Origin of the sequence: Mesorhizobium waimense (assembly GCF_003601975.1) — a bacterium.
In the GTDB taxonomy this organism is placed as follows: Bacteria; Pseudomonadota; Alphaproteobacteria; order Rhizobiales; family Rhizobiaceae; genus Mesorhizobium; species Mesorhizobium waimense.
Genome location: NZ_QZWZ01000031.1, coordinates 1 through 54,134, shown reverse-complemented (window position 1 = coordinate 54,134; position 54,134 = coordinate 1). Strand labels below are relative to the sequence as shown.

The 54,134-nt window shown below is 63.3% G+C and carries 61 protein-coding genes and 1 tRNA gene; 29 read left to right on the top strand and 33 right to left on the bottom strand.

Features of this window, described 5'->3' with window-relative positions; translation table 11 throughout:
* The first annotated feature begins 67 nt into the window (after window positions 1-67).
* The gene (locus D3227_RS28910) at window positions 68-529 is read left to right on the top strand and encodes a thiol-disulfide oxidoreductase DCC family protein (protein WP_120017645.1); all 462 of its coding nucleotides are present in this window, start codon (window positions 68-70) and stop codon (window positions 527-529) included.
* A 161-nt stretch (window positions 530-690) separates the two neighbouring features.
* Here the strand turns inward: D3227_RS28910 and D3227_RS28905 are convergent, their stop codons facing one another.
* The 10 genes from D3227_RS28905 to D3227_RS28860 form a co-directional block, all read right to left on the bottom strand.
* Window positions 691-978: a DUF1330 domain-containing protein gene (locus D3227_RS28905; protein ID WP_120017644.1), complete on the bottom strand. Its 288-nt coding sequence runs from the start codon at window positions 976-978 to the stop codon at window positions 691-693.
* A gap of 28 nt (window positions 979-1,006) precedes the next feature.
* Window positions 1,007-1,705, bottom strand: coding sequence for an orotidine-5'-phosphate decarboxylase (gene pyrF, locus D3227_RS28900; protein WP_120017670.1), 699 nt, complete (start codon window positions 1,703-1,705; stop codon window positions 1,007-1,009).
* Between the two features lie 17 nt (window positions 1,706-1,722).
* Window positions 1,723-2,319 (bottom strand): NADPH-dependent FMN reductase, encoded by a 597-nt coding sequence (locus D3227_RS28895; RefSeq protein WP_120017643.1) that lies wholly within the window; start codon window positions 2,317-2,319, stop codon window positions 1,723-1,725.
* A 167-nt stretch (window positions 2,320-2,486) separates the two neighbouring features.
* Complete coding sequence (pmtA, locus tag D3227_RS28890) at window positions 2,487-3,092, bottom strand: phospholipid N-methyltransferase PmtA (RefSeq protein WP_120017642.1); 606 nt, start codon at window positions 3,090-3,092, stop codon at window positions 2,487-2,489.
* A 200-nt stretch (window positions 3,093-3,292) separates the two neighbouring features.
* Window positions 3,293-4,423 (bottom strand): molecular chaperone DnaJ, encoded by a 1,131-nt coding sequence (dnaJ, locus tag D3227_RS28885; protein ID WP_120017641.1) that lies wholly within the window; start codon window positions 4,421-4,423, stop codon window positions 3,293-3,295.
* A 203-nt stretch (window positions 4,424-4,626) separates the two neighbouring features.
* Window positions 4,627-6,543, bottom strand: coding sequence for a molecular chaperone DnaK (gene dnaK / locus D3227_RS28880; protein WP_120017640.1), 1,917 nt, complete (start codon window positions 6,541-6,543; stop codon window positions 4,627-4,629).
* A 264-nt stretch (window positions 6,544-6,807) separates the two neighbouring features.
* Window positions 6,808-7,602: an inositol monophosphatase family protein gene (locus tag D3227_RS28875; RefSeq protein WP_120017639.1), complete on the bottom strand. Its 795-nt coding sequence runs from the start codon at window positions 7,600-7,602 to the stop codon at window positions 6,808-6,810.
* Between the two features lie 73 nt (window positions 7,603-7,675).
* Window positions 7,676-8,677, bottom strand: a complete 1,002-nt coding sequence (locus D3227_RS28870) for an LLM class flavin-dependent oxidoreductase (RefSeq protein WP_120017638.1) — start codon at window positions 8,675-8,677, stop codon at window positions 7,676-7,678.
* Window positions 8,674-9,504, bottom strand: coding sequence for an arylamine N-acetyltransferase family protein (locus D3227_RS28865; protein WP_120017637.1), 831 nt, complete (start codon window positions 9,502-9,504; stop codon window positions 8,674-8,676). Before D3227_RS28865 ends, D3227_RS28870 begins: the two co-directional genes overlap by 4 nt.
* Window positions 9,505-9,586: 82 nt before the next feature.
* The gene (locus D3227_RS28860) at window positions 9,587-10,756 is read right to left on the bottom strand and encodes an AI-2E family transporter (protein ID WP_120017636.1); all 1,170 of its coding nucleotides are present in this window, start codon (window positions 10,754-10,756) and stop codon (window positions 9,587-9,589) included.
* Window positions 10,757-11,152: 396 nt separating this feature from the next.
* On the opposite strand from D3227_RS28860, the gene D3227_RS28855 reads away from it, so the two are divergent.
* Complete coding sequence (locus tag D3227_RS28855) at window positions 11,153-11,707, top strand: carboxymuconolactone decarboxylase family protein (protein ID WP_120017669.1); 555 nt, start codon at window positions 11,153-11,155, stop codon at window positions 11,705-11,707.
* Window positions 11,708-11,812: 105 nt separating this feature from the next.
* Window positions 11,813-12,643, top strand: coding sequence for a helix-turn-helix domain-containing protein (locus D3227_RS28850; protein ID WP_167480896.1), 831 nt, complete (start codon window positions 11,813-11,815; stop codon window positions 12,641-12,643).
* 38 nt (window positions 12,644-12,681) lie between these two features.
* Here D3227_RS28850 and D3227_RS28845 read toward each other — a convergent pair whose 3' ends face one another.
* Window positions 12,682-13,743: an LLM class flavin-dependent oxidoreductase gene (locus D3227_RS28845; protein ID WP_120017635.1), complete on the bottom strand. Its 1,062-nt coding sequence runs from the start codon at window positions 13,741-13,743 to the stop codon at window positions 12,682-12,684.
* A 222-nt stretch (window positions 13,744-13,965) separates the two neighbouring features.
* On the opposite strand from D3227_RS28845, the gene D3227_RS28840 reads away from it, so the two are divergent.
* Window positions 13,966-14,394: a DUF6481 family protein gene (locus tag D3227_RS28840; RefSeq protein WP_120017634.1), complete on the top strand. Its 429-nt coding sequence runs from the start codon at window positions 13,966-13,968 to the stop codon at window positions 14,392-14,394.
* Window positions 14,395-14,491: 97 nt separating this feature from the next.
* On the opposite strand, the gene sugE is transcribed toward D3227_RS28840, so the two are convergent.
* Together sugE and D3227_RS43885 are read right to left on the bottom strand one after the other, a co-directional pair.
* A complete protein-coding gene (gene sugE, locus D3227_RS28835; protein ID WP_120017633.1) occupies window positions 14,492-14,806 on the bottom strand; it encodes a quaternary ammonium compound efflux SMR transporter SugE in 315 nt (104 codons plus the stop codon).
* Between the two features lie 250 nt (window positions 14,807-15,056).
* A complete protein-coding gene (locus D3227_RS43885; protein ID WP_006200611.1) occupies window positions 15,057-15,182 on the bottom strand; it encodes a hypothetical protein in 126 nt (41 codons plus the stop codon).
* A gap of 212 nt (window positions 15,183-15,394) precedes the next feature.
* Here D3227_RS43885 and D3227_RS28825 point away from each other — a divergent pair, with 212 nt between their 5' ends.
* The 3 genes from D3227_RS28825 (at window position 15,395) to D3227_RS28815 (ending at window position 17,754) form a co-directional block, all read left to right on the top strand.
* Window positions 15,395-16,204, top strand: coding sequence for a transglutaminase-like domain-containing protein (locus tag D3227_RS28825; protein WP_120017632.1), 810 nt, complete (start codon window positions 15,395-15,397; stop codon window positions 16,202-16,204).
* 117 nt (window positions 16,205-16,321) lie between these two features.
* The gene (locus D3227_RS28820) at window positions 16,322-17,287 is read left to right on the top strand and encodes a cation diffusion facilitator family transporter (protein ID WP_120017631.1); all 966 of its coding nucleotides are present in this window, start codon (window positions 16,322-16,324) and stop codon (window positions 17,285-17,287) included.
* A gap of 62 nt (window positions 17,288-17,349) precedes the next feature.
* Window positions 17,350-17,754, top strand: coding sequence for a GFA family protein (locus D3227_RS28815; RefSeq protein ID WP_120017630.1), 405 nt, complete (start codon window positions 17,350-17,352; stop codon window positions 17,752-17,754).
* A 16-nt stretch (window positions 17,755-17,770) separates the two neighbouring features.
* On the opposite strand, the gene D3227_RS28810 is transcribed toward D3227_RS28815, so the two are convergent.
* Window positions 17,771-19,024: a DNA recombination protein RmuC gene (locus D3227_RS28810; RefSeq protein ID WP_120017629.1), complete on the bottom strand. Its 1,254-nt coding sequence runs from the start codon at window positions 19,022-19,024 to the stop codon at window positions 17,771-17,773.
* A gap of 103 nt (window positions 19,025-19,127) precedes the next feature.
* Here D3227_RS28810 and def point away from each other — a divergent pair, with 103 nt between their 5' ends.
* The 4 genes from def to truA are packed head-to-tail and all read left to right on the top strand — an operon-like array spanning window position 19,128 to window position 21,889.
* Entirely contained in the window at window positions 19,128-19,658 is a 531-nt protein-coding gene (gene def, locus D3227_RS28805) for a peptide deformylase (protein WP_120017628.1), read from the top strand.
* Window positions 19,659-19,662: 4 nt separating this feature from the next.
* Window positions 19,663-20,598: a methionyl-tRNA formyltransferase gene (gene fmt / locus D3227_RS28800; protein WP_120017627.1), complete on the top strand. Its 936-nt coding sequence runs from the start codon at window positions 19,663-19,665 to the stop codon at window positions 20,596-20,598.
* The gene (locus tag D3227_RS28795) at window positions 20,595-21,101 is read left to right on the top strand and encodes a GNAT family N-acetyltransferase (protein ID WP_120017626.1); all 507 of its coding nucleotides are present in this window, start codon (window positions 20,595-20,597) and stop codon (window positions 21,099-21,101) included. Before fmt ends, D3227_RS28795 begins: the two co-directional genes overlap by 4 nt.
* 20 nt (window positions 21,102-21,121) lie before the next feature.
* Window positions 21,122-21,889: a tRNA pseudouridine(38-40) synthase TruA gene (truA, locus tag D3227_RS28790; protein ID WP_120017625.1), complete on the top strand. Its 768-nt coding sequence runs from the start codon at window positions 21,122-21,124 to the stop codon at window positions 21,887-21,889.
* A 24-nt stretch (window positions 21,890-21,913) separates the two neighbouring features.
* Here the strand turns inward: truA and D3227_RS28785 are convergent, their stop codons facing one another.
* Together D3227_RS28785 and dapE are read right to left on the bottom strand one after the other, a co-directional pair.
* On the bottom strand, window positions 21,914-22,516 hold the full coding sequence (locus D3227_RS28785; RefSeq protein WP_120017667.1) for a transporter: 603 nt from the start codon (window positions 22,514-22,516) through the stop codon (window positions 21,914-21,916).
* An 18-nt stretch (window positions 22,517-22,534) separates the two neighbouring features.
* Window positions 22,535-23,734, bottom strand: a complete 1,200-nt coding sequence (gene dapE / locus D3227_RS28780) for a succinyl-diaminopimelate desuccinylase (protein WP_120017624.1) — start codon at window positions 23,732-23,734, stop codon at window positions 22,535-22,537.
* A 116-nt stretch (window positions 23,735-23,850) separates the two neighbouring features.
* Between dapE and D3227_RS28775 the strand changes: the two genes are divergently transcribed.
* Window positions 23,851-24,867, top strand: coding sequence for a 2-dehydropantoate 2-reductase (locus D3227_RS28775; RefSeq protein ID WP_120017666.1), 1,017 nt, complete (start codon window positions 23,851-23,853; stop codon window positions 24,865-24,867).
* Window positions 24,868-24,881: 14 nt separating this feature from the next.
* Here the strand turns inward: D3227_RS28775 and D3227_RS28770 are convergent, their stop codons facing one another.
* From D3227_RS28770 to dapD, 4 genes are all read right to left on the bottom strand, one after another.
* Window positions 24,882-25,616 (bottom strand): hypothetical protein, encoded by a 735-nt coding sequence (locus D3227_RS28770; RefSeq protein WP_120017623.1) that lies wholly within the window; start codon window positions 25,614-25,616, stop codon window positions 24,882-24,884.
* Between the two features lie 13 nt (window positions 25,617-25,629).
* Complete coding sequence (locus tag D3227_RS28765) at window positions 25,630-26,004, bottom strand: DUF805 domain-containing protein (RefSeq protein ID WP_167480895.1); 375 nt, start codon at window positions 26,002-26,004, stop codon at window positions 25,630-25,632.
* Entirely contained in the window at window positions 25,997-26,350 is a 354-nt protein-coding gene (locus D3227_RS28760; protein WP_120017621.1) for a DUF805 domain-containing protein, read from the bottom strand. Before D3227_RS28760 ends, D3227_RS28765 begins: the two co-directional genes overlap by 8 nt.
* A gap of 72 nt (window positions 26,351-26,422) precedes the next feature.
* Window positions 26,423-27,277 (bottom strand): 2,3,4,5-tetrahydropyridine-2,6-dicarboxylate N-succinyltransferase, encoded by an 855-nt coding sequence (gene dapD, locus D3227_RS28755; RefSeq protein ID WP_120017620.1) that lies wholly within the window; start codon window positions 27,275-27,277, stop codon window positions 26,423-26,425.
* 145 nt (window positions 27,278-27,422) lie between these two features.
* Here dapD and D3227_RS28750 point away from each other — a divergent pair, with 145 nt between their 5' ends.
* Entirely contained in the window at window positions 27,423-28,262 is an 840-nt protein-coding gene (locus D3227_RS28750; protein ID WP_120017619.1) for an LOG family protein, read from the top strand.
* Between the two features lie 18 nt (window positions 28,263-28,280).
* Here the strand turns inward: D3227_RS28750 and D3227_RS28745 are convergent, their stop codons facing one another.
* The gene (locus D3227_RS28745) at window positions 28,281-28,988 is read right to left on the bottom strand and encodes a pyrimidine 5'-nucleotidase (protein WP_120017618.1); all 708 of its coding nucleotides are present in this window, start codon (window positions 28,986-28,988) and stop codon (window positions 28,281-28,283) included.
* Window positions 28,989-29,139: 151 nt separating this feature from the next.
* Between D3227_RS28745 and D3227_RS28740 the strand changes: the two genes are divergently transcribed.
* The 3 genes from D3227_RS28740 to D3227_RS28730 all read left to right on the top strand — a co-directional run bounded on the left by D3227_RS28740 (window position 29,140) and on the right by D3227_RS28730 (window position 31,699).
* Window positions 29,140-29,901, top strand: coding sequence for a GGDEF domain-containing protein (locus D3227_RS28740; RefSeq protein ID WP_120017617.1), 762 nt, complete (start codon window positions 29,140-29,142; stop codon window positions 29,899-29,901).
* Window positions 29,902-30,089: 188 nt separating this feature from the next.
* The gene (locus D3227_RS41850; protein ID WP_167480894.1) at window positions 30,090-30,263 is read left to right on the top strand and encodes a hypothetical protein; all 174 of its coding nucleotides are present in this window, start codon (window positions 30,090-30,092) and stop codon (window positions 30,261-30,263) included.
* Complete coding sequence (locus D3227_RS28730; protein WP_120017615.1) at window positions 30,260-31,699, top strand: GMC oxidoreductase; 1,440 nt, start codon at window positions 30,260-30,262, stop codon at window positions 31,697-31,699. The genes D3227_RS41850 and D3227_RS28730 overlap by 4 nt, the downstream gene beginning before the upstream one ends.
* Window positions 31,700-31,807: 108 nt before the next feature.
* Here the strand turns inward: D3227_RS28730 and D3227_RS41845 are convergent, their stop codons facing one another.
* On the bottom strand, window positions 31,808-31,975 hold the full coding sequence (locus D3227_RS41845; protein WP_167480893.1) for a hypothetical protein: 168 nt from the start codon (window positions 31,973-31,975) through the stop codon (window positions 31,808-31,810).
* Between the two features lie 95 nt (window positions 31,976-32,070).
* Here D3227_RS41845 and D3227_RS28720 point away from each other — a divergent pair, with 95 nt between their 5' ends.
* Window positions 32,071-32,553, top strand: coding sequence for a MarR family winged helix-turn-helix transcriptional regulator (locus D3227_RS28720; protein WP_120017613.1), 483 nt, complete (start codon window positions 32,071-32,073; stop codon window positions 32,551-32,553).
* A 4-nt stretch (window positions 32,554-32,557) separates the two neighbouring features.
* Here D3227_RS28720 and phhA read toward each other — a convergent pair whose 3' ends face one another.
* Window positions 32,558-33,391, bottom strand: a complete 834-nt coding sequence (phhA, locus tag D3227_RS28715; RefSeq protein ID WP_120017612.1) for a phenylalanine 4-monooxygenase — start codon at window positions 33,389-33,391, stop codon at window positions 32,558-32,560.
* Between the two features lie 136 nt (window positions 33,392-33,527).
* Here phhA and D3227_RS28710 point away from each other — a divergent pair, with 136 nt between their 5' ends.
* The 3 genes from D3227_RS28710 (at window position 33,528) to D3227_RS28700 (ending at window position 36,316) form a co-directional block, all read left to right on the top strand.
* The gene (locus D3227_RS28710) at window positions 33,528-34,004 is read left to right on the top strand and encodes an Lrp/AsnC family transcriptional regulator (protein WP_120017665.1); all 477 of its coding nucleotides are present in this window, start codon (window positions 33,528-33,530) and stop codon (window positions 34,002-34,004) included.
* Window positions 34,005-34,216: 212 nt separating this feature from the next.
* On the top strand, window positions 34,217-35,764 hold the full coding sequence (gene bchE / locus D3227_RS28705; protein ID WP_120017611.1) for a magnesium-protoporphyrin IX monomethyl ester anaerobic oxidative cyclase: 1,548 nt from the start codon (window positions 34,217-34,219) through the stop codon (window positions 35,762-35,764).
* A 153-nt stretch (window positions 35,765-35,917) separates the two neighbouring features.
* Window positions 35,918-36,316, top strand: coding sequence for a RidA family protein (locus D3227_RS28700; RefSeq protein WP_120017610.1), 399 nt, complete (start codon window positions 35,918-35,920; stop codon window positions 36,314-36,316).
* Between the two features lie 25 nt (window positions 36,317-36,341).
* Here D3227_RS28700 and argB read toward each other — a convergent pair whose 3' ends face one another.
* Complete coding sequence (argB, locus tag D3227_RS28695; RefSeq protein ID WP_120017609.1) at window positions 36,342-37,235, bottom strand: acetylglutamate kinase; 894 nt, start codon at window positions 37,233-37,235, stop codon at window positions 36,342-36,344.
* A 107-nt stretch (window positions 37,236-37,342) separates the two neighbouring features.
* Entirely contained in the window at window positions 37,343-38,839 is a 1,497-nt protein-coding gene (locus tag D3227_RS28690; RefSeq protein ID WP_120017608.1) for an amidase, read from the bottom strand.
* A gap of 151 nt (window positions 38,840-38,990) precedes the next feature.
* Between D3227_RS28690 and D3227_RS28685 the strand changes: the two genes are divergently transcribed.
* The 4 genes from D3227_RS28685 to msrB all read left to right on the top strand — a co-directional run bounded on the left by D3227_RS28685 (window position 38,991) and on the right by msrB (window position 41,838).
* Window positions 38,991-39,530, top strand: a complete 540-nt coding sequence (locus tag D3227_RS28685) for a sigma-70 family RNA polymerase sigma factor (RefSeq protein WP_120017607.1) — start codon at window positions 38,991-38,993, stop codon at window positions 39,528-39,530.
* The gene (locus D3227_RS28680; protein ID WP_120017606.1) at window positions 39,527-40,246 is read left to right on the top strand and encodes an anti-sigma factor; all 720 of its coding nucleotides are present in this window, start codon (window positions 39,527-39,529) and stop codon (window positions 40,244-40,246) included. Before D3227_RS28685 ends, D3227_RS28680 begins: the two co-directional genes overlap by 4 nt.
* Before the next feature lie 227 nt (window positions 40,247-40,473).
* Window positions 40,474-41,031, top strand: coding sequence for a fasciclin domain-containing protein (locus D3227_RS28675; RefSeq protein ID WP_120017605.1), 558 nt, complete (start codon window positions 40,474-40,476; stop codon window positions 41,029-41,031).
* Between the two features lie 303 nt (window positions 41,032-41,334).
* Window positions 41,335-41,838, top strand: a complete 504-nt coding sequence (msrB, locus tag D3227_RS28670) for a peptide-methionine (R)-S-oxide reductase MsrB (RefSeq protein WP_120017604.1) — start codon at window positions 41,335-41,337, stop codon at window positions 41,836-41,838.
* Between the two features lie 118 nt (window positions 41,839-41,956).
* Here the strand turns inward: msrB and D3227_RS28665 are convergent, their stop codons facing one another.
* Window positions 41,957-43,555, bottom strand: coding sequence for a DHA2 family efflux MFS transporter permease subunit (locus tag D3227_RS28665; RefSeq protein ID WP_120017603.1), 1,599 nt, complete (start codon window positions 43,553-43,555; stop codon window positions 41,957-41,959).
* Window positions 43,556-43,576: 21 nt separating this feature from the next.
* Window positions 43,577-44,758, bottom strand: a complete 1,182-nt coding sequence (locus D3227_RS28660; protein ID WP_120017602.1) for an HlyD family secretion protein — start codon at window positions 44,756-44,758, stop codon at window positions 43,577-43,579.
* Window positions 44,759-44,904: 146 nt separating this feature from the next.
* On the opposite strand from D3227_RS28660, the gene D3227_RS28655 reads away from it, so the two are divergent.
* The gene (locus D3227_RS28655; RefSeq protein WP_120017601.1) at window positions 44,905-45,636 is read left to right on the top strand and encodes a TetR/AcrR family transcriptional regulator; all 732 of its coding nucleotides are present in this window, start codon (window positions 44,905-44,907) and stop codon (window positions 45,634-45,636) included.
* 51 nt (window positions 45,637-45,687) lie between these two features.
* On the opposite strand, the gene yihA is transcribed toward D3227_RS28655, so the two are convergent.
* The 5 genes from yihA to rpmH form a co-directional block, all read right to left on the bottom strand.
* Window positions 45,688-46,347 carry a ribosome biogenesis GTP-binding protein YihA/YsxC gene (gene yihA, locus D3227_RS28650; protein WP_120017600.1) on the bottom strand — a complete coding sequence of 220 codons (660 nt, stop codon included), beginning with the start codon at window positions 46,345-46,347 and terminating at the stop codon, window positions 45,688-45,690.
* Window positions 46,344-46,982: a CatB-related O-acetyltransferase gene (locus tag D3227_RS28645; RefSeq protein ID WP_120017599.1), complete on the bottom strand. Its 639-nt coding sequence runs from the start codon at window positions 46,980-46,982 to the stop codon at window positions 46,344-46,346. Before D3227_RS28645 ends, yihA begins: the two co-directional genes overlap by 4 nt.
* Before the next feature lie 365 nt (window positions 46,983-47,347).
* Window positions 47,348-49,162, bottom strand: coding sequence for a membrane protein insertase YidC (gene yidC, locus D3227_RS28640; protein ID WP_120017598.1), 1,815 nt, complete (start codon window positions 49,160-49,162; stop codon window positions 47,348-47,350).
* Between the two features lie 14 nt (window positions 49,163-49,176).
* A complete protein-coding gene (gene rnpA, locus D3227_RS28635; protein ID WP_120017597.1) occupies window positions 49,177-49,530 on the bottom strand; it encodes a ribonuclease P protein component in 354 nt (117 codons plus the stop codon).
* A gap of 16 nt (window positions 49,531-49,546) precedes the next feature.
* Complete coding sequence (rpmH, locus tag D3227_RS28630; protein ID WP_008833937.1) at window positions 49,547-49,681, bottom strand: 50S ribosomal protein L34; 135 nt, start codon at window positions 49,679-49,681, stop codon at window positions 49,547-49,549.
* 276 nt (window positions 49,682-49,957) lie between these two features.
* Here rpmH and D3227_RS28625 point away from each other — a divergent pair, with 276 nt between their 5' ends.
* The 3 genes from D3227_RS28625 (at window position 49,958) to D3227_RS28615 (ending at window position 52,466) form a co-directional block, all read left to right on the top strand.
* Entirely contained in the window at window positions 49,958-51,445 is a 1,488-nt protein-coding gene (locus D3227_RS28625) for an ATP-binding protein (RefSeq protein ID WP_120017596.1), read from the top strand.
* 218 nt (window positions 51,446-51,663) lie between these two features.
* Window positions 51,664-51,740, top strand: a tRNA-Arg gene (locus D3227_RS28620).
* Window positions 51,741-52,022: 282 nt separating this feature from the next.
* A complete protein-coding gene (locus D3227_RS28615; RefSeq protein WP_120017595.1) occupies window positions 52,023-52,466 on the top strand; it encodes a hypothetical protein in 444 nt (147 codons plus the stop codon).
* A 43-nt stretch (window positions 52,467-52,509) separates the two neighbouring features.
* Here D3227_RS28615 and D3227_RS28610 read toward each other — a convergent pair whose 3' ends face one another.
* Window positions 52,510-53,034: a helix-turn-helix domain-containing protein gene (locus D3227_RS28610; protein ID WP_120017594.1), complete on the bottom strand. Its 525-nt coding sequence runs from the start codon at window positions 53,032-53,034 to the stop codon at window positions 52,510-52,512.
* A gap of 290 nt (window positions 53,035-53,324) precedes the next feature.
* Between D3227_RS28610 and D3227_RS28605 the strand changes: the two genes are divergently transcribed.
* Window positions 53,325-53,546, top strand: a complete 222-nt coding sequence (locus tag D3227_RS28605) for a helix-turn-helix domain-containing protein (protein WP_095203545.1) — start codon at window positions 53,325-53,327, stop codon at window positions 53,544-53,546.
* Window positions 53,547-54,134: the final 588 nt, after the last annotated feature.

Genomic DNA, 54,134 nt, shown 5'->3' with positions numbered 1-54,134 from the left:
ACGCCAGGGCTTTGATAACTGCCATCGGCTGACTTAGTGTCCGAGGACATTAGCAGCCGAGGCAAATGTGACCGACGTCTTCAAGCCAACCTCCCTTCCTGAACCAGCCCCTCCTCCTGAATCCTTCGACGCATCCCATCCGCTGATCGTCTTCGATGGCGTCTGCGTGTTCTGCTCGGGTTTTGTCCGGACGGTGATCCGGCTCGACCGCAAGCAGCGCTTCCGCTTTGCCACGGCGCAGTCGCCGTTTGGCGAAGCGCTGTTTTGCAAGCACGGCCTGCCGACCGACAGCTACGAGACCAATCTGGCCCTCATTGACGGCGCCGCCTTCACCCGACTCGACAGTTTCGTCGCCGTTATGGCCGAACTGGGCTGGCCGTGGCGGGCGGCCAGGCTCCTGCTGCTTTTGCCACGCCCGCTGCGCGACTGGCTCTACGATCGCATCGCCAAGAACCGCTATGCCCTGTTCGGCAGAAGGGACAGCTGCGAGATCCCGTCAGCGGAGATGCGGGAGCGGCTGATTGGCTAGAGCAATTGCAGGAAAGGGCATGGCGGTTGTCCGTCTGGAATTGCGTAAAAACAAAGGGTTAGAGCGGCTCAACAATTCATCAAACGTTGAACCGCTCAGGGTCCGGCCGCCATCATCGGCGGCTATTGTTCGCAATCGCGGCTGGCGCCTCTCGATGGATCTCAGATGCCTTCGACCAGCACGATCTCGCCGTCGGCCACCTTCTGGCGGATCGCGACGGCGCGCTGATACTCCGGCGAATGGTAGCAATCGTGTGCCGCGGCAAGTGACGGAAACTCGATGATCACGTTGCGTGCGCGACCGGGACCTTCGGCCTTTTCATGCTCGCCGCCGCGCGCCAGGAATGTCGCGCCGAACCGCTCGAAGGCCGGCTTGGCGGCGGCGACATAATCCTTGTAGCCTTCCGCGTCACGCACATCGACGCGGGCGATCCAGTATCCTTTCGGCATTTGTCTTCTCCGGATTTGGTCTTGTCTGTTACGCCGAGCGCATTTCGTCGAGGATCGCTTCTGCGACTGCTCGCCTGTCGGCGGCGCCGACGATCGGCCGCCCGACGACGAGGTGGCTGGAGCCGTTGCGGATCGCCTGCGCCGGCGTCACGACGCGCTTCTGGTCGCCATGGTCGCTGCCCTTCGGCCGTATCCCCGGCGTCACCACGGCCATGCCGGGGCCGACGATCCGGCGCACCGCTTCCGCCTCCTCGGCGGAACAGACGACACCGCCCATGCCGGCATGCAGCGCCTGTTCGGAGCGACGCAGCACCAGCGTGTGCGGGTCGTATTCGTAGCCGGCGTCGATCACATCCTGTTCGTCCATCGAGGTCAGCACGCTGACCGCGAGCAGGCAAAGGTCGCTGCCCCTGGCGGCTTCCACGGCCGCCCGCATCGCCTTTGGATAGGCATGGATGGTCAGCATGGTCATGCCCATCTTGACGATGTTCTCGACGCCCTTGGCCACCGTGTTGTCGATGTCGAGCAGCTTCATGTCGAGGAAGATCTTGGTCCCGCCGCTGGCGAGCTCGCGGGCAAAGTCGAGCCCGCCGGCGAAGGCGAGCTGGTAACCGATCTTGTAGAAGGAGACGACGCCCTCGAGTTCGCGCACCGCCTGCTCAGCATCGCGCACCGTCGGCAGGTCGAGGCCGACGATCAGCCTGTCTCGCATCGTCTCGGCGTGCATGGCGTCCTTGGCGTCGATCACGCCTCGATCCGGGTCGACAGCATGCGCGAGGTTTCGATCAGTGTGCGGCATAGGCGCTCCATCGATTGGCGTAGTCTCTCATCCCTGAAATGTCCATCGTCGCCGAAGGCCTCGCTGGCGCCCGACACCGAGCATTCCGCTGTTACCACCTCCATCTGGCAGCGCACCAGCACGGCACGCAGATGATTGATGCAGCGTATGCCGGCGAACTTGCCGTCGGAGGAGGAGCACAGGCCGGCCGGCTTTCCGGGGAAAGGTCGGAAAGAGCGACCGCCATCCCTGCGTATCCGGCTCACCCAGTCAATGCTGTTCTTGAGCAGCGGCGGCAGCGAACCATTATATTCCGGCGTTGCGATCATCAGTCCGTCATGCGCGGCGATCAGCCGGCCGAGCTTCAGGGCGTTCTCGGGGATGCCTTTGTCCCTTTCCAGGTCTTCGTCCATGATCGGCAGCGGATAATCGCCGAGCGAGATGCGGGTCACCTCGGCGCCTTGCATGGCAAGCTCTTTCTGCGCCACATCGGCGGTCCTGCCGCTGAAGGCGCCCGACCGGACCGAGCCGGCGAAGACGAGGATTTTCGGGATCACTGCCATTGCATCCGGGGGAAGCGGACCGCTTCAGGGTGTGTTGAGATTCAGGTCAGGCCGAGTCGAAAATGGTGGTTCCGAGAACCGGAGTGGAGCGTACTCAAAGTACGCGAGCACCGGAAGCGCAGGAAGCTGCCTTTTGCTGGCCGGCCTCACTGGAATATCGGCATACCCTAATGCGCCTCGCGCCGGTAGATCCATAGCTGCGTCGGCGGGATGTTGCGGATGATGAAGTCGAAATGCTTGACCGTATAGTCGCCGCGGCCGGGCGGGATCGGCGACAGCGGGCCGTAGGTCAACTGCACGATCGGCCTGCCTGTCGGAATGCGGTCGAGCAGGCTTTCGATATAGGCGATGCGCTGCGCGACCGGGAAGTTGAGCAGCGGCACGCCGGAGACGACGGAATCGAACACCATGTCGCTTTTATCGCCGAGCGTCGCGTTGAGATTGAAAGCGTCGCCCTCGATGACGTTGACGCCTGGATAGAGCTGGCGCAGATGGCGGACGAAATCGGTCGAGTATTCGACCGCATAGAGATTTTCGGGTTTCACGCCGAGCGCCAGGATGGCGCGGGTGATGACGCCGGTGCCGGGGCCGACTTCGAGCACCGGCAGGCCGGATTTCGGGTTGACGATAGACGCCATCTTGCGGGCGGTGATGGAGCTGGTCGGCACAATCGAGCCGACCGCTTTCGGCTTGTCGATCCAGCCCTTGAAGAATTTCAGCTCGTCGTCGAACTTCTCCGCCAGCGACTTGCGCAGTCCGGGTCCACGTGCCATGCGAGCTCTCCTCAACGGCTCCCCCGAGACGCTACTTAGCAGCTACGGGGTTCAAGACAAGGCTCGAGCCGGCATAAGGTGTTGATGACGTTTGGGAATGCATGTCGCTCAAAAGTGCGTAGCGGTTTTGGGGTAACGACATGCATCCAACAAGAAATGCACGCCGCCCAAAGTGTACGGCGGTTTTGGGGTAACGGCGATCAGCGATCGCCAAACGATTCGAAAAAGTCCTTCATGCGGGCGAAAAAGCCACTCGACTGAGGCGAATTGTCCTGTGAAGACAGCTGTTCGAACTCTTCCAGCAGCTCGCGCTGACGGCGCGACAGGTTCTGCGGCGTCTCGACTGCGGTCTGGATGTAGAGGTCGCCGACATTGGGCTGGCGCAACACCGGCATGCCCTTGCCCTTGAGCCGGAACTGGCGGCCGTTCTGGGTGCCTTCCGGCACCTTCACCTTGGTCTGGCTGCCGTCCAGCGTCGTCACCTCGAACGAGCCGCCGAGCGCTGCCGTCGTCATCGAGATCGGCACCTTGCAGTAGAGATCGGCGCCGTCGCGCTGGAAGAATTCATGCGGCTTGACCGCCAGGAAGATATAGAGATCGCCCGACGGGCCGCCGCGCAGGCCGGCCTCGCCCTCATTGGCAAGCCGGATGCGGGTTCCGTCCTCGATGCCGGCCGGGATGTTGACCGACAGCGAGCGCTCCTCGGTGACGCGGCCCTGGCCGGCGCATTTCGGGCACGGATCCTTGATCGTCTGGCCGCGGCCCTGGCATTGCGGGCAGGTGCGCTCGATCGAGAAGAAGCCTTGCGTGGCCCGTACCTTGCCGTGGCCGTTGCACATAGCGCAGGTGACAGGCTGGGTGCCGGGCTTGGCGCCGCTGCCCGAGCATTCCGCGCAGGAAATGGAGGCCGGCACGCGGATCTGCGCGGTCTTGCCGGAAAAGGCCTCTTCCAGCGAGATTTCCATATTGTAGCGCAGATCGGCGCCGCGCTCGCGGCCGCCCGACGAGCGGCGTTGGCGGCCGCCCATCATGTCGCCGAAAATATCCTCGAAGATATCGGCGAAGCCGCCGGCGCCAAATCCTTGCGCGCCGCCATTCATGCCGCCCTGCTCGAAGGCGGCGTGGCCGAAACGGTCATAGGCCGCGCGCTTCTGCGGATCCTTCAGCGTCTCGTAGGCTTCGTTGATTTCCTTGAACTTGTGCTCGCAGGCATGGTCGCCTGGATTGCGATCGGGATGGAACTGCATGGCGAGCTTGCGGAAAGCGCTCTTGAGCTCCTTCTCGTCTGCGCCCTTTTGCACGCCCAGCGTTTCGTAGAAATCAGCTTTCATTTTTTCCCGCTGTCCGGATGCTCAACGTCTTGATGCATACTTTGCGTCGTTTGCCGGCACGTTGCTTCGATTTAGGAGCGATGCTGCCCGGATGCCAGTGCCGACTAGGGGCAGCCCGTGCTTTTTCCGTCACTTTTTCGGCGAAGGTTGCAAAAAAGCCCGGCCTTGCGCCGGGCTTTTCGCTTTATCTGCCGTCAGACGGCTCAGGCCGACTTCTTCTTGTCGTCGTCCTCGTCGATTTCCTCGAAATCGGCATCGACCACATCCGAGTCCTTGGCGGCGTCCGCCTTGGCGTCGGCCTCCGCGGCTTCCTTCTGCGAAGCCTCGTACATGGCCTGTCCGAGCTTCATCGAGACTTCGGCAAGCGCCTGCGACTTGGCTTCGATCTCCGCCGCGTCGTCGCCTTCGGCCGCCGTCTTCAGCGCCGCGATCGCATCGGCAATCGCCGTACGGTCGGTCTCCGAGACCTTGTCGCCATATTCCTTCAGCGACTTCTCCGACGAATGCACCAATGCTTCGGCCTGGTTGCGGGCCTCGACCAGCGCGCGCCGCTTCTTGTCGCTCTCGGCATTGGCCTCGGCGTCCTTCACCATCTTCTCGATGTCGGCGTCCGAAAGGCCGCCCGACGCCTGGATGCGGATCTGGTGCTCCTTGCCGGTGCCCTTGTCCTTGGCCGAGACGTTGACGATGCCGTTGGCGTCGATATCGAAGGTGACTTCGATCTGCGGCACGCCGCGCGGTGCCGGCGGAATGCCGACGAGGTCGAACTGGCCGAGCATCTTGTTGTCGGCCGCCATTTCGCGCTCACCCTGGAAGACGCGGATGGTCACCGCCGACTGCGAATCCTCGGCGGTAGAGAACACCTGGCTCTTCTTGGTCGGGATCGTCGTGTTGCGCTCGATCAGGCGGGTGAACACGCCACCCAGCGTCTCGATGCCGAGCGACAGCGGCGTCACGTCGAGCAAGAGCACGTCCTTGACGTCGCCCTGCAGCACGCCGGCCTGGATGGCGGCGCCAAGTGCGACGACCTCATCCGGGTTGACGCCCTTGTGCGGCTCCTTGCCGAAGAATTGCTTCACGATCTCCTGGATCTTGGGCATGCGGGTCATGCCGCCGACCAGGACCACCTCGTCGATCTCGCCCGCCTTCAGGCCGGCATCCTTGAGCGCCGCCTTGCAGGGGTCGATCGTGCGTTGGACGAGATCCTCGACCAGGCTTTCGAACTTCGCCCTGGTCAGCTTCAGCGTCAGGTGCTTCGGTCCCGTCGCATCGGCGGTGATGAAGGGCAGGTTGATCTCGGTCTGGGTCGTCGACGACAGCTCGATCTTGGCCTTTTCGGCCGCCTCCTTGAGGCGCTGCAAGGCGAGCTTGTCGTTCTTCAGGTCGATGCCCTGTTCCTTCTTGAACTCGGTCGCCAGGTATTCGACCAGACGCATGTCGAAATCCTCGCCGCCGAGGAAGGTGTCGCCATTGGTCGACTTCACCTCGAACACGCCGTCGCCGATCTCGAGCACCGAAATGTCGAACGTGCCGCCGCCAAGGTCATAGACGGCGATGGTCTTGCCTTCCTTCTTGTCGAGACCGTAGGCAAGGGCGGCCGCGGTCGGCTCGTTGATGATGCGCAGCACTTCGAGGCCGGCGATCTTGCCGGCATCCTTGGTCGCCTGGCGCTGGGCGTCGTTGAAGTAGGCCGGAACGGTGATGACCGCCTTCTCGACCTTCTCGCCGAGATAGGCTTCCGCCGTTTCCTTCATCTTCTGCAGGATCATGGCCGAGATCTGCGAGGGCGACTGTTTCTTGCCGCCGGCCTCGACCCAGGCATCGCCATTGTCGCCCTTGACGATCTTGTAGGGGACAAGCTTCTTGTCCTTCTCCGTCACCGGATCGTCATAGCGGCGGCCGATCAGGCGCTTGACCGCGAAGATGGTGTTTTCAGGATTGGTGACCGCCTGGCGCTTGGCCGGCTGGCCGACGAGGCGCTCGCCGTCGCCGCTGATGGCGACGATAGAAGGGGTCGTGCGCGCGCCTTCCGCATTCTCGATGACCTTCGGCTCCTTGCCATCCATGATGGCGATACAGGAGTTGGTCGTTCCAAGATCGATACCGATTACTTTTGCCATTGTTCTGGTTCTCTCCGCTAAGCAGGCTCTCAGGACCCGTGAAGGCGTTCCGACGAAAGCCCCTGTTCACAAGAAATTCCGTTCCGGCAACCGGCGTTCCGGCGTCGAACGGCTTGGCGCGTATATAAGAACAGGCTGCACGGCGCGCAAGCATTCTGCGCAAGGCTTCCACCATCATATCGGTGGGCAGGCAGCGGACCAATTGTCGCCGCCTGCGATCCGCACCGTGCGCGACGCGCAAAATCAAAAAACATTACAGCCGGATCAGGACTTGAACGCCTCGGAACAGAGAGATTTCAACTTGGGGTAGATTGCAGATCCGGATGCAATCACCAGCGTCCCATCCCGCAGCACGGTCGTCGGGTCGGGCTTGAGAACCATGCCGCCGGCTTCCTCCACCAGCAGCATGCCGGCCAGGCAATCCCAGGCGTTCATATGCTCCTCGACATAGCCGAGCAGCCGGCCCGAGGCGGCATAGGCCAGCATCAGGGCGCCCGAGGCGTTGCGGAAGAAGACGCCGCCCTCCGCCATGATCAGCCGGATGAGCACGGCGACATGTTCGGTCGCCGCCCGGTTAGAGAGCCCGGTTCCAACGGAGCCTTCGCTGAGGCTGGCGGCTTGGCTGGCCTTGATCGGCCGGCCGTTAACGAAGGCGCCGCCGCCGCGGTGGCCGTGGAAGGTTTCGCCGGTCGAGGGTTCATGGATGACGCCGACGACGGTCTCGCCATCTCGGGCGCAGGCGATCACCACGGCCCAGGCTGGAATGCCGCGCACGAAATTCGCCGTACCGTCGATCGGATCGATCACCCAGACATAGCCCGTCGATCCGGTGACCGCTTCGTGCTCCTCGCCGACAATGCCGTCCTTTGGGTAGTCGGCCGCGATTGCGGCGCGAATAAACAATTCCACCTCGCGATCGCCATCCGAGACCAGGTCCTGATGGCCCTTGCTCTCGATGGTCAGGTTTTCGAGGTCGCGAAAGTATCTCAGGCCGAGTTCGCCGGCGCGTCGCGCCAGCTCGATGGCAAAGCGCATGCGCGCGTCAAGGTCGTTTGTCACGGGATGCTCAATCTAGCGGAAGGATGCCTTGCCCTTAGCAGAAGGGCGCTATCAGCAAAAGCGCTGAGGCGCCTCAGGCCGCCTGCGACAGCGATTTATGGACGTCGGCCAGCATCTCGAACGAGCGCACCCGCGCCGCATGGTCGAAAATCTGCGCCGTCACCATCAGTTCGTCAGCGCCGGTGCGACGCACGAAGGCGTCGATGCCTTGCCTGACCGTTTCCGTCGAACCGACGACGGCGCAGGACAGCGCCTGGCCAAGCATTGTTTTCGCCATCGGATCGAGGCTGGCCTCGTAGCCTTCGACCGGCGGTGGCAGCCGGCCCGGCCGTCCAGTGCGCAGATTGACGAAGGCCTGCTGCAGCGAGGTGAACAACAGCCTCGCTTCGGCATCGGTGGGGGCTGCGAAGACATTGAGGCCGAGCATGACATAGGGCTTGTCGAGCTGGTCGGACGGCTGGAAGCGCGAACGGTAGATGTCCAGCGCATGGTCGAGCTCGGCCGGCGCGAAATGCGAGGCGAACGCATAGGGCAGGCCGAGCATGGCGGCGAGCTGCGCGCCGTAGAGACTAGAGCCGAGGATCCAGACCGGCACCTTCTGGCCTTCGCCGGGCACGGCGCGCAGGCGCTGGCCCTCCTCGGCCGGCTGGAAATAGCCCATCAGCTCGACGACATCCTGCGGGAAATTGTCGGCGCCGGCCTCCAGATTGCGGCGCAAGGCCCGCGCCGTTCCCATGTCGGTGCCCGGCGCGCGGCCAAGGCCGAGATCGATGCGGCCGGGAAACAGCGCCGCCAGCGTGCCGAACTGCTCGGCGATGACCAGCGGCGAATGGTTGGGCAGCATGATGCCGCCGGCGCCGACGCGGATCGTTTTTGTGCCGCCGGCGACATGGGCGATGACGACGGAAGTGGCCGCACTGGCGATGCCCGGCATGTTGTGGTGCTCGGCCAGCCAGTAGCGCTTGTAGCCGAGACGCTCGGCGTGGCGGGCGAGGTCGAGGGAATTGGCCAGCGACTGCGAAGCATTGCTGCCTTCGACGATCGGCGACAGGTCGAGGACGGAAAGGGCGGTCATGCTGTCTCCACGATTTTCTTGTCCCGCAGCTTGGCCTCGAAGGCGGCCCGGTCGGGGATGACGATGTCGAGCTGGCTTTCCAGCACGTCGGCAACCTCGGCGGCTGTCGCGATTTCTCTTTGCTCGGTGCGGCCGCCAAGATGATGCGTCGACAGCCGGTTGTTGCGCAGCGCATAGCGCCGGTCGGGCAAGGCGCGCGCCGCGATCACCGTTGACAGGAAATGTGAGTCCGGATGGGTCGACAGGAAATGGCTGCTGACCGCGTAGTCGATCTCGTAGCTCTGCTGCATGTCGAAACGGTAGATGGTGCGCCAGTCGCCGCCGATATCGACCTGCAGGCGAAAATGATCGCCGGCCTCGACGATGCGAAAGTCTTCATGCGGGGTCTGTTGCTCAAGGCCGGGCTCGAGCAACAACGGCGCCGTCAGCGTCAACCCGCCGAAGCCGACATCGGCGACATAGGTGCGCCCGTCGAGCTCTATGCGCAGCAGCATGTGGCTGCGGGCGGTGACGGCATCGTCGGGCTGTCCCCACAGCACCCTTGCGGCAAGGCCGCTGACCTCGAAGCCAAGCGCCTTCAGCGCATGCATGAAGATCAGATTGTGCTCGTAGCAATAACCGCCGCGGCCGCCTGCGAAAATCTTGTCCTGCAGCGAAGCGAGATCGAGCTTCACCGGAGCGCCCAGGAACGGGTCGAGGTTCTCGAACGGGATCGCCTGCGGGTGCTGCCGATGCAGCGCCGTCAGGGCTTCGAGCGAAGCGTCTGTCCGGCCACGATAGCCGATGCGGGCGAAATAGGTGTCGATGTCGAAGGAGGCGTCGGTCATGGAAGGAAAGTCCGGCTTGACCGGGTCGATATAGGCACTCCACCCCGAGACGACAAACAGGCGGCAAACAATTGCCTGTCGTCTATGCCCGCGCCTTGTCGGTCTCCTCGGCCGGATCCTCCTCGACGATTGCGCTGTGTTGCGCCGCCAGGAAATTGCCGACATGGCTGAGGCCGTCGAAATGGTCGCAGAACACCTTGATGACGACCAGCAGCGGCACCGCCATCAGCGCGCCGACAAATCCCCACAGCCACGACCAGAAGGCGATGGCGATGAAGACTGCCACGGCATTGATCTCCAGCCGCCGGCCGACCACCATCGGCGTCACGAACTGGCCTTCGACGATGTCGCACAGCAACACGAAGGCGGGCGCCAGCAGCGCGAAGGAGATGCTGTCGAAGCTGATCAACGCGATGACCGTGACGAGCAAAAGCGTGATCAGGGCGCCGACATAGGGCAGGAAGTTGAGGAGCGCTGCCGCCGCGCCCCAGACCTGCGGGTTGGGCATGCCGAGCCCCCAGAGGCCGAGGCCGATCACCGTGCCGAGGCCGGCATTGATGACGGCGATGGTGAGCAGATAGTGCGAGATCTCGTGCTCGACGTCGTAGACGACCCGCAGCGCCCGCTTCTTTTCGCTGAGGCTGGCAAAGGACTGGATGATCTTCTCGTAGAACATCGTGCCGGAGGCGAGCAGGAACAGCGACAGCACGAAGACGATGGTGATGCTGGTGCCCGCCGACAGGATGTTGCCGGCGGCCGAAGACAGTATGCCCGACTGCGCGAAGGCTACCTTTTGCATGCCCGGTTCCTGCGAGGTCTCGGTCAGCCCCTCCAGCTGGCGCGCAATCTGCATGACCCTTTCGAGCGGTCGCTTGAGTTGCGCCAACCGTTCCGTGAGCTGCTGGCCGATCGACGAGGTGTTGTTGATGAGGTCGATGACCGGGCCGCTCAACAGATAGCCGGCGCTAGCGAGGAAGACGACCGACAGGAGCACCAGCAACGTCGCCGACAACACGTCGGGTACGCCGTGCTTGCGCAGGAAGCGCACGATCGGGGTCAGCGTCAGTGCCAGCAGGAAGGCGAGGATAACCGGCATGAAGAAGGCGCGGGCAAAATAGAGCGCAAAGATGACCATCAGGATGAAAATGCCGATGAGCAGCGACCGCATCAGACGGACATTCGCGCGGGCTTCGGCGCGCGGATCCGGGCTTTCGGCAGCGCCTGCGCCCGAAGCTGACGGTTCGGCCTTCATCGTTTCCCCTCGAGCGCACCGCAATCGGTGCGGGTCATCGGCGGAAACGCCCTCGCGACGCCAAGGTTCCGTTAGCCGGCAACGACCGCGATGCGGACTTCGCCATAGGCTTATGCGGCGGGCGGTGCCATCGGAGGCCCGATGGGAAAGCAGGCGGCTGTTGAGCGTAGGGCCGGCTCGGAAGTCTCGCGCCGACCACAACGCGTCGACGGCAATATTACATGGCGTGTAATTGAGACGGCGCTGCCGACAGGCCTAATACGAGCAGACTTTCGCGAAACCAGACGCAGGCACCGGATCGAAAGGTGCACGGCGATTTCCAATTGATCGCAATGCTTGGCGCAACGCGAAGGTGTGCGTGCAATCAGAAAACTGACCTTGGAAGAGGACGTTACAATGCACAGGTTCAACCTTCAGACAATCGAATCGGCGCCGGAAAAATCCAGGCCTGCGCTAAAGGCGCTGGAAGAGAGGTTCGGCTTTCTTCCGAACGTCATGGCGACGATGGCGAACAATCCGGTTCTCCTCAATGGCTTCGTCAGCAGCTTCGGCAGTTTTCACGCTGGCAGCTTCGACGAGATCGAAAAGCAGGTCCTGCTGCTTACGAACGCAGTCACGATCAAATGTCCCTGGACGGTAGCCGCGCATTCGACGTTCGCCATCGAAGACGGGATTGCCGCAAGCGAAGTCAAGGCGATCCGCGAAGGCAGGTTGCCGAGAGATCCGAAATATGCGGCACTCTCGGCGCTGACGAAGGCGCTGATCGAGACCAAAGGAAACGTGACCGACGCCGACATCGATGCGTTTGTGTCGGCGGGCTATTCGAAGGCCCAGATCCTGGAAGTGGTAACGGGGGTCGGCGTTTCCACCATGGCGGCAACCACCACCAACATGGCCGGCACGCCGATCGAGGAACGCTTCCAGCCCCAGGCGTGGTCCGCCGCCGCCTGAACCGACCGACATCGCATGGTCTGGCGGATGCCATCCATGCGATGTCGAGCACATGCGCGGTCGGATCGCCGCGCATGGCTCTCGCGGGCTGTGAGGATATGATCGATGACACCGTCGAAACTCAGGACCAACATGACGCCGGATCTGGGTGTGCTCTTGCGCCATTGGCGTGATCTGCGCGGCAGAAGCCAGCTCGATTTGTCGCTCGATACGGGCATTTCGCAAAGGCAAATCAGTTTCGTCGAAAGCGGCCGCAGCGTTCCCGGCCGCCAGACCTTGATGACTATCGCCCAGGCGCTCGATATTCCCTTGCGCGACCGTAACACATTGCTGCTGGCCGCGGGCTATGCGCCGATGTTTTCCGAGAGCGCCTGGGACTCCGCCGAGATGACGAGCGTGACCAATGCCTTGACGCGCATGTTGCGGCAGCATGAGCCGTTTCCAGCCTTAGTCATGGATCGATACTGGAACGTGCTGATGACCAATGAATCCGCGCCGCGCTTCTTTGGCTGCTTCATCGACATGGCCGCCCGCCGCGGACCGCGCAACATGCTGCACCTAATGTTCGATCCCTTAGGCATGCGCCCATACGTCGCCAATTGGCCCGATGTTGCGAGGAGCTTGTTCGAGCGTGTCTATCGCGAATCCATCGGCCGCGTCATCGACGAGAAGACAAAGGATCTACTGGCCGAACTGCTCGCCTATCCGGACGTGAAAAGCGAATGGAAAAACCCGGTGGCGATCGGCTTCATGCCCGTCATTCCGCTCGGCTTCGTCAAGGGAGATCGGGTTCTCAATTACTTTTCAATGGTCACTACGGTAGGCACGCCACAAACCGTTGCCGCTCAGGAATTGCGCATCGAGTGCATGTTCCCGGCGGACGAGGCGACCGAGACCCATCATGCCGAGATGATGGGGACCGCCCACAAACCGTAGCATGCAACAGCAGGCTTCGTGGACGAGCCGCCCGCCGCTCAGGCGACGGGCGCTGCCACCGCTGGCGCGGATTTCGCGGTTTCCTTGCGCACGATCGGCGCCACCTTGGTGCCGTAGAGTTCGATCGCCTTCATGACCTTGGCATGCGGCATGATGCCGATCGCCATCTGCAGCAGGAAACGGTCATTGTCGAAGATCTTGTGCTGGGCGACGATCTTCTCGGCCACCTGTTCGGGATTGCCGACGAACAGCGCGCCGTTGGGGCCGCGCGACTGATCGAAGTGCGCCCGCGAGGTCGGGCCCCAGCCGCGCTCGCGGCCGATGCGGTTCATCACCTCGGCCTGCGGCCCGTAGAACTCGTCGGCCGCCTTCTCGGTCGTCTCGGCGATAAAGCCATGCACGTTGAGACTCGTGGCCAGGCTTGCCGGGTCGTTGCCGGCGCGTCTTGCCGCCTCGCGGTAGACCTCGAACAGCGGTGCGAAGCGCGCCGGCTCGCCGCCGATGATGGCGAGCGCCAGCGGCAGGCCGAGTGCGCCCGCGCGGGCGGCCGATTGCGGCGTACCGCCGATCGCGATCCAGATCGGCAGTTTTTCCTGGAAGGGACGCGGATAGACGCCCCGGCCGTTGATCGCCGCCCGCAGCCGGCCCTGCCAGTTAACCTTGACGCTGTCTCGGATGGCCAGCAAAAGGTCGAGCTTCTCGGCGAAGAGCTCGTCATAGTCCTCGAGGTTGTAGCCGAACAGCGGGAAGGATTCGATGAACGAGCCACGCCCGGCCATGATCTCGGCCCGGCCGCCGGATAGAAGGTCGAGCGTCGCAAACTGCTGGAAGACGCGCACCGGGTCGTCGGAGGACAGAACCGTGACCGCGCTGGTCAGCTTGATGCGCTTGGTACGCTCGGCCGCCGCGGCCAGCGCCACCACGGGCGCCGATGCGGCATAGTCCGGCCGGTGGTGCTCGCCCAGTCCGAACACGTCGAGGCCCACCTGGTCGGCCAGCTCGATCTCCTCGATCAAATTGCGCAGACGCTCATGCGGCCCGATGGCGCCCGGGCCCGGTTCCGGGCTGACGTCGGCGAAGGTGTAGAGACCAAGTTCCATGGCGTGTCATCCCAGCGTTTTGATTTTCGGGCTAGAGGTAGCGATCGGCCGGCCGTGCCGCCAGAGGGGCGGACGGTGAACAGTGCATGTCGATTTCGGCTGAAAGAAGCGTCTCCCGGCTGCAACAGCCCAGAATTTCATGGCTGGCATACCGTTTTGGCGCTTGAACTCTCGGTTTTCGCGCGTATGTAAGCGTCGCGAATTGACTTCAGGGAAGTGGACTTGGCTATCTACAGGGAAAAAGACATTTTCGAGCGGCGCAATGCCGCAAACGAGGCAAAGAAGGCGCTTCTGGAGCGTTTCAAGTCAAAGCCGGCGGCAGATGATCCTGCGGTGCTGGCGCGACAGGCCGAACGCAAGGCAATCCTCGAGGCACGTGCGACGCGCGAGGCCGAAAAGGCCAGGCTGAAGCAGGAAAAGCTTGCGCGCGAAGCGATCGAGAAGGCCGAGCGCGAGGCAGCCGCGGAAGCGGCCCGCATCGCTGCTGAAGAAGCGGCGCAAGCGGATGCGAAGATTCGGGAAGCAGAAGAAAACGAGCGCATTGCCCGTCTGCTTGCCGACGAAGCCGAACGCAAGGCCAAGCGCGACGCACGTTACGCGGCACGCAAGCAGCGCACCGGCAGGACGCCCCCGGGCTTCTCCGCCCGCTAGCTTTCGGCGCGATCGACTAGATCATGCCAGGGCCGCCCGTAGCGGCCCTGAACGCGTTTGTGCATCCAAAATTTGTCAGGCACGGGAGCGGCCTGAATCAGGCTGCGAGCTTCAACCCCATGATGCCGCAGACGATGAGCGCGATGCAGCCGAGCCGGATAGCGGTCGCCGGCTCGCCGAGCAGCCAGATGCCAAGCAGCGCCGTGCCGACGGTGCCGATGCCGGTCCATACCGCATAGGCCGTGCCGACAGGTAGCGCCTTCAGCGCCATGCCAAGCAAGCCGAGGCTGACGATCATCGAGGCGATGGTGAGGACTGTCGGCAGCGGCTTCGAGAAGCCATCGGTGTATTTGAGGCCGATCGCCCAGCCGATCTCGAACAGACCGGCAAAGAACAAAAAAATCCACGACATGGGGAAACACTCCATTCGGTGCGTGTCGCCCAAAAGTGCGCGCGGTTTTGCGATAACGACACGCACACAGCAACACTTGATGGCGGGTCGTCCCGGCCGGATTTCGGAGAAAGCGCGAGGTCGTCCTCGCCGCGTCTATTTAGGAAGCTTCATTTGCCGATCAACAAAACACCGGCAGCATTGTTCATGCCGCCGGTTTGTAATCTGCGCCGAAACGGGTTGGCCGGGATCAGAAATATCCCAGAGCGGCCTACTTTTCCTTGAGCCTCATCGCCTTGACCGGTGGCGCCTTGAGCGCCGGGGCTGCGGCGGGCTTCTTCGCATCCTTCTTCGGCTTGCGGGCTTCCTTGCCCGCCTTCATCGCACCTTTAGCCATGATTCGCTCCTCCAATTAGTGGCCCCGAAGTGAAACAAGAGATTGGTCCGACTGCAAGAGCCTGTTGCATCTCGGCGCGCCAGTTGAGGTCCTGTCAACGCATTTTCTATTTTCCTCGTCAACGGCCCCGGTCCATGCGATGGTCTTGGCCGCACTGTAGCATCGATCCGGCTTTCGCCGGGTAACGATCAGGCAGGCCGGTCAGGACGAGAATGCGAATCCACATCGGCTGCGAGATGAGCTTCGACTTTCCGCAGGAAACACCTTTGATCGCGATGCTCAATGTCCACTATTCCAGGGCATCCGATCTCGAACGGCCGGATTTCCTGACTTCCAATCCGCCGGTGCCGATCGAAAGCTATCGCGACAGCTTCGGTAACTGGTGCAACCGTCTTGTCGCCCCGCCCGGGCGTTTCACCTTCGGCACCGACGCGGTGATCCGCGACCCCGGCACCTTCGAGATGGGCGACCTGATGGCCTGGCAACACGAGGTGCGCGACCTGCCGTCGGACACGCTCTTGTTCCTGCTGCCCAGCCGCTATTGCGAGAGCGATGTGCTGGCAAACGAAGCGTGGCGGCTGTTCGGTCACACTCCGCTCGGCGTTCGACGTGTCCAGGCGGTCTGCGACTTCGTTCACAACCACATCGTCTTCAACTACGGCAATGCGCGGCCGACGCGCACTGCCGCCGAGGCCTATCGCGAGCAAAGCGGTGTCTGCCGCGACTTCGCCCATCTCGCGGTCGCCTTCTGCCGGGCGCTGAACATCCCGACCCGCTACTGCACCGGCTACATCAGCGATATCGGCACGCCAAAACCGTGGTCGAGCATGGACTTCGCCGCCTGGATGGAGGTCTATCTGGGTGGCCGCTGGCACGCTTTCGATCCGCGCAACAACGCCCCGCGCATCGGCCGCATCGTGATCGCTTCCGGCCGCGACGCGGCCGATGTGCCGCTGACCCATATCTTTGGGCCGGGCACGCTCGCCGGCTTCAAAGTATGGACCGACGAGGTCGTCGAATAGGGCTCACGGTGCCCACCTTCCCACTGAACGACTGGACCGTTTGCGCGTTGTGAATGCCTGTGGAGCTTCGGCGGGGAGGCCGTCAAGTTCGGTGGGCATCGGACAGGGTAGAAAACCATGGCGGCGCATGGCGGGTCGAGGAAGGTCATCTATGCCGCGCTCGCCGGCAATCTCGCCATCGCGCTGACCAAATTCGCCGCCGCCTTCTTCACCGGCAGCTCGGCCATGCTGTCGGAGGGCGTTCATTCGCTGGTCGACACCGGCAATGGCGGGCTGCTGCTCTACGGCATGCGCCGCGCCGCGCGGCCGCCCGACCGAATGCATCCGCTAGGACATGGCCGCGAGCTCTATTTCTGGAGTTTTATCGTCGCACTTCTGGTCTTTGCACTCGGCGCCGGCGTGTCGTTCTACGAAGGCGTGGTGCACATCATGGCGCCCGAGCCGGTCGCCAATGGCATGGTGAATTATGTCGTGCTTGGCCTCTCCTTCCTGTTCGAGGGCAGTTCCTGGTACGTGGCGCTGAAGGAATTCCGCCGCGAGAAGGGTAGGCTCGGCTGGATCGAGGCGGTGCAGTTCAGCAAGGATCCGAGCGTCTACACCGTGCTGTTCGAGGACAGCGCGGCGCTGCTTGGCCTGATCGTCGCCTTTGCCGGCATCTTGGCGGCGGAGATATTCGCCATGCCCGAACTCGACGGCGCAGCGTCGATCGGCATCGCTATGATCCTCGGCGCCACCGCCATCTTCCTGGCCCGCGAAAGCAAGGGCCTGCTTTTGGGCGAACCGGCCTCGCCCGAGGTGCAGAAGAAGGTGCTTGCCATCGCCCAGCAGGACCCCGCGGTGCAGCGCGCCAATGGCATACTGAGCGTCCATATCGGTCCGCAGGAAATCGTCGCCGGCTTGAGCATCGAATTCGAGGACCACCTGAGGGCGCCCGAGATCGAAGCTTGCGTCGAGCGGCTCGAGGCCGTGCTGAAAAAGGAAATGCCGGAGATTTCGCGACTGTTCGTCAAACCGCAGGCGGCAGGAACCTGGGAGCGCCGACGCAAGGCGATCGTAGAGGCATCCGGAGAGGCTCTGGATTAGCCACCAGTTGCCTCGCGACTGCATCACGCTAAGATTACGGCTGGATTTCGGGAGAAGCGACAATGAGAATTGACGGCGGGTGCCATTGCGGCGCCATCACCTATGAGGCCGAGGTCGATCCGGAAAAGACCTCGATCTGCCACTGCACGGATTGCCAGAAACTGACCGGCACGGCCTTCCGGGTGACGGTACCGGCACCGGAAAGCAACTACAGGATCACCAGCGGCACACCGAAGGTCTATATCAAGACCGGATCCACTGGCGCCAAACGCGCCCAGGGCTTTTGCGGCGAGTGCGGATCGCATCTCTTTGCGACATCGGTCGGCGATGGCCCGAAGATCTACGGCATCAGGGTCGGCACGGCGCATCAGCGCGAGGAGCTGGTCCCGAGAAAACAGGTTTGGCACAGCTCGGCATTGCACTGGCTGCCGGAATTTGAGGGCATGACGACCGTCGAGGAGCAGTAGCAGCCGTTCCGGCGGCTCAGTCGTCGCCTTCGACCACACGCAGCCGCAGCTGGCCCGTTTTGGAATCGGCGACGCGCGCGCCGGCCTCGACCTTGCCGGCACCGGGGCGCGCCGCCTCGGCTTCGGCTTCCGCGAACTCCAGCGCTTCGATCTTCTGGCCGCGCTTGGTCACCTTCGACGTCGAGACGAGAATGTCGTCGATATCCTTCGTCGCCTGGCCGAAATGCGTCTGCAGCCGGCGCACCCGCTCGTCGACACGCGCCACGTCCTCCATCAGCCTGATAACCTCGCCCTGGATCAGATGCGCCTGCTCGCGCATGCGGGCATCCTTGAGGATCGCCTGGATGACCTGGATCGACAGCATCAGCAGCGACGGCGAGACGATGATGACACGGGCGCGATGCGCCTTCTGCACCACCGCCTCGAAATTCTCGTGGATCTCGGCGAACACCGATTCCGAGGGCACGAACATGAAGGCGGTGTCCTGCGTCTCTCCCTGGATCAGGTATTTTTCGGCGATATCGCGAACATGGATCTCGATATCGCGGCGGAATGCCTGCGCGGCAACCTTCTGGAAATCGGCGCCGTCGGCGGCACGGATGGCGTTCCAGGCTTCCAGCGGAAACTTGGCGTCGATGGCCAGCGAAGGCGCGCCGTTCGGCATCTTCACCAGGCAGTCCGGCCGGCTGCCGTTCGACAGGGTCGCCTGGAATTCGTAGGCGCCGTGCGGCAGGCCGTCGGCGACGATCGCCTCCATGCGCGACTGGCCGAAGGCACCGCGCGTCTGCTTGTTGGAGAGGATCGCCTGCAACTGCACCACCTGGCCGGCGAGCGACTGGATGTTGCCTTGCGCCGTATCGATCACCGCCAGCCGCTCTTGTAGCTTTGCCAGGCTCTCATGCGTCGATTTGGTCTGCTCGGTCATGGTCTGGCCAAGACGCCCGGTCATCGCATCAAGCCGCTGGCCGATCGACTGGGTGAGTTCGGCCTGCCGCGCGCCGAACACTTCGGCGATCGCGCCCATGCGGCCCTTCATCTCGGCCTGGCTCTGCAGGATGCCGGCCATCCGCGCCTCCGCATCGCGGGCGTGGTCGGCGGCTTCCGCGGCCGCCACCGCGCGCGCCCTGGCCGACCGCCACAGCGCGACGACCAGGGCCAGGAATAGGCCGAGAAACAGCACCGTGCCGAAGGCCAGCGCATGGCCGAGCGTGAACGTACTGGCGCCGAGCCGAGCGACGGGTTCGGAAAGGATCGAGGTCAGGTCGTTCATGGTGCCAGCATAAATGATTCGGTCCGCTGGCACAGATCAAAACGTGAACGGTCTTCGATTGTCCCCGTTGACGCTTTTCGCATGACGTCTTAGGTGAGACGCCATGTCGATCAAGCCGCTCATCATTCTTCCCGATCCCGTCCTGCGCCAGGTTTCCAAACCGGTCGAGCGCGTCGACGCGCCCTTGCGCAAGCTGGCCGGCGACATGCTGGACACCATGTATGACGCGCCCGGCATCGGTCTCGCGGCGATCCAGATCGGCGAGCCGCTGCGCATGCTGGTCATCGACCTCGCCAAGGAAGACGAGACGCCGGCGCCGCATGTCTTCATCAATCCCGAAATCCTCGAAAGCGCCGACCAGCGTTCGGTCTACGAGGAAGGCTGCCTGTCGATCCCGGATTATTATGCCGAGGTCGAGCGCCCTGCCTCGGTACGGGTGAAATATCTCGACCGCGACGGCAAGCTGCAGGAGATGGAGGCCGAGGGCCTGATGGCGACCTGCCTGCAGCATGAGATCGACCATCTCAACGGCGTGCTGTTCATCGACCATATCTCGAAGCTGAAGCGCGACATGGTGGTCAAGAAATTCAAGAAGCTCGCCAGGGACAAGGCGCCGGGCAAGATGGTGGGATAGGGGCATGCCCCTTCGCGTCATCTTCATGGGCACGCCGGAGTTCTCCGTCCCGGTGCTGCGGGCGATCGCCGAGGCCGGCCACGAAATACCAGCCGTCTACACGCAGCCGCCCCGCGCCGCCGGCCGGCGCGGGCTGGAGCTGACGCCGTCACCGGTGCAGCGCGAGGCGGAACGATTGGGCATCGAGGTGCGGACGCCGACATCGCTGAAGGGCGAGGCGGAGCAGCAGGCCTTCGCCGCCCTGCGCGCCGATGTCGCAGTGGTCGTTGCCTATGGGCTGCTGCTGCCGAAGGCCGTGCTCGAGGCGACACGGCTCGGCTGTCTCAACGGCCATGCGTCGCTTCTGCCGCGCTGGCGCGGTGCCGCTCCCATCCAGCGCGCCATCATGGCCGGCGACACCGAGACCGGCATGATGGTGATGCGGATGGAAGAGGGTCTCGACACCGGGCCGGTGGCGATGGTTGAAAAATGCGCCATAGCACCCGATATGACGGCCGGCGAGTTACATGACCGGCTGATGGACATGGGCGCTTCGCTGATCGTGGAAGCATTGACGCGGCTGGGGATAAATTGTCTGACATTTACCCAACAGGCGACGGCGGGGGTGACCTACGCCAAAAAGATCGATAAATCGGAGACACGCGTAGACTGGACGCGGCCTGCCGGCGAAGTCCACAATCACATTCGCGGCCTCTCGCCCTTTCCGGGCGCGTGGTGCGAGGTCGACATTGGCGGCCGCATGGAGCGGCTGAAACTGCTTCGCTCGACGCTTACGGATGGCGTCGGCGAGTCGGGAGGAATTCTCGATGACCGGCTGACGGTCGCCTGCGGGTCGGGCGCGATCAGGTTGGTCGAAGTTCAACGGGCGGGCGGAAGGTCCACCACCGCGCAGGAGTTTTTGCGCGGAGCCAAGATCGAAAAAGGAACGAAACTCTCATGAGCATGATGTCGATACGCGCGGCGACGCCGCGGGATCGCGAGGCGATCCGCCTCGTCGAGGAACATGCATTCGGCCAGCAGGCGGAGGCCGGATTGGTCGACGCGCTGGTCACCGGCGGCGATGCCGTCGTCGAGCTGGTGGCGGAAGAGGACGGCCAGGTGGTCGGCCACATCCTGTTTTCCAGGCTGTACGTCCAGACCGGCGCCAAGAGCTTTCCGGCCGTGGCGCTGGCGCCACTCGCTGTCGAGCCGTCCTTCCATGGCTCAGGCATTGGCGGCGCGCTGATCCGCGAGGCGCATATCCGGCTCAAGGATGCCGGCGAGAGTCTGGCCGTGGTGCTGGGCGATCCGGCCTATTACGGCCGCTTCGGCTATGCCCATGCCCGCGCCGAAAACTTCGAGAGCGAATATCAGGGCGAGGCGCTGCAGGCGCTGGCCTGGGGCGACGCTCCCGAGGCAGGCAAGCTCGTCTACGCTTCTGCCTTTACCGCACTCGCCGCCTAAGCGGCGAGTGCACTTCGCATATGCCGCGTTTTCGCCTCGACATCGAATATGACGGCAGCCAATTTGCCGGCTGGCAGCACCAGGCGGACCAGCCTTCGGTGCAGCAGGCGATCGAACAGGCGATCGACAAATTCTGTGGCGAGGCGGTGCGGTTGCGCGCCGCCGGCCGCACCGATGCCGGCGTCCATGCGACCGCCCAGGTGGCGCATGTCGACCTCGCCAAGGCGTGGCCGAACGATAAGGTGCGCGACGCCGTCAACGCCCATCTGCAAATGGCCGGCGCGCGCATCGCCATCCTCAAGGCGGCGGTCGTGTCTGACGACTTCGATGCGCGCTTCTCGGCGACCCGCCGCCACTATCTCTACCGCATCGCCAACCGGCGCGCCCCGGCGGCGCTGGACAAGGGCAAGGTCTGGTGGGTGCCGAAGCGGCTCGACGCCGCCGCCATGCACGAGGCGGCCAAGCTGCTGCTCGGGCGGCATGATTTCACCACCTTCCGCTCGACCCAGTGCCAGGCCGAAAGCCCAGTCAGGACGCTCGACCGTCTTGACGTCAGCCGCGAGGGCGACCTGATCGAGGTCAGGGCCTCGGCGCGCTCCTTCCTGCACAACCAGGTGCGCTCGATGGTCGGCTCGCTGAAGCGCGTCGGCGACGGCAGTTGGAGTGGCGCCGATCTCAAGGCAGCGCTCGACGCACATGACCGCGCCGCCTGCGGCCAGGTGGCGCCGCCCGACGGGCTTTTCCTCGTTGGCGTCGACTACCCGCAGGCTGCTGGGGAAACCAGCTAGGCGGGACCGCGGTTCGGTCGAAGATCAGCTCTCGATGCTGGTCGGTATGGTGATGCCCAGCAGCGCCTGCAGCCCGAACAGCACGGCCAGTGACGCCACGAACATGCCGGCAAAGACCGCGGTGCCGACAGCCGCGCCCCTGCCGAAGACGGCATTGGTCATGCGCCAGGTCAGCACCATCGAAAGCGCAAACAATAGCAGCGACACCAGCCCCGAGACTTCGTCGGACGGCAGGAAAAGCCTGATAAGCGCCGACGGCAGCATCAGCCAGGCGATGATCGCCGATGCCCAGTTGCTGGCGACGACATAATGGACGAAGCGGCCGCCAAGGCCGAGGCGCGGCGCGACCAGCGCCAGCCCGACCAGCGGCAGCACCCAGGAGCCGATATCGACGGTCGCCAGCCGCAGAAGCATGCTGAAGCGCCCGGCGAATGCGTTCGGGTCGCCGATCTCGTTGGCGATGCCGACCCAGCCGACGATCAGCGCCGGTGCCGCCACCACGATGGCGAAGAAGGAATTCCAGAAACCGTCGGCCGAAAGGTCGAGCAGGCGCAGACCGTCGGCCTTGCCGAGCATCAGCCGCCAGGCGCCAGCCAGCGAAGCGTAGGTTTCATCGGCCGAAAGCATGATCACACCGAAGCATGGTTACGCCGCGCCTCGCTCGAACCAGTCTTCGATGAAGCGCTGGTAGATCTGCGTCAGCGTCTCGAGGTCGGCAAGTGCGACGCGTTCATCGACCATGTGCATGGTCTTGCCGACCAGACCGAATTCGACCACCGGACAATAATCCTTGATGAAGCGGGCATCCGATGTGCCGCCCGAGGTCGAGAGTGCCGGCTTCCTGCCGATGGCCGTCTTGACCGACTGGCTCAGCGTCTCGATCAGCCGGTCGTCGCGGGTCAGAAACACGTGACTCGGCCGGTCGCGCCAGACAATGTCGTAGTCGACCGGCGTCTTCTTGCCCGGCCGGTATTTTGTGCGGCCGGCCGCCTGGTCGAGGCGATTGTGGATCTCGGCCTGGATGGTCTCGGCCGTCCATGTGTCGTTGAAGCGGATGTTGAAGGTCGCCGTCGCCTTCGCCGGAATGACGTTGGTGGCCGGGTTGCCGACGTCGATGGAGGTCACCTCCAGGTTGGTCGCCTGGAAATCTTTCGTTCCCTCGTCGAAGGCTGGATAAAGCAAGGCATCGACCAGGCTCATCAGCCCGCGTACCGGGTTGTCGGCAAGCTGCGGATAGGCGGCGTGGCCTTGGCGGCCGTTGACGACAACGCTGCCGGACAGCGAGCCGCGCCGGCCGATCTTGATCATGTCGCCGAGCGCGTCCGGATTGGTCGGCTCGCCGACGATCGAGGCATCCCATTTCTCGCCCTTGCCGGCGGCCCATTCGAGCAGCTTTGTCGTGCCGTTGATCGCCGGGCCTTCTTCGTCGCCGGTGATCAGCAGCGAGACCGAGCCCTTCGGGCCGCCATTCTCCTCGACGTGGCGCGCCACCGCCGCGATGAAACAGGCGATGCCGCCCTTCATGTCGACGGCGCCGCGGCCATACATCTCGCCATTGGCGATGTCGGCGGCGAAGGGCGGGTGCGTCCAGGCGGCTTCGTCGCCGACCGGCACCACGTCGGTATGGCCGGCGAACATCAGATGCGGACCATTGCCGGAGCGCCGCGCATAGAGGTTTTCGATGTCCGGCGTGCCGTCTTCCGAAAACACCGGACGCTCGACCGAAAATCCCAGCGGCTTCAGCATGTCTTCCAGCGCGCCGAGCGCACCGCCTTCAGCGGGCGTCACCGAGGCACAGCGGATCAGGGCGGCGAGGTTTGCGGCGGGGTCGGTCGGCAATTTCATGGGCAAAGCGATAGTCGAAAGCGGAAGGCCTGTCACGGCCAGACATCATGGCCAGCCATGGCGCCGACAATATGGTTTTCATGCCGTATAGTTACCAGCCAATAAAGGACTATCGCATGGCCAACAACGACAGTCTGGTCGCAATAGCCGGTGCCGGCAGCATCGGCTGCTATGTCGGCGGCTGTCTGGCGCTGGCCGGCCGGCGGGTCAATCTGCTGGCGCGGCCACGCATCGGCGAGGCGGTGCGCCAGGATGGTTTGCGGGTCACCGATCTAGACGGCCGCGACCGCCGCGCCGCGCCGGAGGCGCTGTCGGCCACCGCCGATCCGGCGGCCGCCCTGCGCAATGCCGAAGTGATCCTGGTGATGGTCAAGAGCGGTGGAACAGAAGAAATGACTGCGCTGATCGCCGCCCATGCCCGCCCGGACGCGGTGGTCATCAGCCTGCAGAATGGCGTCGATAATGCCGACCGGCTGCGGGCCGCGTTGGCCGGCCGGCAAGTGCTTGCCGGCATGGTGCCGTTCAACGTCGTCCAGTCGCCCGACGGCGAGCCGCTGCGCGTGCACCGGGCCAGCGAGGGCAAGGTGATGATCGAGGACGGCGTGGCCGGCCTGGCCGAATTGCTTGCTGTCGAGGGGCTGACGGTCGAAACCCATGGCGACATGGCAGCGGTGCTGTGGGGCAAGCTTTTGATGAACCTCAACAACGCGCTGGTGGCGCTGTCCGGCCTGCCGCTGGCGACCGAACTCGCCGACCGCCGCTGGCGGCTGATCCTCGCCGGCCAGATCGGCGAGGCGCTGGCGGCGATGAAGGCTTGCGGAATCAAACCCGCACGGATTGCCGGCCTGCCCCCTGCACTGATGCCAAAAGTGCTCCGCCTGCCGGACTGGCTGTTCAAGCGTCTGGCACGGCGCATGCTGGCTATCGACGCCGAAGCGCGCTCCTCGATGTGGGACGATCTGCAGCGCGGCCGGTCGACGGAGATCGTCGAGCTGCAAGGCGCGGTGCTTGGCCTGGCGCAAAGGGCAGGCGTGCCGGCGCCTGTGACGGCGCGCGTCGCGGCTTTGGTGCGTGAAGCCGAGCGGCAACGGCAAGGCTCGCCCGGGCTGAGCCCGGAAGCGGTCAGGGCCTGAAAGACCCCGATGGATCAGGGTTGGTTCTTTTTCCCTGTTCGGCCATCCTGAGGCCGGCCTTCGATCAGGGTGATCTTCTGCCAGATCTTGCGCGACAGGTTGGAGGCCAGGTTCTCAATGTCGTTGACGCCATCTATGACGACGTCGTCGTTGACGGACTGGGCGAACAGCGCGGCGATCTTGCCGGTGATCGACAGCATTTCCGAGCAATAGTCGAGGTAGCGGGCGAGGTCGGCGGCATTGGTGATGCGGGCCGGCGAATGCGCGGTCGGCTTGAAACTGGCGGAAAGCGTCGCCGGGTCCTTGGTCAGCTGGTGCATATCGATGACATGGATCAGCGAGCGCAAGCCGTGCAGCTGGCGAAACACCTGCTTGCGCTTGATGCGCTCCTCCGACCGAATCAGCGCCAGGAAGCCGACAATGGCGAGGATGATCATGTTGAGAGAGGCTTCTATGCCTTGCACCGACTGGACGGCGTCGCCGGGTTTGGAAATGCGGTCGAACGGCAGGACGGTGCCGACGAACAGGAACATCAGCGTCCCGGCGACGACGGCAGCGACGATGAGAACGCGCAGCCACCAGATCGGCGCTTCCAGCGCCTTGGCGCCCTTTGCCAGGTCGCGGGACAAGGAGACCAGCTCGGCGGCGACGCCGCGCAGGCCGGCATCGGGAAAACGCTCGGCGACGCGCTCCTCAAGTTTTTCGGCCGTCTCGATGATCAGTTTCGGGTCAAGCGTGCGGTAGCGCATCGACCGGTCCCCGTCAGTCGGCCGGCGCGTTGGTGCGCCTGCCGTAGCGGTTGGGTCCTGGCTGTCCGGGAAAAAGGCAGAGCACCAGGAAGGCGATGATCGAGACGACCGGCACGAACAGCACCAGCGCCGCGATGCCCGGCTTGTCGAGATCGTGTAGCCGCTTCACCGCCAGAACGATGTTCGACCACAGCGAGGCGATGAAGGCGACGAAGAAGATGAACGACCACATATTGCTCTCGGGCGAACCCTCCGCCACCAGCGTGAAGCGGTAGAGCGGAAAGGCCTGCACGATGGCCACCAGCAGCCCGCCGAGAAAATAGGCAGCGCGGCTGACGCGGCCTGAAGTCTTGAAGAAAAGCCAAATGAGGTCAGATTTTTCAGGCAAGCGGGTCCGGTCCATACTGATTGGCGCCCCTGGTGCCTTCGAGAATACCAAGCTCGACCAGCATCCAGATGCCGCCGATGATCGGCACGAGTCCGATCAGCGACCACCAGCCCGACTTGTCCCGGTCGTGCCAGCGTTTGGCGTAGACGGCGAAAACGCTATAGAGCATGGCAAGCGCGTAGATCACATACACAAAACCATATGGCATGCCGTTGAATGTCGTGCCGATGATGTTGTCGATAATCGCTGCAACAAGCGCGCCGACGAATATCACGCCAACGCAGGCCCAGAGCTTGCCGCGATTTATGCGGCCTTCATAGCTGGTCAGAAGGAATTTCCAGTCCATGTCACCCCTCCATCTCGAACCAGCGCGACGGATTGTCGCGCTGGCGGAAGGTGCGTCCGTTTCCGGAAAAGATCAATCGCGCAGCAATTCGTTGATCGAGGTCTTGGAGCGGGTCTTGGCGTCGACGCGCTTGACGATGACGGCGCAGTAGAGGCCGGGCCCGGGCTCGTTGTTCGGGAAAGCCTTGCCCGGCAGGGATCCGGCGACGACCACCGAATTGGGCGGCACTTCGCCATAGAAGATCTCGCCGGTGGCGCGGTCGACGATCTTGGTCGACTGGCCGATGAACACGCCCATGCCGAGCACCGAGCCTTCACGCACGATGCAGCCCTCGACCACTTCCGAACGGGCGCCGATGAAGCAATTGTCCTCGATGATGGTCGGGCCGGCCTGCATCGGCTCCAGCACGCCGCCGATGCCGACGCCGCCCGACAGATGCACGTTCTTGCCGATCTGCGCGCAGGAGCCGACAGAGGCCCAGGTGTCGACCATGGTGCCGCTGTCGACATAGGCGCCGACATTGACGAAGGACGGCATCAGCACCGCGCCCGGCGCGACATAGGCGGAGCGGCGCACGATCGACGACGGCACCGCACGGAAGCCGGCCTTTTCGAAGTCGACAGCACTCCAGCCGTCGAACTTCGACGGCACCTTGTCCCACCACACCGCTTCGCCCGGACCACCCTTGATGATCTCCATCGGGTTGAGCCGGAACGACAGCAGCACCGCTTTCTTCAGCCACTGGTTGACGTGCCACTTGCCGTCGGACTGGCGCTCGGCGACGCGAGCGGCGCCGCGGTCAAGCAGGTCGAGTGCCGAGTGGATGGCGTCGCGCGTCTCGCCGCGGGTCGCGGTCGAAATCGTGTCGCGCTCCTCGAAGGCCTTCTCGATGGTCGTTTCGAGGCTCGCCAGATCAGGCTTCGACATGATTTCGCTCCGTTACCAAGCTGTTAAGGGGCAGCGCCTTAACCTGTTTTGAAAGTCGCGCGGACCCTATGTTAAGGCTTATTGGGGGTCAATCGCGAGTGCGCCATGGGACGGCGCAAGTGAATTATTGGGACGGGTAGAGCAAATGACGCCAATGGAAAAGGCGGGGTGGACGCCGCTGCCGCATTCGGACGAGGATCTGGAGCGCGCAAAAAGCGTGCCGGACACGCCGCAGACGCGCGCCGACACCTATCGGCTGGCCTGGAACGACCCCGAGTTCATGACGCGGCGCGAATTGCGCGCGGTGCGGCTGCAGCTCGAGCTCTTGAAGCCGGAGATGATCCTGGCCGAACGCGGCATCCGTTCGACGGTGATCCTGTTTGGCGGCGCGCGCATTCCCGAGCCCGGCGGCGAAGCCTGGGCGGCGAAGAACGAGACGCAGAAGAAGAACCTCGAGCTGAACAGCCGGTATTACGAGGAGGCGCGCAAGTTCGCCCGCCTCTGCTCGCAGCAGTCGGCGACCTCCTACTACCGCGAATTCGTCGTCGTCACCGGCGGCGGGCCCGGCGTCATGGAGGCCGGCAACCGCGGCGCCGACGATGTCGGCGCACCGTCGATCGGCCTCAACATCGTGCTGCCGCACGAGCAGGCGCCGAACGCCTATGTGACGCCCGAGCTCTGCTTCAATTTCCACTATTTCGCCATCCGCAAGATGCATTTCGTCATGCGCGCCAAGGCCGTCGCCGTGTTCCCCGGCGGCTTCGGCACGATGGACGAATTCTTCGAGACGCTGACGCTGATCCAGACCGGGCGCATGGAGCGCGTGCCGGTGATCCTGTTCGGCAAGTCCTTCTGGCAAAAGGCGATCGATCTCGATTTCCTGGCCGAACAGGGCACGATCACGCCCGGCGACCAGGACATCATCGATTTCGTCGACACCGCCGACGAGGCCTGGGGCATCATCGGCCGCTTCTACAATCTCTGAGCGTAACGGGCCCGCGTCTCAGGCGGGCACTTCGACGATCGCCGTGAGAAAAGTGGCTAGATCGTCGGTGACGAAATCGACGTCGTCCTCGTTGGCCGGGTCGCGTTCCCAGATCTCCGAGAAGGTCGGCTCGAAGTGGCGCGGCACCACCAGCACCGTGGTCATGCCCAGCGACTTCGGCACGGCCAGATTGCGGGCAAGGTCTTCGAACATCACCGCATTGTGGCCAGTGACGGCGTGCAGCTCGGCAAACCTCTCATAGGTCTGGCGTGCCGGCTTGGGGTTCAATCCGGCCGCGACGATGTCGAAGATGGCGTCGAAATGCTCGAGTATGCCGAGCTGGCGCGCGGTGCGTTCGGCATGCCTGCGATCGCCATTGGTGAAGATGAACTTGCGGCCGGGCAACTGGCGAATCGCGGCTCCGAGGACCGGATCGGGCACCAGCCACGAATAGTCGATGTCGTGGACTTTCTCGAGAAAATCGTCGGGGTCGATGCCGTGGCGCGTCATCAGCCCGTTCAGCGTCGTGCCATACTCCAGGTAGAGTTCCTTCTGCAGCTTGCGCGCCTCGTCGCGTGGCAGCGTCAAAAGCTCTCCGACATAGGCGGTCATCTTCACGTCGATCTGCGCGAACAGGTTCGAATGGTGCGGATAGAGCGTGTTGTCGAGATCGAACACCCAGTCGGTGACATGGGCGAAGCGTGCGGGGTCAGGCAGCGTGGTCATGCCTCCTTATGGCACGCTGGTCAGGTGCTTATCCACAACTTATGCGCGTCGAAAGACGTGAAAGTGGGGCCGCGTTTCAAATTTTAAGCATCGCCGAAAGGTGGTCTTCAGGGCTTGCTGGGCACACAAGAAGTTCTGTGGGGAGCCAGCGATGAATCGCCTAATTCTGAAATCCGCCGCCGTCGCTTTCGGCTCGGTAGCAGTCTCGCTTTTGTTGACGCTGATCATCGTCCCCGCACTGGGCTTCCCGATCAACCGCACGATCTGGCTGACCTCCACAGTCTGCCCGCTGGCCCTCGCCTGGATCGCCAGTGCAACCACCTTCTGGCAGAGCGAGAGGTTGAAAAGCGCGCATCGCGAACTCGCCCGGGCACACGCCCAGCTTGCCGCCGCGCATCGGCGCCTGTCGGAAAAAGCCAGCCGCGACGACATGACCGGCATGCTCAACCGCGAGAGCTTCTTTGCCGCGCTCGACGGCTCACGGCGCAAATCCGATCGCGGTGCGCTGCTGATCATCGATGCCGACCACTTCAAGAAGATCAATGACAGCTTCGGCCATCTAACCGGCGACGACGCGCTGCTCTTGATCGCCGCCGCCATCGAACGCGGCGTGCGCAGCGGCGACGTGCTCGGCCGCATCGGCGGCGAGGAATTCGCCGCCTTCCTGACCGGCGCCACCGAACAGGAGGCCAAACACGTCGCCGAGCGCATCCGCCGCGAGGTCGAACTGATCCGCTTCCGCCCCGTCGACCAGCGTACGGTTCCGCTGACAGTCAGCATCGGCGGCACCACCTGCGGCGAAGGTATCGGCGTGTCCGACCTGATGCGCGCCGCCGACCGCCGGCTCTACGAGGCCAAGCATCGTGGCCGCAATCTCGCGATCCTCGACCGCGATGTCCCGGAAGCCGCCTGAGGCCCACATCGCATCAGCGCCTCTACCGGCGATCGGAAAATCCTAACCTTGTTTGCACTCAACCGGCCCGGTTACCCGGTTGCAGCAGGTCTTCCGCCCAGCTTGGCACGAAACTGGCTTTTCCTGACGGGCGTGTGCCGTTCAGGGAATGCCATGCGTGGATCGAAGCCCCCATCGAAAGACATGCCATGACCTTCTTCACCGGGAATTTCTTCACCAGAAAAATGCCGCGCCGCATGATCGTGCAGATGCTCATCGCACTGCCGGCATTGTCGCTGTTCCGCAACCAGGCTGTCGTCGTCGACCCCGACGAGATCGTCGAGGTCAATGGCTGGATCCTCAAGCGGAGCGACCTCGCATGATTTTCGACAGTTACGAGGCCTTTCGCGCGGCCAACTTTACCGCCAAGGTCTGCATCCTCGGTTCCGGTCCAGCCGGCACGACGATCGCCAGAAAACTTGGCGCCGCGGGCATTCCGGTTGTCGTGCTGGAGGCGGGCTCGCGCGAATTCAGCGACGAGTCGCAGGAGTTCTATCGCGGCACCACGGTCGGCGATCTCTATTTCGACCTCGACGTCACGCGGCTGCGCTTCATGGGCGGCTCCTCGAACCATTGGGCCGGCTGGTGCCGCGTGCTCGACAAGCAGGATTTCGAGCCCAAGGCCTGGGCACCGGACACCGGCTGGCCGATCAGCCGTGCCGATATCGAGCCCTATCTGCCTGAGGTGCACGACATCCTCGAGATCCCCGACTTCCGGCCGGATGTGCCGATTTCGGACGACATCCGCTGGATACAGCTGATCAAGAGCCCGGCTGTGCGCTTTGGCGAAAAATTCGCCGGCGAGCTGAACGCGAGCAAGAACATCGCCGTGGTGCTCAACACCTATGCCACCGAGCTCGCCGGCGACGGCAAGCGGGTGACCGGCGCCAGGCTATGGTCGAACGGCCAGGACGCCGGCGCCTTCAGTGCCGATTATTTCATCACCTGCACCGGCGGGCTGGAGAATTCTCGGCTGCTTCTGTGGTCGAACCAGCGCTCGAATGGCGGCGTCGTGCCGAACGCCACCGCGCTCGGCCGTTACTGGATGGAGCACCCGACCTTCGAGGGCGGCAATGCCATCCTCGCCGACTATGGCGAGTTCGAGGTCGATGCCGACAACGAGGCCTTCTTCTCGCCGACGCTGGCCGCGATGGAACGGCTGCAGATCATGAATTTCGGTATCAGGCTGATCGAGACGCCCTATCCCCACGTCAAGCGACTGATCGCCGACCTGGCCTGCACGGCGCCCGACATGGCCGAATGGATGTCCTCCAGGCTCAGCCAGAACCTGCGCTGCGCCGCCCAGCTCTATGTCGCCTGGGAACAGGCGCCTCTGGCCTCGAACCAGATCGAACTGTCGAAGACCAATGTCGACCATGCCGGCGTGCCGCGCATCGAACTGCATTGGAAAAAGTCGGAACTGGAACGCCGCACCTTGCTGGAGGGGTTGAGGCTGTTCGGCACGACGCTGGCTCAGAAGAATCTCGGCCGCGTGCGCATCGCCGACTGGATCGGCAATGGCGGGGACTATCCGACCAACGAGGAAACCGCCGGCCATCATCATATGGGCGGCACGCGCATGGGCACGGATGTGACTAGAAGCGTCGTCGACGTCAATTGCAAGGTCCATGGCATGGACAATCTCTATGTCGGCGGCTCCTCGGTGTTCTGCACGTCAGGCGAGTGCAACCCGACGACGACCATCACCGCATTGGCGTGCCGGCTGGGTGACCACCTCGGCAAGATGATCACAGTGTGACGAAGTCATCACACCGTCTGACGCCTCCGCCGGCACCGTCCGAGACGCCGGGACGTGACGGCCATGCCGGGCGCCAATGATGGCGACCGGCAGAGCCGGGGGCATGGCTCAAAAGCCGTAAACGGCGATGCGCACCAGCACGGCCGCGGCGGCCAGCGCCACCAGCAGGATGCCGAGGCCGATGGGCGACCCCCAGCCATACCATTCCATGGCCAGCTTGGCGTATTTGAACTCCTCCTCTTGCGAGAGAGGGGCGCGGTGTTGGATCAGGCTCATTTTTTCACTCCTTGTTGGCGGCTGGTCCTTGCCTTGCGCGAGCCACAGCCGCATATTGATGCAATCGTCTTAATGTTAGACAGATTGATAGTTAGATGATCGAAATAAAATCGTCAAGCACAAATCGTCCCGAAATGGCCGAGGCGATCAGCCTTGCCATCATGCGCTGGCAGGATGCGACGCAGGCTTATGACGAGGCGGTGGGCGCAAAGCTTGGGCTGAACGCGGCCGAGCGGCATTGCCTCGGGCTGCTCTATGGCGGCCCGCAATCGGCAGGCGCGGTCGCGGTCGCGACGGGCTTGACGCCGGCCGCCGTTACCGCGCTGATCGACCGGTTGGAGGCACGCGGGTTCCTCACTCGCACGCGCAACCTGGAAGACAGGCGCAAGGTGGTCATCGAGGCGACGGAGCGCACGCGGGACCTGTCGGCGCGCTATTACGGTGCCATTGCGCAGGAGGGGCAAAAGGTAATGGCCAGCTTCAGCGATGCCGAGCTGGCCACCATATTGCGGTTCACCACCGCGGCACTCGACCTGCAGCGCGAGCAGCTTGCCCGTCTGAAGACCGAGACCGCCTGAATGGTCAGACGGCTGCCGGGTCGAGCGCCGGCTTGTCCTTGTTGCGTCCGACGATGCCGGCCATGTCGGCGGTCTGGAAGGCATCGCGCAGGACATCGAAGGATGGCAGCACGAAATAGGCGCGCTGGAACTTGTCGATCTCGTAGCCGGTACGCATCACCGTTTCGAGGTCGAAGGGCACGTGGTGTGCGTCCTTGCCCTCGACAGCGAACTGCAGCTCGGTGAAGGATGACATCAACCCGGCGCCGAAAGCCTTCAAAGGCTGGCCGGCTTCCTGCATCAGCCCGTATTCGGCGGTGTACCAGTACAGGCGGGTAATCATCTCGTCGCCGCCGAGCGCGATCACGTCCTCGGCCTTCTGGCCATACATCTGCATGAAATCGGCGAAGACGGGCTGCGTCAGGATCGGCACGTGGCCGAAGAAGTCGTGGAACATGTCCGGCTCGACAATATAGTCGAGCTCGTCTCGCGTCCTCAGCCAGTTGGTGACCGGGAAGCGGCGGTTGGCGAGATGGTCGAAGAACGGCGCGGCGGGGATCAGCCCCGGCACGGCGACGATTTCCCAGCCGGTGAGCTTGCGCAGCTTTTCGCTGACCGCGCCGAAATCCGGGATCCTGTCGAGAAGCCCAAGTGCCGCGACGCCATCGAGATAGGAGTGCTGGGCGAGCTGGCGTGTCAGCTTCGTCTGGCGGTCGCACAGGGTGCGCCACACCGCCTGCTCGTCGGCGCTGTAGTCATAGCCCTGCGCCACGGTGAAATCGGCGCGGCAGACCGAATAATCGCCGCGCAGCCCCTGCGCCGCACATTCCCTTGCATAGTCGGCAACGCTCATCGTCATGGCTGTTCTCCTCATGAATTCATGGCCAGTCGTGAGCAATTCTAGCCCGAGACGGCGAGGCAAATCCGCTTTGATGGTGGCCCAAACGTAGCATTTGAGGTAAAAGGCACTATCGGAAAGCTGTTGGAGAGTGAAAATGCCTCAGTTTGACGAGTTCGAAATCAGGATGCTCGATATCCTGCAGCGCGACGGCCGCAAGCCGGTGTCTGAGCTCGCCCAGGAGATCGGCCTGTCGACAACGCCTTGCGCGCGGCGCTTCGAGGCCCTGCAGGACACCGGCATCATCAAGGGCTTTGCCGCCGTCATCAGCCGTCGCGCTGTTGGCCTGACGGTCGAGGTGTTCATCCAGGTGCGGCTGGTCAGCCACAGCGACGGCTCGCCGGAAAGCTTCATCGCCGCCGTGCAGCGCATGGACGAAGTGTCCGCCTGCTGGACGATGACTGGCGACCACGACTTCCTGCTGCATGTCATGGTGCCATCGGTCGACGAGCTCAACCATTTCGTCATGCACAGGCTGATGCGGCTCGATGGCGTGCGCGATGTCCACACCCAGCTCGTGCTGCAGAACATCAAGGGCCCGGGCCATGTGCCGCTCGCGCACCTTCGACGCTAGAGCCTGTTCCATCCCGATGAATCGGGATGGGGCTCTATCCTTTTTTTGGCATGATCTTTTCTGAAAACCAGTTCCCACTTTTCAGGATCATGCTCGAGACAGCCTTCCCGCCAATTCTGCGGAAAAGCTGCACGCAAACTGCGCAACAGCGCCAAGTCCGGATCGTGATCGGCGGCTAGGAACCTGCGGACCGTCACCGCAAGGGGTCCGCCATGAACATCGTCCTGATCAATCCGCCGCACACCGCCATCGGCAGCCGCGTGCCCGACGACCATCTGCCGCCGTTCGGGCTCCTGGCGCTGGGCGGTCCGCTGCTCGATGCCGGCCACCAAGTGCGCCTCGTCGATGCCGAGTTCGGGCCGATGCCGCTTGCCGTGCTCGTCCGCGACGCCTTGAGCTGCCAGCCGGACTGCATCCTCATCGGCCATTCCGGCTCGACCTCTGCGCATCCGACGGCCTTGCGCATCGCGCAGATGCTGAAGGCTCACGCTCCGGCGACGATCGTCATCTATGGCGGCGTGTTCCCGACCTATCACTGGCGTGACATTCTCGCTGAAACGGATGCCTTCGACTTCATCGTGCGCGGCGAGGGCGAGGCCACCATCGCAGCACTCATCGAGGCGCTGCAACGGCGCCAGTCGCTGTCCGAGGTGCCTGGCATCGCCTTTCGTGACGATTTGCGCCGCCCCTTCGCCAGCCAACCGGCGAAGACGATCGCCAACCTCGACGAATACCGCGTCGGCTGGGAACTGATCGACCACGGCCGCTACAGCTATTGGGGTGGCAAGCGCGCCGTGGTCATGCAGTTTTCCCGTGGCTGCCCGCATCTCTGCAATTACTGCGGACAGCGCGGTTTCTGGACCCGCTGGCGGCACCGCGACCCCAGGAAATTTGCTCAGGAGATTGCCTGGCTGCATCGCCAGCACGGCGTCGAACTGATCAACCTCGCCGACGAGAACCCGACGGTTTCGAAGAAGGCATGGCGCGCCTTTCTCGACGCGTTGATTGCCGAGAACGTGCCGGTGCTGATCGTCGGCTCGACCCGTGCCGACGACATCGTGCGCGACGCCGACATCTTGCACCTCTATCGCAAGGCGGGTGTCATCCGCTGGCTGCTCGGCATGGAAAACACCGACGAGCAGACGCTGCAATTGATCCGCAAGGGCGGCAGCACCTCCTCCGACCGCGAGGCGATCCGATTGCTGCGCCTGCATGGCATCCTGTCGATGGCGACCTGGGTGGCCGGCTTCGAGGATGAGGGCTTTCGCGATCTTTGGCGCGGTTTTCGCCAGCTCATCGCCTATGACCCGGACCAGATTCAGGCGCTCTATGTCACGCCGCACCGCTGGACGCCGTTCTTCCGTATCGCCCGGGACCGCAAGGTTATCCAGCTGGACGCCCGCCTGTGGGACTACAAGCACCAAGTTCTGCAGATGACACGGCTCAAACCCTGGATGCTGTTCTTCAGCGTTAAGTTGATCGAGCTCGCGGTGCAATCGCGGCCCAAGGCGCTGGCGCGCATTCTGTTCCACAGAGATCCCGAGCAGCGCCATTCGATGCGCTGGTACACGCAGATGGGCCGCCGCGTCTGGTTCCGCGAGGTCTGGGGTTTCCTCGTCCGCGACCGCCGCCTGAAGGACGGCCCGACGCTGGCCGAATTCTGGGGGGCGCCGCAGGACCAGGAAGAAGAATCGATGACGGTCGTGCGCCCGCCGCGCAAGCCGGCCGAAGCGGCCGCCGCGATTTCGCCGGGCGCCTGACCGGCACGCGGCAATTTTCAGAGACATACGCGACGTATGCATATTGACATACGCATGGTATGCACTCACATCTGACATACGGGGCGTATGTAAACTGGAGCGCAGCTCGCGATCGTCGGGAGATCCGGCCTGCCGTGTCTATATGGAGTGAAAATGACCAAACGTGACGCGATCTTCCCTGCCGGCAGGCAGGCTCTCTACGAGATAAACCGCTATTCGGCGGCGATCCGCTCGGGCGACTTTTTGTTCGTCTCGGGCCAGGTCGGCAGCCGCGAGGACGGGTCGCCCGAGCCGGTCTTCGAAAAGCAGGTCCAGCTTGCCTTCGACAATCTCGCGGCAGTGCTGAAGGCCGCCGGCTGCACATTCGACGACATTGTCGACGTCACCACTTTTCACACCGACCCGGCCGCGCAGTGGCAGGCAATCGATGCCGTTCGAATGAAGGTGTTCGGTGAACCGCCCTACACGAACTGGACCGCGGTGGGCGTGAACTGGCTGGCCGGCTTCGACTTTGAAATAAAGGTCATCGCGCGCCTGCCTCAGCCTGCCTGATCGACTGGCTTCGGCCAGTTGCAGCTCAAGGCACGATCAGCGTGCCGGCGCCGTGCTCGGTGAACAATTCCAGCAGCACCGAATGCGGCGTCTTGCCGTTGAGGATGACGACGCCTTCGACGCCGCGCTCGATCGCCTCGATGCAGGTCTCGACCTTGGGGATCATACCGCCCGACACCGTGCCGTCCTTGATCAGCGCCTTGGCTTCGGCCACGGTCAGCTCGTCGATCAGTTTCTTGTTCTTGTCGAGCACGCCTGGCACGTCGGTGAGAAACAGAAGCCGCGAGGCCTGGCAGGCGCCGGCGATGGCGCCGGCAAAAGTGTCGGCATTGATGTTGTAGGTATGGCCGTCGCGGCCGGGCGCCACCGGCGCCAGCACCGGGATCATTTCCGAGCGCGCCAGCAGGTCGAGCAACGTGCGGTCGACCTCGACCGGCTCGCCGACAAAGCCGAGGTCCAGCACCCGCTCGATGTTCGAATCCGGGTCGATCATGGTCTTGCGCGCCTTTTCGGCGAACACCATGTTGCCGTCCTTGCCGCACAGGCCGATCGCCCATTCGCCCTCGGCATTGATGAGCGCCACGATCTCCTTGTTGATCGAACCGGCCAGCACCATCTCGACGATCTCGACCGTCTTCTGGTCGGTGACGCGCAGGCCGCCCTCGAACTTCGATTCGATGCCCATCTTGTTGAGCATGGCGCCGATCTGCGGCCCGCCGCCATGCACGACGATCGGGTTGACGCCGGATTGTTTCAACAGCGCGATGTCGCGGGCAAAGGCCTTGCCGAGCTCGTGGTCGCCCATGGCATGGCCGCCATATTTCACCACCACCGTCTTGTTCTCGTAGCGCTGCATGTAGGGCAGCGCCCTGGAGAGCAGCGCGGCCTGCATTTCGGCGGTGGCGGCGATGTCCGTCATCGGTATGGATCCCAGCTTGGCATGAACGGCGGCGTCTTAGCGGGAATTGGCGCAGGCCGCAAACGGCTTTGCTGTCACAAATTGATGAAATCGCGCATAGCGGATTCCTAGGTCGGTGCCTTGAGCGGCGCCCGGCGCTTCTGCCAGCCCGAAATCTTCTCCATCTGCGCGGCCAAGGACAACAGCGTCTCTTCGTCGCCCGGACGCCCTGCGGCCTGGATGCCAAGCGGCAGGCCGGCCGCGGTGACATGCACAGGCAGCGCGATCGATGGCTGGCCGCTGACATTCTGGATCGCCGGCCAGTGGGTGAACCAAAGGCTCTTGTCCATCAGTTGCCCGAACAGCGACTTCATCTTCAAAAGCCGGGTGAGGTGCATCTTGTCCAGCATGTTCTCGATGAATTCGTCGGCGCCCTTCGGGTCCATGGCGCCGCAGGCGAGCGGCGGGTGCGCGATGATCGGCATCAGCACGGCGTCATACTGCGCGGTCTCAGCGATCAGCCGGCGCGACGTGGCCTGGAGCCGATGCAGGATCTCATAGATCTCGCCGGCCGGAATGATCTCGCCGAAACGGCTGAGCACGCGCGTGGCGCGCTCGATGTCTCCGGCAACAGAGCGGCCGACGCGCAAGGCCTCGGCACGCATGGTGCCGGCGACGGCGGAAGCCACCGTCTTGCAGAAATCGGCCATGAAGTCGCGATCGATATAGGCCAGGTCGATCTCTTCTACCGTGTGGCCGCCCTCGCGCGCCAGCGCCACCGCCGTGTCCAGCGCCGTCAACGTCTCGGCCGAAATCGGCAGGCCGAGCGGCGATTTCCGGTAGACGGCGAGCTTGAGCTTGCCGGGATCGCGCGCCGCCGCGGCGGTAAAACTGCCTTTCGGCGACGGTGCGGCATAAGGTGACAGCGGATCGGCGCCGTGGGTCAGGTCGAGCAGCAGAGCGGTATCGCGGACCGAGCGGGCGACCGCGTGGTCGACGACCATGCCGTACCAGCTCTCGCTGACCAGCGGCGTCAGCGGCACGCGGCCGCGCGCGGTCTTCAGCCCGACCAGCCCGCTGCAGGCCGACGGCACCCGGATCGAGCCGCCGCCGTCCGAGGCATGCGCCGCCGGCACCACGCCGGCCGCCACCAGCGCCGCCGCACCGCCGGACGAGCCGCCGGTCGTGTGGCCCATGTTCCACGGATTGCGGGTGATGCCGAAAGCTGCCGACTCGGTCATCAGCCTTAGCCCATGCTCGGGCGAGGTGCTGGTGACGATCGGAATGAGGCCGGCGGCAAGGTAGCGCTCGGTCATCACCGAATTGAAGTCGGCGGTGAAAGCCGGGATGCGGCTGCCGCCATGGCTCGGCACACCTTTGATGGCGATGCCGAGGTCCTTGATCGCGAAGGGCACGCCGGCAAGCGGCAGCTTGCGGTCGACGGCTTTGGCGCGCGATCGCGCAGCGTCATAGAGCGGCTCGGCGATGGCGTTGATATCAGGGCGGGTCGCCTCGGCGCGGGCGATCGCCGCATCGACAAGCTCCTGTGGCGAGACCTCTCCTTGCTGCACCAGCCCGGCCAGGCCGGTTGCATCCTGCTCCCACAACACCCGTTCAACCGACATCGCCGCCCTCTCCCGCCTGGCCGGAGGCTAGCGGCAGGCGATTCGCTTGGCAACGGCGGATGATTTGTCGGCGGCAAGCAGAAGCGCTTGGGTTGGTGAACAACATCGTTTCGGCGATTGCAAATATAACGCAATCGCCTAATTTGCGGGCATGGCGCCGCAGGACATCAGCAAGCTGATCGTCCGGACTTCGATGAAGGACCGGGCCGCGTTCGATCTGCTCTACAGGCAGACAAGCGCGAAACTTTTCGGCGTCTGCCTTCGTGTATTGAACGACCGGGGAGATGCGGAAGAAGCGCTTCAGGAAGTCTTCGTCAAGATATGGACCAAGGCGGACCGTTTCGCTGTCTCTGATCTGAGCCCGATTTCCTGGCTGGTGGCCATAGCGCGCAATCATGCGATCGATCGCATCAGGGCGCGGCGGGTGCCTGCCGCCCATATCGATGCCGCGCTCGACGTGGCCGATCCGGCGCCGGGACCGGAGGCCATGGTTGTGGCGGGCGGTGAGTCCGAACGCATCTACCATTGTCTCGATGAATTGGAAAAGGACCGGGCGGCGGCCGTTCGGGGCGCCTATCTGAACGGCGAAAGTTATGCCGAACTTGCGGAACGCCACAGTGTTCCGCTGAACACGATGCGGACCTGGCTGCGGCGCAGCCTGTTGAAACTCAGGGAATGCCTGGAAAGATGACGCTGGCAGAGGACAACGGACCGGAACGTGGAGGCGACGACCTGTTCGCCGCCGAATACGTTCTTGGCGTGCTCGCCATGGACGAGCGTCAGATCGCGTCCCGCCGCATCGACACCGAAACCGCTTTCGCCCGCCTGGTCGACAACTGGGAAGTGCATTTTTCGCCGATGGCCGCCGCCTATCCCGAGATAGAGCCCCCGGCCTCAGTCAAGCCAGCGCTCGACCGCCGGCTGTTCGCCTCCTCGTCCGCGGCGGCACCGCCTCGCGCCGGCCTCTGGTCGAGCCTTGGCTTCTGGCGCGGCCTTGCCGCGGCCGCCGTCGCCGCGCTCGCCATCTACGTCGCCGTGCCTTACCTCAGCCCGCCGGCCGTGGCGCCGCAGGAGCGGCTTGTCGCCTCTCTGGCCGCCGACGGCAGCGACGTCAAATATCTCGTCGTCTATGATGCCGCGCGCCGCGATGTCGGCCTGTCGCTGGTTTCCGGCGAGCGTGCCGCCGGCAAGGACTTCGAGCTATGGATGATCGAGGGCAAGAATGCCCCGGTCTCGATGGGCGTCATCCCGGCTGGCCAGACCACGCACCTGACCGTTGCGCCGGCCGTCCAGCAGAAGCTCGCGCAAGGCGCCGTGCTTGCCGTCAGCGTCGAGCCGACAGGTGGCTCGCCGACCGGCCAGCCGACCGGGCCTGTCGTCGCCGCGGGCGATCTCAAGGGCATCTGATCCTCTCCGAAGTTACGATTCGCTTGCGCAAGAAGATTTTTAATCAATCTGCAACGGCAGAGAGCGCCGACAAGCATATAATCTGGCAAAGAGTCGATAGGAGAAATTTCAATCGCTGCATGCTCGAGCTAAAACTTTTTTGTCGACCGCCGAAACTCATGCATTTCTACTCCGTATCTCCTTGCGTTCCCAAAAACGGGAAATGATCTCAAGAGGAGTTAGAAATCATGCGTAAGCTCGCCACCCTTTTGCTTGCCGGTACGATCGCTGTTTCCGCGCTCGGCGCTGCCGCCTATGCCGCCAATCCAATGGTCGGCGGCGCCCCGATGTATGCCAAGAAGAACATCATCGAGAACGCCGTCAATTCGAAGGATCACACGACGCTGGTTGCCGCCGTCAAGGCCGCCGGCCTGGTCGACACGCTGCAAAGCGCCGGCCCCTTCACCGTGTTCGCGCCGACCAACGAGGCTTTCGCGGCGCTTCCGGCCGGCACCGTCGAAACGCTGCTCAAGCCCGAGAACAAGGACAAGCTGACCAAGGTCCTGACCTGCCATGTCATCGGCGCCAAGGCACTGGCGGCTGACGTGACCAAGATGGTCAACGATGATGGCGGCGCGCACAAGGCCAAGACCGCCGGCGGCTGCGAGCTGACGCTCAAGGCCGATGGCGGCAAGGTCACCGTGACCGACGAGAACGGCAATGTCGCCAATGTGACGATCGCCGATGTCGAGCAGTCGAACGGCGTCATCCACGTCATCGACAAGGTTCTGTTGCCGAAGATGTAACAAAGGGCCCGTTGCCGGCGAACTGGCAGCAAGAGCATGATCCCGAAAAGTGGGAACCGGTTTTCGGAAAGAGATCATGCTCAAAAGAAAGATAGAGCCCCATCCCGATTCAATCGGGATGGAACAGGCTCTAGGCACTCTGCCGATTGCTCGGGTCCATGACCCGCGCGATCGGCAAGCGTCCGCTCCGCAGCGTTGCTTCAGGGATGGAGCCGGTGCGGAGAGTTCGTTTTCAGCACCGTCACCGGCTTTTGATTTCCGGCTGGCGCTCTAATCTGGCAAATTGATAGCAGGAGGAATGGCATGACCCGTCGCGACTTTCTCTGGAGCGGCGCCGCCGCCATGGCACTGGCGGCTGGCGCAGCGGCAATGCTGCGCATGGGTGGCTCCCAGGATGCACTGGCGGCCGAGACTTTCGAGGTGACCAAGACCGATGCCGAGTGGCACGCCATCCTGTCCGACGCGGCCTACAATGTGCTGCGCAAGGAAGGCACCGAATATCCCGGCACCAGCCCGCTGCTCAACGAGCACCGCAAGGGCGTTTTCGCCTGCGCCGGCTGCGACCTGCCGCTCTATTCGTCCGAGACCAAGTTCGATTCCGGCACCGGCTGGCCGAGCTTCTGGCAGGAGATCCCCAATGCCGTCGGCAAGACCGTGGACCGCTCGCTCGGCATGACCCGCACCGAGGTTCATTGCCGCCGTTGCGGCGGCCATCTCGGCCATGTCTTCGACGATGGCCCGCCGCCGACCGGCCTGCGTCACTGCATCAACGGCGTGGCGCTAAGCTTCAAGCCGGCGGCCGCCTGACAATTCCAACTGCGGCAAAAAAACTCCGGGCTCGCGGCCCGGAGTTTTTCTGCGTGGTCGGAGCTTGCGGGCCTCGGCGGGGGGAGCATCCCCGAAACCCGCTGCGCACGTTTGAAAATCAGTGACCGCCGCCGCCACCGCCGCCCTGTTCGGCCGGCTTGCGGATGAACAGGACGAACAGCCCCAGCGTCGCGAACAGCACCGTCAGCATGAAGAACACGTCCATGAAGGACAGCAGCGCCGCCTGCTGCTGGACCATGCCCGACAGTTTGGAGATCGCTGCCTTGGAGGCGTCGAGCCCGGCGGTCTGCTCGAAGTCGAGCGTCATGTTCTGCAGCTTCGTCTGCGCTGCCTCGCTGCCCCACTGTACATGCTCGGAAAGCCTGGCGTAGTGGAAGGCGTTGCGGTCGATCAGCACCGTGTTGATGATCGCAAGGCCGACGGCGCCGCCGAGATTGCGGGTGAGGTTGAACAGGCCCGACGCATTTTTCAGCCGCTCGGGCGGCAAGGTGCCCAGCGCGATGTTGTTGATCGGCACCATGCACAGCATCATGGAACAGCCGCGCAGGATCTGCGGGATCAGCAGTTCCCAAAAATCCCAGTCGGCGGTCAGATGCGTCATCCACCATGTGCCAGTGGCAAAGCCGAAGAAGCCGATCATCATCATCAGCCTGAGATCCACCTTGCGCGACAGGATGCCGGAGATGGGCGCGGTGAAGAACATCGCCAGGCCGCTGACGAACAGCGCCTCGCCGATCATCATCGAATCGTAGCCGCGGATGCGTCCGAGATAGACCGGATAGAGATAGGTGAGGCCGTAGAGGCCGATGCCGATGACGAAGGAAAACAGCGAGCCGAAGGCGAAGTTGACGTTACTGAAGGCCCTGAGGTCGACGATCGGCTCCTCGGCGGTGAAGACACGCCAGAAGAACAGCACCGCACCGACGGTCATGACAATGGCGCAGATGAACACCGCCTGGTCCTGCAGCCAGTCATTGTTCGGGCCTTCCTCCAGCACATACTCCATGCAGCCGAGGAGGGCTGCCATGCCGGCAAGGCCCCACCAGTCGAACTTGCTGAACAGCTTGAGATTGGGCTTGTCGAAGTCGATCAGCGTCCAGGCCGCTGCCGTCACCATGATGCCGGGCACGACATTGACCAGGAACAGCCAGTGCCAGGACATGGCGTGGCTGATATAGCCGCCGACGGTCGGGCCGATGGTCGGCGCCAGCGTCGCCACCAGGCCGATCATCGGCGAGACGAAGGCGCGGCGCGACGGCGGGAAGATGGTGAAGGCGGCCGCGAAGACGCTGGGGATCATGCCGCCGCCGATGAAACCCTGGATGGCGCGGTAGACGATCATCTGGTCGATGTTGGTGGCCGTCGCCGCCAACGCGCTGGCGGCGGTGAAGCCCGCCGCCGAAACCGTGAACAGTACGCGCGTCGACAGCATCCGGCTGAGGAAACCGGACAGCGGGATCATCACCACCTCGGCGATCAAATAGGCCGTCTGCACCCACGGGATCTCGTCGGAGCTGGCGCTGAGGCCCGCCTGGATTTCGGATAGTGAGGCCGAGACGATCTGGATGTCCAGGATCGCCATGAACATGCCGAACACCATCGCCAGGAAGGCGATGACGCGGCGCGGTTCCATATGGTCGGACGGCACTGCCGGCGCCGCCGGCACCGATCCTGCCGTTAGGGTTGCGGTCGCCATGGCCCTGCTCCCGGAGTCCGCTTACTTCGAGGCCGCCGGTGCGGTGCGGCTGTCGACGGCGACGACGACGCTCAGGCCTGCGCGCAGCCTGCCGGTCTTCAGCACGTCCGCCGGCACGTCGATGCGAACCGGAACGCGCTGCACGACCTTGGTGAAATTGCCGGTGGCGTTTTCCGGCGGCAGCAGCGAGAACACGGCACCCGAGGCCGGCGCCAGCGACGACACCGTGCCTTCGAAGTCATGACCGTCGATGGCGTCGACCGAAATCCGGACCTTTTCGCCCGGCACCAGCCGGGCGAGCTGCGTCTCCTTGAAATTGGCGACGATGTAGAGCTTGTCCATCGGCACGATGACGGCGAGCTTCTGTCCGGGGCTGACCAGGTCGCCCTGCTCGACGGAACGGTTGCCGACGACGCCGTCATAGGGCGCCTTGAGCACCGTGAAGGAAAGGTCGCGCGCGGCCTTGTCGTGGCTGAGCTGCAGCGAGGCCAGTGTGCTTGCCGATTCGGCGCGCTGCGCTTCGAGCACGCCGATATTGGCCGCCGCCGCCGCGATCTGGGCGTCGGCGCCGACAAGCGCGGCCTTGGCCTGATCGAGAGCGGTCTGGGCGTCGTCGAGCTGCGCCTGTGTGCCGACATGCGTCTTCAGCAATTGCGTCGCGCGCTGCTGGGCACGAGCCGCATTGTCGGTCGCGGCCTGGTCGGCGGTCTTCTGCGCCTGCGCCTGTTGCAGCGAAGCCTGCGCGGCCTTGGTTTGCGCGTCGATGCGGTCGAGCGTCTTGCTCAATGTGGCGATCTGCGCCTCGGCTTGGGCGACGGCAATTTTGTAGTCGCCATCATCGACGGTGAGCAGCGGGTCGCCGGCTTTGACCTGCTGGTTCTCGCTCACCTTGACCTGGTCGACATAGCCGGAGATCTTCGGCGAAACGAACGCCATGTCGGCCTGGACATAGGCGTCGTCGGTTGAGATCATGAAGCGGCCGTCGGTCCAGTAATTGTAGCCGTACCAGGCGCCGGCGCCGAGCAAGCCGAGCCCGATGATGGGCAGCAGCAAGGAGCGCACCGAGCGCTTCTTCTTCGCTGGCGCCTCGGCGGGAGCCTCGGTGACGGGCTGGACGGGCACTTCCGGCGCTTCGGTCGCCGGTGCGACCTTGGCATTGGGGAATGGGCGGACTTCGGCGGTGACGGGCGCGTTCGAGGACATGATATCTCTCATCGAGTCTACATAAGGGAAATCTGTTATACTGAACCGTTCGGTTCGATATGGGCGTTGACTTAGCGCTAAAACGGGCCCATATCAAGGGGCAATCGAACCGTTCGGTTCGAATTATTTTGCGAGGTGTGACTTTTATGGCCGAAACACTGTCCGACACCGGCAAGGACCAGTGCGATGTGCTGGACAGCCTGCGTCGCGGTCGCCCGGCGGCCGGCCAGGATCCGGTCAAACGCAGCCAGATCATCGAAGGCGCCCGCCGTGTCTTCATCGACAAGGGCTTCGAAGCCGCGTCGATGAACGACATCACGCGCGAGGCCGGTGTCTCCAAGGGCACGATCTACGTCTATTTCGCCAGCAAGGAAGAGCTGTTCGAGGCGCTGATCGAGGAAGAGCGCGGCACGATCTTCAAGAATATGTACGACATGCTCGACCGCGCTGACGATCTTCGCCAGACACTGGTGAAGTTCGGCAAAGTGCTGTCGCTCAAGATCACCTCGGCCAAGGTCATCCAGGCGCAGCGCACGGTGATCGGCGCGGCGGACAGGATACCCGACATGGGCGCGCGGTTTTACGAACGCGGCCCGAAACGCGGCCATGACAGGGTGGCGGCTTTTCTCAATGCCGCGATCGAACGCGGCCTGCTCAAGATCGACGATGTCGACCTTGCCGCCTATCAGTTCACGGAACTCTGCTTGGCCGGCCTTTTCCGGCAATGCATGTTCGCCTACCGCACCAAGGCCCCGAGCCAGGAGGAAATCGACCATGTCGTCAGGTCGGGCGTCGCCATGTTCCTGAAGGCCTACGGCACCGAAAGGCTTGCCGAAGAGGAAAGCCACCAGATGATTGCGCTGGAGGCGAAGCGCTGACTTGTTTTTGCGCAATTCCGGACGGAAAACCGTTACGCACTTTTCCTGGAATTAGCCGCCATTGGCGGCGAGCACGATCGCCGCGCGCAACTCATCGAGGCCTTCGCTCTTTTCCGACGACGTCGCGAGAACGAACGGAAACGCCGCCGGCCGCTTCTTGATCTTTTGCAGCGTCTCCTCGATCAGCCGCGGCACGCCGGCCGCCTTGATCTTATCGGTCTTGGTCAGCACGATCTGGTAGGACACAGCCGCCTTGTCGAGCAGCGAAAGCACCTCGTCGTCCTTGGCCTTGATGCCATGGCGGGCGTCAATCAGCACATAGACGCGCTTCAGCGTCACGCGGCCCTTGAGATAGTCGAAGACCAGCTTCGTCCAGTCGTCGACCTTCTCCTTCGGCGCGCTCGCATAGCCGTAGCCCGGCATGTCGACCAGCGCCATCGGCGGCAGGTCGGTGCCTTCGCCGGAAAACCCGCCCGGCACGAAATAGTTGAGCTCCTGCGTGCGTCCCGGCGTGTTGGAGGTGCGCGCCAGGCCTTTCTGGTTGACCAGCGCGTTGATCAGCGACGACTTGCCGACATTCGAGCGGCCGGCGAAGGCGATCTCCGGCGGCCCTTCCGGCGGCAGGAATTTCATCGCCGGCACGCCACGGATGAAGATCCACGCCTGCGTGAACAGTTCGGGAGCGATCGCGGTCTTGTCCAGGGCGTTCAAACGGCTGCCTCCAGCCGGGCAATATCGGCGGCCCTGATGGCGTTGAGGTTGCGGCTGATCTTGTCCACCGGCCAGTTCCACCATGCCGCCATCAGCAGCCGCCGGACCGTTTTGTCGTCGAAGCGCATTTTCACCACCTTGGCCGCATTTCCGGCAACGATCGCATAGGGCGACACGTCGTGCGTGACAACCGATTTTGCCGCGACGATGGCGCCATGGCCGATCGTCACACCGGGCATTATCACCGCGTCCATGCCGATCCATACATCATTGCCGAGCACCGTGTCGCCGCGTATTTCCTTCGACCAGGTCTTCGGGTCGAAACCTTCTTCCCAGCCATGGCCGAAGATGTTGAACGGATAGGTCGAGAAGCCGGACATGGCGTGGTTGGCGCCGTTCATGATGAAGCGCGCGCCCTCGGCGATGGCGCAGAACTTGCCGATGATCAGCTTGTCGCCGATGAACGGGTAGTGGTGCAGCACGCAGCGCTCGGCGAATTTGTCGGGCCCGTCCGGGTCGTCATAATAGGTGAAGTCGCCGATTTCGATGTTCGGCGCGTTGACCAGCCCTTTCAGGAAACCGACGCGCATATGCATCGGGATCGGATGCTTGATATTGGGGTTGGGTCCGCTCATGGCCTGGCTCCCTGTCATCTCGGCAGGTCCAAAATAGCGTGATTTGGGGCGAGATAAACCGGGGTCCCGCGAAGGACGGCAGGACCCCGGTCGCCGGGACGGCCTCCCAAACACCGGCGCCTCTGCACCGGAAGCCGTCACCGTGGCGTGGTGTCTTGCCGCGACTAAAACATGACGATCGGCAAAACCCGTGGCCGCTTCCCTCAAGACGGCGTGCCGCCGCGCGGCTGCGAGGTCGCAACACAACAGCTACGGCGCGTGGCGGGCCGAAGTTTCGCCGGTTACAAAATGTGATCCCGGCAGCAAAAAACCCCGGACGAACCGGGGTTTTCGAAGTTTCGGTACAAGGGGGGTCGGGGCGCCCGCTATTCCGCGGGCGAGGGTTTCTTGCGGAACAGGGCCACGAGATTGTCCCATAGCTCGATCTTGGCGCCCTGGCGCTTCATGATCACGCCCTGCTGCAGGATCGACAGCGTGTTGTTCCAGGCCCAGTAGATGACGAGGCCGGCCGGAAAGCCCGCCATCATGAAGGTGAAGATCACCGGCATCCAGGTGAAGATTGCTGCCTGCGTCGGATCCGGCGGCGTCGGGTTCATGCGCATCTGCAGGAACATGGTGACGCCCATGACCAGCGGCCAAACGCCGATCATCAACATATGCGGCAGCGTGATCGGAATGAGACCGAACAGGTTGAACAGCGATGTCGGATCGGGTGCGGCCAGATCCTGGATCCAGCCGAAGAACGGTGCGTGCCGCATCTCGATGGTGATGTAGAGCACCTTGTAGAGTGCGAAGAACACCGGGATCTGCAGCGCCACCGGCCAGCAGCCGGCGATCGGATTGATCTTCTCCGTCTTGTAGAGCTCCATCATCGCCTGCTGCTGCTTCATCTTGTCGTCCGCGTATTTCTCGCGGATCTCGAGCATCTTCGGCTGCACCTTCTTCATGTTCGCCATCGACGCGTAGGACTTGTTGGCGAGCGGGAAGAAGACGGCCTTGACGACGACGGTGGTGGCGAGGATGGCCAGGCCGAAATTGCCGAAGAATTTGTAGAGCGTGTCGATCAGCCAGAACATCGGCTTGGTGATGAAGTGGAACCAGCCCCAGTCGATCAAAAGGTCGAACCGCTTGATGTTGCGGTCCTCGGCATAGGCGTTGATCTTGGCCACTTCCTTGGCGCCGGCGAAGACCTCGGTCTCGACGGTTGCCGACTGGCCGGCGTCGACATTGATCGGGTCGGTCAAAAAGTCGGATTGGTAACGGTGACGGCCGTCCTCGAAATAGGCATAGCGCGGCTGGAACGGCTGCTTCTCGGTCGGCACCAGCGTCACCGCCCAGTACTTGTCGGTGATGCCGAGCCAGCCGTCGGTCGACTTGCCCGGCTGGAACTGCTTGTCCTCTTCGATCGACGCGTATTTGTGCTCCTGCAGGCCTTCCGCACCGGTGAAGCCGATCAGGCCCTCATGCAGCACATAGGTGCTGGCGACGGCCGGCTTGTCGAAACGGGTGACGCGGCCGTAATTGAACAGCGAGACGGCGGTGGCGCCGGAATTCTGCACCGTGTCGGAAACGGTGAACATGTAGTCGCTGTCGACCGAGACGGTGCGCTTGAAGGTCAGGCCCTTGTCGTTCGAATAGGTCAGGGTCACCGGCGTCGCAGGCGTCAGCGTCGCATTGCCGTCAACCTTCCACACCGTGTCCGCGCCCGGCACCGCGCCGGTCTTGTCGTTGCCGACGAAACCGATCTCGGCAAAATAGCCAGTGGGCAGCACCGAGGGGTTGAGCAGCTCGATCTCGGGCGAATTCTTGTCGACCGTCTCGGTGTAGTGCTTGAGCTTGAGGTCGTCGAGGCGCGCGCCGGTGAGGTTGATCGAGCCCTCGAGGCTCGGCGTGTCGATCTTGACGCGCCCCGTCGCCGCCAGTGCCTGTTCGCGGCCGGCCGCCGTCACGGCTTCGCCGCCGGGCGCGTTGGGAATGGCGCCCTGGGGCGGCACCGGCGTTCCGGCAGCACCCGGATTGGCGCCTTCGGCGGCCTTCTTCTGCTCGGCCACCCGCTGCTCTTCGATGCGGGCCGCCTCGCGCTGGGCTTCGACGCGCGGGTTCATGTAGAACACCTGCCAAAGCGTCAGGATCAGCACCGACAGCGCGATGGTGATGAAGAAGTTACGATTGTTTTCCATCGAAAGCCCTTGGCCTATCGTGTTCCGCGCAGTCGGCGTGAGAGTTCGGCCTTCAACTGGCCGAACGGGATAGCAAGCACATCTTCACGCCCGACGATGACATAGTCATTGCCGGGCGCCATGTCATCGGCCGATTGCGTGCGCACGGCTTCCCTCAGCCGCCGCCTGACGCGGTTGCGGACGACCGCATTGCCGACCTTCTTGGTGACGGTGTAGCCGACGCGCGGCGCAAGGTCGTCGCCGCGGTCGAGAACCTCAACGAGAAAAAGCCGTCCGCGCCGCTTTTCACCGCGGCGGACGGCCAGAAAATCCGCGCGCTTCAGAAGCCGCTTGGGATTTGGTCCCACTGGCTTGCCGGTTGCGGGCAACGATCTCGTCTTCCGTTCAGGCGCTGAGCCGCTTGCGGCCGCGGTTGCGGCGGGCTGCGACGACGCCGCGACCACCCTTGGTTGCCATGCGGGCACGGAAACCGTGCCGGCGCTTGCGGACGAGTTTAGACGGTTGGTAGGTACGCTTCATTTGTTTTAATACCGCGGGGTGCGGCCCTTCTTGATTCTGTCACTGTGTAACAGGAGCTTTGCCGGGCCGGTTTAGGCGCGATCGAAACCGCGCCGGGACGAATGGCCCGAGCGTGAGCGGGCTTATAGAAAGAAGGGTTTTGGAAGTCAATCCGGGGCCGGCGGGCCGGGTTGTCGCGGCCTTTCGGGCGGCCATATTTGTTCGCCCGAGGAGGAAATTGGCAAAAAAGCCGCAATCGCCTAATCTTGGCAGTTCAAGTGTTTGTGAAGACGCCGCATGAGTGAAGCCCTAGCCACGGACGAAAAGGCCGGACCGGCGACGACCGCCGCCCGTACGGTGCCGCTGTCGCGTGGGCTGTCGACTAAGCTTCTCTTGCTCACCATCGTCTTCGTGCTCTTGGCCGAAGTCCTGATTTTCCTGCCCTGGATCGCCAGCTACCGGTTGAGCTGGCTGAAGGAGAGGCTGGGCACGGCGGCCGCCGTGTCGGTCGTGCTGGTGCAGGGCGAGCCCAATTCGCTATCGCGCACCGCCCAGAACGACGTGCTGATGGCGATCGGCGCCAAGGCGATCGCCGTGCGCGATGGTGGCGTCTCCAGACTCCTGGTGGTGTCCGACATGCCGCCGCACGTCGACGAACATATCGACATCGCCAGCGTCGGCTTGGTCGAGGGCATGAGAGGCGCGCTCGACACGCTGTTCTTCGGCGGCAACCGCATGCTGCGCGTTTTCGGGCCGGTGGGCGAGAGCGACAAGGAGTTCGAACTGATCATGCCCGACTACGCCTTGCGCAACGCCATGCTCATCTATTCGCGCAACGTCGCCTTCGTCTCGCTGCTGATCTCGCTGTTCACCGCAATGCTCGTCTATGCCGCGATCGACCTGATCATGATCGGCCCGATCCGCACCATGACCCGCTCTATGCTGTCCTTCTCCGAGGCACCCGATGACCCCGGGCGGATCATTCGTCCGGCCGCGCGCGCCGACGAGATCGGCGTCGCCGAGCGCGAGCTATCGCAGATGCAGGAACGGCTGCAGAAGATGCTGACCGAGCAGAAGCACCTCGCCGATCTCGGCCTCGCCGTGTCGAAGATCAATCACGACATGCGCAACATCCTCGCCTCCGCGCAGCTGATTTCGGATCGCTTGCGGCAGGTGAAAGATCCAACCGTGCAGGCCTTCGCGCCAAAACTGCTGCGCGCGCTAGACCGCGCCGTGTCCTATTCCGAAGGCGTGCTGGCCTATGGCCGCACCCAGGAGCCGCCGCCCTCGCGCCGGCGGCTGCGGCTGCGCCAACTGGTCGAGGATGTGCACGGCCTGCTCGACATCGAGGAAGGCATCGAGTTCGTCAATGCCGTCGAACTGGCCTTCGAGGTCGACGCCGATTCCGACCAGCTGTTCCGCGTGCTCACCAATCTCTGCCGCAACGCCGTGCAGGCAATGGCGGCGGACACCGAGGGCGCTGTGGTGCGCCGGCTGGCGGTGTCGGCCGAGCGCATGGGCAGCGTCAGCCGCATCACCGTCACCGACACTGGCCCCGGCCTGCCGCCGAAGGCGCGCGAGAACCTGTTCGCGGCCTTCCGCGGCTCGGCACGCAGCGGCGGCACCGGTCTTGGCCTGGCCATCGCCTACGAGCTGATCCGCGCCCATGGCGGCACTGTCGAGCTGGTCGAATCGATCGGCGGCCGCACCACCTTCGCAGTCACCATCCCCGACCAGCCGGTCCGGCTCGACCAGGCCCGCGGCAGCCTGCGTCGCCCGGCCTGACCGAAACAATTCCAGGAAACCAGGAAGGTGCGCGACGGCTTTCCGCCCGCAATCTGCAGGAACAAGCAGCCGGTCAAAAACGCCTGCCCGAAATGCCTGCGACAAAACTTTTGCCGGATCGGCTTGCTTTTCGGAAATTCAGTCGCTAGGGAACACGTCTCGTCGCGGCCGGTCGTTCACGATCGGATCGTGGGGCTATGCAAAGCATGGCCTGATGCGCGCCCGTAGCTCAGCTGGATAGAGCACCAGACTACGAATCTGGGGGTCAGGAGTTCGAATCTCTTCGGGCGCGCCATTCGATCTAGTTGAAATCGCTTGTCTTTTTGGCCTCGCCCACGCGACCGCACCGGCTTGAATTCCATAATTCAGCCGGTTTTTCAGCCGGTTTTGGAAGAACGGACATTCCTTCGAACCATATCGCAGCTTGGCGAATGGGTTGCCCTCCAGTTTTCCTTTGGGTCAACATACGGCTCGATCAGATTCGCACGTACCGGTCAGGTGGTTGTCGCAGCTAGTAGGTGTAGGCTCGAGGCAGCGGGTGTTGATGTTGCCGGCTTCCTGACGCAAAACCTAGAAAATGACAGTTCGAAAAAAGGCAACCCGTCTTCAGCTGCCGCCGCTTGTTGCAGGCGAATGGCGTGGTGAGATCGTCGGCTCAGCTAACATCAATTTTGGCCAGTCGGTGCAGCCCGGACCGCCCCGCCAATCAGTCGAGTTCAGCTATGTCATACTGGCCGCGTCGCTGATCATGCCGAACGCAGCATTCAGATGGCCTGGCGTCGTCATGATAATGGCTCCAACTCCCATGAAGACGGAACATCCCGACGCGGGCGCACTTTTTGAAGCCGATCAGTTGGCGTCGCTGAGCCTCTCCCTTCACGTCACCAGGGCGCAATTTTCCGACATGCTGCCCCGCTTTGAGGCGAAACAATTCAGGGATTTTCACTTTGCGGTAGAGGGAAAGGAGGCAGACGGCAGAAGGCTGGTGCGGAGTTGGGGCATGGGAACCGCCCGGCTTTGATTTACCTACTGACGGTACTCCCAGGTTGCTACGAAACCGCCTATCAAACGGCCTTGCAGTCGGCAGGCACGGTTTCTTCGGTCGCCTTGGTGTCCCTATACGCGTCGGGTCCCGCCAATTCCTCACCCAAAGCGGCGATTACAGCTGCCATGCGACCACGAACTCGTGGAGGAAGATGCATCAGCCCCTCGATCAGGCGCCGGCCTTCCGCGCTTGCAATGAAGTCGATGCGCTCGTCGACGGGAAGAGGCGAAGTTTCACGGCTGGTCTCATTCCCAGGCAGGCCTTCGAAGAAGCGACTGACGGGAACGTCCAGGGACCGTCCGATCTCGTAGAGCATGGAAGCGCTCACGCGATTCCTCGCGTTTTCATATTTCTGAAGCTGTTGGAAGCTGATCCCGATGGATCGGGCAAGTTGTGCCTGCGAGACGTCCGACTGGACGCGAACGACCGCAATCTGCCTGCCGACGTGCTGATCGGCGGGATGAGGCGCGCTATCCGCTCCGGCCCTTTCCCACACCTTGAATCTTGTGCGCTTCGACTCCGGAAAAGTCTTCTGATGCTGCATCTATCACTCCAGACTGGAGAGTTTGTCGCGGTACGCTTTTGCGAAACTCACCAAACTTTCAAATGATGGGGAGTGCAAAACCTTGCTAGTCGGCTCTGTGGCCTTTGGTTTCGGGTAATCCGGATTACCCGAATGGTCAGAGAGTTTGATGCCGGCTTGGCGGCACCATCGCCAGTAGGATCTTGCAGCCCAGAGGTTCTCCTCGTCCGTGTGACGATCGCCACCGTCACAAAGCCGATACATATTATAGTTGATAAAATCAAAGTGTGTAAGTTGCCAAGTCTGCGCATATGGACATGCGCAAACTCGTGGGCCGAAACTTCGGTCGCTTGCGTCGGGAGAAGGGCCTGACCCAGGAACAGGTGGAAGCGCGTTCAGGGTTCAGCCAGCAATATCTAAGCGGTCTGGAACGCGGTCGTCGCAACCCGACGGTCATCACGCTCTATGAGTTGGCTCAGGCAATAGATGTGAGCCATGTTCAACTTGTCCAACCCGACGTTGACGAAACGTAGATAACTGCAATGGCAACGCGATGCCTCTTGTGAGATGCGTTTTCCGAAAAGCGTTCGTAGTCACATCCCTCGGCCTTGGGATGCTTGTTTCCAGATCCTTCGATCTCGCGACGCATGATTAGCAATCTCAGCCAATTGGCTCCCAATGAGCCTGCCGCGCCAAGATTGTCATGACTGGTTTCTGGTTGACGATCTCAGTAACGCCGGCGGCCAGGAGATCGACGCCTACTCGCGACCGATTTTCCAGGCCAGTGGGCAGGACCGGCACGCGAGACCCCGATGAGGCTGTTGCTTGAGGGATTGAGGACGGGTCCGGTTAGCAACATCTCATCTGACATCGACTCTAGAGAGCCGGCCATGACTCCGAGGTCTGAAAGGGGGCCGGAGGCGGACTGTCCGATTCCCGGATGAATGGGCCAGAAAGCCGACATTTTCGCTGCCGACCTTCATAGCGGTCATTCGTAAGCGCGAATTTCCCCGCACCTTTTGCTGTTGAGCGCTCTGATGCATGAGGTGTCCACCAAAATAGGTGGACACCAAGTGATGGAAGAAGATGAGCAGAAACTGCGGGTGAGGCTTGTCGGTCGG

Bases quoted from the DNA above. Each gene is read 5' to 3' on its own strand.
- D3227_RS28905 (WP_120017644.1), bottom strand. From the start codon at position 978: ATGCCGAAAGGATACTGGATCGCCCGCGTCGATGTGCGTGACGCGGAA.
- D3227_RS28760 (WP_120017621.1), bottom strand. From the start codon at position 26,350: ATGGACTGGAAATTCCTTCTGACCAGCTATGAAGGCCGCATAAATCGC.
- D3227_RS28785 (WP_120017667.1), bottom strand. From the start codon at position 22,516: ATGCTTTCGGCCGATGAAACCTACGCTTCGCTGGCTGGCGCCTGGCGG.
- dnaK (WP_120017640.1), bottom strand. From the start codon at position 6,543: ATGGCAAAAGTAATCGGTATCGATCTTGGAACGACCAACTCCTGTATC.
- D3227_RS28720 (WP_120017613.1), top strand. From the start codon at position 32,071: ATGATCGAAATAAAATCGTCAAGCACAAATCGTCCCGAAATGGCCGAG.
- D3227_RS41850 (WP_167480894.1), top strand. From the start codon at position 30,090: ATGACCTTCTTCACCGGGAATTTCTTCACCAGAAAAATGCCGCGCCGC.
- dapD (WP_120017620.1), bottom strand. From the start codon at position 27,277: ATGTCGAAGCCTGATCTGGCGAGCCTCGAAACGACCATCGAGAAGGCC.
- D3227_RS28870 (WP_120017638.1), bottom strand. From the start codon at position 8,677: ATGACCGCCCTTTCCGTCCTCGACCTGTCGCCGATCGTCGAAGGCAGC.
- D3227_RS28825 (WP_120017632.1), top strand. From the start codon at position 15,395: ATGCGAATCCACATCGGCTGCGAGATGAGCTTCGACTTTCCGCAGGAA.
- D3227_RS28610 (WP_120017594.1), bottom strand. From the start codon at position 53,034: ATGCAGCATCAGAAGACTTTTCCGGAGTCGAAGCGCACAAGATTCAAG.
- D3227_RS43885 (WP_006200611.1), bottom strand. From the start codon at position 15,182: ATGGCTAAAGGTGCGATGAAGGCGGGCAAGGAAGCCCGCAAGCCGAAG.
- D3227_RS28675 (WP_120017605.1), top strand. From the start codon at position 40,474: ATGCGTAAGCTCGCCACCCTTTTGCTTGCCGGTACGATCGCTGTTTCC.
- D3227_RS28795 (WP_120017626.1), top strand. From the start codon at position 20,595: ATGAGCATGATGTCGATACGCGCGGCGACGCCGCGGGATCGCGAGGCG.
- D3227_RS28615 (WP_120017595.1), top strand. From the start codon at position 52,023: ATGACAGTTCGAAAAAAGGCAACCCGTCTTCAGCTGCCGCCGCTTGTT.
- D3227_RS28845 (WP_120017635.1), bottom strand. From the start codon at position 13,743: ATGGAACTTGGTCTCTACACCTTCGCCGACGTCAGCCCGGAACCGGGC.
- phhA (WP_120017612.1), bottom strand. From the start codon at position 33,391: ATGACGATGAGCGTTGCCGACTATGCAAGGGAATGTGCGGCGCAGGGG.
- D3227_RS28850 (WP_167480896.1), top strand. From the start codon at position 11,813: ATGACACCGTCGAAACTCAGGACCAACATGACGCCGGATCTGGGTGTG.
- D3227_RS28655 (WP_120017601.1), top strand. From the start codon at position 44,905: ATGGCCGAAACACTGTCCGACACCGGCAAGGACCAGTGCGATGTGCTG.
- D3227_RS28745 (WP_120017618.1), bottom strand. From the start codon at position 28,988: ATGACCACGCTGCCTGACCCCGCACGCTTCGCCCATGTCACCGACTGG.
- D3227_RS28605 (WP_095203545.1), top strand. From the start codon at position 53,325: ATGGACATGCGCAAACTCGTGGGCCGAAACTTCGGTCGCTTGCGTCGG.
- argB (WP_120017609.1), bottom strand. From the start codon at position 37,235: ATGACGGACATCGCCGCCACCGCCGAAATGCAGGCCGCGCTGCTCTCC.
- yidC (WP_120017598.1), bottom strand. From the start codon at position 49,162: ATGGAAAACAATCGTAACTTCTTCATCACCATCGCGCTGTCGGTGCTG.
- pyrF (WP_120017670.1), bottom strand. From the start codon at position 1,705: ATGCACGCCGAGACGATGCGAGACAGGCTGATCGTCGGCCTCGACCTG.
- D3227_RS28750 (WP_120017619.1), top strand. From the start codon at position 27,423: ATGACGCCAATGGAAAAGGCGGGGTGGACGCCGCTGCCGCATTCGGAC.
- D3227_RS41845 (WP_167480893.1), bottom strand. From the start codon at position 31,975: ATGAGCCTGATCCAACACCGCGCCCCTCTCTCGCAAGAGGAGGAGTTC.
- D3227_RS28865 (WP_120017637.1), bottom strand. From the start codon at position 9,504: ATGACCGACGCCTCCTTCGACATCGACACCTATTTCGCCCGCATCGGC.
- rpmH (WP_008833937.1), bottom strand. From the start codon at position 49,681: ATGAAGCGTACCTACCAACCGTCTAAACTCGTCCGCAAGCGCCGGCAC.
- D3227_RS28740 (WP_120017617.1), top strand. From the start codon at position 29,140: ATGAATCGCCTAATTCTGAAATCCGCCGCCGTCGCTTTCGGCTCGGTA.
- dapE (WP_120017624.1), bottom strand. From the start codon at position 23,734: ATGAAATTGCCGACCGACCCCGCCGCAAACCTCGCCGCCCTGATCCGC.
- pmtA (WP_120017642.1), bottom strand. From the start codon at position 3,092: ATGGCACGTGGACCCGGACTGCGCAAGTCGCTGGCGGAGAAGTTCGAC.
- D3227_RS28665 (WP_120017603.1), bottom strand. From the start codon at position 43,555: ATGGCGACCGCAACCCTAACGGCAGGATCGGTGCCGGCGGCGCCGGCA.
- D3227_RS28700 (WP_120017610.1), top strand. From the start codon at position 35,918: ATGACCAAACGTGACGCGATCTTCCCTGCCGGCAGGCAGGCTCTCTAC.
- def (WP_120017628.1), top strand. From the start codon at position 19,128: ATGTCGATCAAGCCGCTCATCATTCTTCCCGATCCCGTCCTGCGCCAG.
- D3227_RS28775 (WP_120017666.1), top strand. From the start codon at position 23,851: ATGGCCAACAACGACAGTCTGGTCGCAATAGCCGGTGCCGGCAGCATC.
- D3227_RS28645 (WP_120017599.1), bottom strand. From the start codon at position 46,982: ATGAGCGGACCCAACCCCAATATCAAGCATCCGATCCCGATGCATATG.
- D3227_RS28810 (WP_120017629.1), bottom strand. From the start codon at position 19,024: ATGAACGACCTGACCTCGATCCTTTCCGAACCCGTCGCTCGGCTCGGC.
- D3227_RS28685 (WP_120017607.1), top strand. From the start codon at position 38,991: ATGGCGCCGCAGGACATCAGCAAGCTGATCGTCCGGACTTCGATGAAG.
- D3227_RS28710 (WP_120017665.1), top strand. From the start codon at position 33,528: ATGCCTCAGTTTGACGAGTTCGAAATCAGGATGCTCGATATCCTGCAG.
- fmt (WP_120017627.1), top strand. From the start codon at position 19,663: ATGCCCCTTCGCGTCATCTTCATGGGCACGCCGGAGTTCTCCGTCCCG.
- D3227_RS28770 (WP_120017623.1), bottom strand. From the start codon at position 25,616: ATGCGCTACCGCACGCTTGACCCGAAACTGATCATCGAGACGGCCGAA.
- msrB (WP_120017604.1), top strand. From the start codon at position 41,335: ATGACCCGTCGCGACTTTCTCTGGAGCGGCGCCGCCGCCATGGCACTG.
- D3227_RS28815 (WP_120017630.1), top strand. From the start codon at position 17,350: ATGAGAATTGACGGCGGGTGCCATTGCGGCGCCATCACCTATGAGGCC.
- D3227_RS28860 (WP_120017636.1), bottom strand. From the start codon at position 10,756: ATGAAGGCCGAACCGTCAGCTTCGGGCGCAGGCGCTGCCGAAAGCCCG.
- dnaJ (WP_120017641.1), bottom strand. From the start codon at position 4,423: ATGAAAGCTGATTTCTACGAAACGCTGGGCGTGCAAAAGGGCGCAGAC.
- D3227_RS28855 (WP_120017669.1), top strand. From the start codon at position 11,153: ATGCACAGGTTCAACCTTCAGACAATCGAATCGGCGCCGGAAAAATCC.
- D3227_RS28660 (WP_120017602.1), bottom strand. From the start codon at position 44,758: ATGTCCTCGAACGCGCCCGTCACCGCCGAAGTCCGCCCATTCCCCAAT.
- bchE (WP_120017611.1), top strand. From the start codon at position 34,217: ATGAACATCGTCCTGATCAATCCGCCGCACACCGCCATCGGCAGCCGC.
- D3227_RS28625 (WP_120017596.1), top strand. From the start codon at position 49,958: ATGAGTGAAGCCCTAGCCACGGACGAAAAGGCCGGACCGGCGACGACC.
- D3227_RS28690 (WP_120017608.1), bottom strand. From the start codon at position 38,839: ATGTCGGTTGAACGGGTGTTGTGGGAGCAGGATGCAACCGGCCTGGCC.
- truA (WP_120017625.1), top strand. From the start codon at position 21,122: ATGCCGCGTTTTCGCCTCGACATCGAATATGACGGCAGCCAATTTGCC.
- D3227_RS28895 (WP_120017643.1), bottom strand. From the start codon at position 2,319: ATGGCAGTGATCCCGAAAATCCTCGTCTTCGCCGGCTCGGTCCGGTCG.
- D3227_RS28730 (WP_120017615.1), top strand. From the start codon at position 30,260: ATGATTTTCGACAGTTACGAGGCCTTTCGCGCGGCCAACTTTACCGCC.
- D3227_RS28680 (WP_120017606.1), top strand. From the start codon at position 39,527: ATGACGCTGGCAGAGGACAACGGACCGGAACGTGGAGGCGACGACCTG.
- sugE (WP_120017633.1), bottom strand. From the start codon at position 14,806: ATGTCGTGGATTTTTTTGTTCTTTGCCGGTCTGTTCGAGATCGGCTGG.
- D3227_RS28820 (WP_120017631.1), top strand. From the start codon at position 16,322: ATGGCGGCGCATGGCGGGTCGAGGAAGGTCATCTATGCCGCGCTCGCC.